At 48.6% G+C, this 57,671-nt stretch carries 48 protein-coding genes (2 of these 48 running past the window's edge); 21 read left to right on the top strand and 27 right to left on the bottom strand.

The annotated features are described in order from the left end of the window. A protein-coding gene (locus GWK09_RS12670; RefSeq protein ID WP_163693833.1) for an amidohydrolase crosses the window boundary here: on the bottom strand, nt 1–716 show its 5' portion. Its footprint begins 565 nt before the window's first position; only the first 716 of its 1,281 coding nucleotides appear in the window; its start codon is at nt 714–716; its stop codon lies off the left edge, out of view. A 9-nt stretch (nt 717–725) separates the two neighbouring features. Further along, nucleotides 726–1,229 carry a DsrE family protein gene (locus GWK09_RS12665; protein ID WP_317174534.1) on the bottom strand — a complete coding sequence of 168 codons (504 nt, stop codon included), beginning with the start codon at nt 1,227–1,229 and terminating at the stop codon, nt 726–728. A 168-nt stretch (nt 1,230–1,397) separates the two neighbouring features. Between GWK09_RS12665 and GWK09_RS12660 the strand changes: the two genes are divergently transcribed. Together GWK09_RS12660 and GWK09_RS12655 are read left to right on the top strand one after the other, a co-directional pair. Continuing rightward, nucleotides 1,398–3,722: an ATP-dependent helicase gene (locus GWK09_RS12660; RefSeq protein ID WP_163693831.1), complete on the top strand. Its 2,325-nt coding sequence runs from the start codon at nt 1,398–1,400 to the stop codon at nt 3,720–3,722. Between the two features lie 5 nt (nt 3,723–3,727). Beyond that, entirely contained in the window at nt 3,728–4,351 is a 624-nt protein-coding gene (locus GWK09_RS12655) for an L-threonylcarbamoyladenylate synthase (RefSeq protein ID WP_163693830.1), read from the top strand. A 55-nt stretch (nt 4,352–4,406) separates the two neighbouring features. Here GWK09_RS12655 and GWK09_RS12650 read toward each other — a convergent pair whose 3' ends face one another. The 3 genes from GWK09_RS12650 to GWK09_RS12640 all read right to left on the bottom strand — a co-directional run bounded on the left by GWK09_RS12650 (nt 4,407) and on the right by GWK09_RS12640 (nt 6,933). Next, complete coding sequence (locus GWK09_RS12650) at nt 4,407–5,267, bottom strand: OmpA family protein (protein ID WP_163693829.1); 861 nt, start codon at nt 5,265–5,267, stop codon at nt 4,407–4,409. A gap of 102 nt (nt 5,268–5,369) precedes the next feature. Beyond that, complete coding sequence (locus GWK09_RS12645) at nt 5,370–6,374, bottom strand: glycosyltransferase family 2 protein (RefSeq protein ID WP_163693828.1); 1,005 nt, start codon at nt 6,372–6,374, stop codon at nt 5,370–5,372. A 103-nt stretch (nt 6,375–6,477) separates the two neighbouring features. Beyond that, nucleotides 6,478–6,933, bottom strand: a complete 456-nt coding sequence (locus GWK09_RS12640; protein WP_163693827.1) for a type I restriction enzyme HsdR N-terminal domain-containing protein — start codon at nt 6,931–6,933, stop codon at nt 6,478–6,480. Between the two features lie 26 nt (nt 6,934–6,959). On the opposite strand from GWK09_RS12640, the gene holA reads away from it, so the two are divergent. Then, entirely contained in the window at nt 6,960–7,964 is a 1,005-nt protein-coding gene (gene holA / locus GWK09_RS12635; RefSeq protein ID WP_163693826.1) for a DNA polymerase III subunit delta, read from the top strand. Between the two features lie 4 nt (nt 7,965–7,968). Here holA and GWK09_RS12630 read toward each other — a convergent pair whose 3' ends face one another. Next, nucleotides 7,969–8,346 (bottom strand): DoxX family protein, encoded by a 378-nt coding sequence (locus tag GWK09_RS12630; protein WP_163693825.1) that lies wholly within the window; start codon nt 8,344–8,346, stop codon nt 7,969–7,971. A 37-nt stretch (nt 8,347–8,383) separates the two neighbouring features. Beyond that, entirely contained in the window at nt 8,384–10,645 is a 2,262-nt protein-coding gene (locus GWK09_RS12625; protein WP_163693824.1) for an aminotransferase class III-fold pyridoxal phosphate-dependent enzyme, read from the bottom strand. A gap of 151 nt (nt 10,646–10,796) precedes the next feature. Between GWK09_RS12625 and GWK09_RS12620 the strand changes: the two genes are divergently transcribed. Next, the gene (locus GWK09_RS12620; RefSeq protein WP_163693823.1) at nt 10,797–13,574 is read left to right on the top strand and encodes a M16 family metallopeptidase; all 2,778 of its coding nucleotides are present in this window, start codon (nt 10,797–10,799) and stop codon (nt 13,572–13,574) included. Between the two features lie 135 nt (nt 13,575–13,709). Here GWK09_RS12620 and GWK09_RS12615 read toward each other — a convergent pair whose 3' ends face one another. The 5 genes from GWK09_RS12615 to GWK09_RS12595 all read right to left on the bottom strand — a co-directional run bounded on the left by GWK09_RS12615 (nt 13,710) and on the right by GWK09_RS12595 (nt 23,560). Then, complete coding sequence (locus GWK09_RS12615; protein WP_163693822.1) at nt 13,710–16,121, bottom strand: alpha-ketoacid dehydrogenase subunit alpha/beta; 2,412 nt, start codon at nt 16,119–16,121, stop codon at nt 13,710–13,712. Between the two features lie 155 nt (nt 16,122–16,276). Next, a complete protein-coding gene (locus tag GWK09_RS12610) occupies nt 16,277–19,111 on the bottom strand; it encodes a gluzincin family metallopeptidase (protein WP_163693821.1) in 2,835 nt (944 codons plus the stop codon). 7 nt (nt 19,112–19,118) lie between these two features. Next, nucleotides 19,119–19,805 carry an LOG family protein gene (locus GWK09_RS12605; protein WP_163693820.1) on the bottom strand — a complete coding sequence of 229 codons (687 nt, stop codon included), beginning with the start codon at nt 19,803–19,805 and terminating at the stop codon, nt 19,119–19,121. A 59-nt stretch (nt 19,806–19,864) separates the two neighbouring features. Continuing rightward, nucleotides 19,865–22,711, bottom strand: coding sequence for an excinuclease ABC subunit UvrA (gene uvrA / locus GWK09_RS12600; RefSeq protein ID WP_163693819.1), 2,847 nt, complete (start codon nt 22,709–22,711; stop codon nt 19,865–19,867). 153 nt (nt 22,712–22,864) lie between these two features. Continuing rightward, nucleotides 22,865–23,560 carry a DUF4130 domain-containing protein gene (locus GWK09_RS12595; protein WP_163693818.1) on the bottom strand — a complete coding sequence of 232 codons (696 nt, stop codon included), beginning with the start codon at nt 23,558–23,560 and terminating at the stop codon, nt 22,865–22,867. Nucleotides 23,561–23,716: 156 nt separating this feature from the next. On the opposite strand from GWK09_RS12595, the gene GWK09_RS12590 reads away from it, so the two are divergent. Next, a complete protein-coding gene (locus tag GWK09_RS12590; RefSeq protein WP_163693817.1) occupies nt 23,717–24,469 on the top strand; it encodes an XRE family transcriptional regulator in 753 nt (250 codons plus the stop codon). 1 nt (nt 24,470) lies between these two features. Here GWK09_RS12590 and GWK09_RS12585 read toward each other — a convergent pair whose 3' ends face one another. Genes GWK09_RS12585 through GWK09_RS12575 form a run of 3 tightly spaced genes read right to left on the bottom strand, consistent with a single transcriptional unit; the run spans nt 24,471 to nt 27,531 of the window. Then, a complete protein-coding gene (locus tag GWK09_RS12585; protein ID WP_163693816.1) occupies nt 24,471–25,175 on the bottom strand; it encodes a hypothetical protein in 705 nt (234 codons plus the stop codon). Between the two features lie 29 nt (nt 25,176–25,204). Further along, complete coding sequence (ggt, locus tag GWK09_RS12580; RefSeq protein ID WP_163693815.1) at nt 25,205–26,899, bottom strand: gamma-glutamyltransferase; 1,695 nt, start codon at nt 26,897–26,899, stop codon at nt 25,205–25,207. 41 nt (nt 26,900–26,940) lie between these two features. Further along, the gene (locus GWK09_RS12575) at nt 26,941–27,531 is read right to left on the bottom strand and encodes an acyl carrier protein phosphodiesterase (protein WP_163693814.1); all 591 of its coding nucleotides are present in this window, start codon (nt 27,529–27,531) and stop codon (nt 26,941–26,943) included. Nucleotides 27,532–27,604: 73 nt separating this feature from the next. Here GWK09_RS12575 and glmM point away from each other — a divergent pair, with 73 nt between their 5' ends. After that, entirely contained in the window at nt 27,605–28,990 is a 1,386-nt protein-coding gene (gene glmM, locus GWK09_RS12570) for a phosphoglucosamine mutase (RefSeq protein WP_163693813.1), read from the top strand. Here glmM and GWK09_RS12565 read toward each other — a convergent pair. Next, on the bottom strand, nt 28,971–29,879 hold the full coding sequence (locus GWK09_RS12565; RefSeq protein ID WP_163693812.1) for a lysophospholipid acyltransferase family protein: 909 nt from the start codon (nt 29,877–29,879) through the stop codon (nt 28,971–28,973). The genes glmM and GWK09_RS12565 overlap by 20 nt on opposite strands. A 59-nt stretch (nt 29,880–29,938) precedes the next feature. Here GWK09_RS12565 and GWK09_RS12560 point away from each other — a divergent pair, with 59 nt between their 5' ends. Both GWK09_RS12560 and GWK09_RS12555 read left to right on the top strand, forming a co-directional pair. Further along, nucleotides 29,939–30,586, top strand: coding sequence for a rhomboid family intramembrane serine protease (locus GWK09_RS12560; protein ID WP_163693811.1), 648 nt, complete (start codon nt 29,939–29,941; stop codon nt 30,584–30,586). 145 nt (nt 30,587–30,731) lie between these two features. Then, nucleotides 30,732–32,378, top strand: a complete 1,647-nt coding sequence (locus GWK09_RS12555) for an LVIVD repeat-containing protein (protein WP_163693810.1) — start codon at nt 30,732–30,734, stop codon at nt 32,376–32,378. A 67-nt stretch (nt 32,379–32,445) separates the two neighbouring features. Here the strand turns inward: GWK09_RS12555 and GWK09_RS12550 are convergent, their stop codons facing one another. Beyond that, nucleotides 32,446–33,555: a TlpA disulfide reductase family protein gene (locus GWK09_RS12550; protein WP_163693809.1), complete on the bottom strand. Its 1,110-nt coding sequence runs from the start codon at nt 33,553–33,555 to the stop codon at nt 32,446–32,448. Nucleotides 33,556–33,655: 100 nt separating this feature from the next. Beyond that, nucleotides 33,656–34,156, bottom strand: coding sequence for a hypothetical protein (locus tag GWK09_RS12545; protein WP_163693808.1), 501 nt, complete (start codon nt 34,154–34,156; stop codon nt 33,656–33,658). A 90-nt stretch (nt 34,157–34,246) separates the two neighbouring features. On the opposite strand from GWK09_RS12545, the gene GWK09_RS12540 reads away from it, so the two are divergent. Next, nucleotides 34,247–37,159: an FAD-binding and (Fe-S)-binding domain-containing protein gene (locus GWK09_RS12540; protein ID WP_163693807.1), complete on the top strand. Its 2,913-nt coding sequence runs from the start codon at nt 34,247–34,249 to the stop codon at nt 37,157–37,159. A gap of 3 nt (nt 37,160–37,162) precedes the next feature. On the opposite strand, the gene GWK09_RS12535 is transcribed toward GWK09_RS12540, so the two are convergent. Continuing rightward, the gene (locus GWK09_RS12535; protein ID WP_163693806.1) at nt 37,163–38,017 is read right to left on the bottom strand and encodes a UDP-2,3-diacylglucosamine diphosphatase; all 855 of its coding nucleotides are present in this window, start codon (nt 38,015–38,017) and stop codon (nt 37,163–37,165) included. Between the two features lie 222 nt (nt 38,018–38,239). On the opposite strand from GWK09_RS12535, the gene aroC reads away from it, so the two are divergent. Further along, nucleotides 38,240–39,304 (top strand): chorismate synthase, encoded by a 1,065-nt coding sequence (gene aroC, locus GWK09_RS12530; RefSeq protein WP_163693805.1) that lies wholly within the window; start codon nt 38,240–38,242, stop codon nt 39,302–39,304. 61 nt (nt 39,305–39,365) lie between these two features. Next, a complete protein-coding gene (locus tag GWK09_RS12525; protein WP_163693804.1) occupies nt 39,366–40,712 on the top strand; it encodes a dicarboxylate/amino acid:cation symporter in 1,347 nt (448 codons plus the stop codon). A gap of 16 nt (nt 40,713–40,728) precedes the next feature. On the opposite strand, the gene GWK09_RS12520 is transcribed toward GWK09_RS12525, so the two are convergent. Together GWK09_RS12520 and GWK09_RS12515 are read right to left on the bottom strand one after the other, a co-directional pair. Then, nucleotides 40,729–41,136: a thiol-disulfide oxidoreductase DCC family protein gene (locus tag GWK09_RS12520; protein ID WP_163693803.1), complete on the bottom strand. Its 408-nt coding sequence runs from the start codon at nt 41,134–41,136 to the stop codon at nt 40,729–40,731. After that, complete coding sequence (locus GWK09_RS12515; protein ID WP_163693802.1) at nt 41,136–43,307, bottom strand: endonuclease MutS2; 2,172 nt, start codon at nt 43,305–43,307, stop codon at nt 41,136–41,138. Before GWK09_RS12515 ends, GWK09_RS12520 begins: the two co-directional genes overlap by 1 nt. Nucleotides 43,308–43,597: 290 nt before the next feature. Here GWK09_RS12515 and GWK09_RS12510 point away from each other — a divergent pair, with 290 nt between their 5' ends. Continuing rightward, nucleotides 43,598–44,584 (top strand): DUF6340 family protein, encoded by a 987-nt coding sequence (locus GWK09_RS12510; RefSeq protein ID WP_204260448.1) that lies wholly within the window; start codon nt 43,598–43,600, stop codon nt 44,582–44,584. Nucleotides 44,585–44,598: 14 nt separating this feature from the next. Here GWK09_RS12510 and GWK09_RS12505 read toward each other — a convergent pair whose 3' ends face one another. After that, nucleotides 44,599–45,519, bottom strand: a complete 921-nt coding sequence (locus tag GWK09_RS12505; RefSeq protein ID WP_163693800.1) for a mechanosensitive ion channel family protein — start codon at nt 45,517–45,519, stop codon at nt 44,599–44,601. A 152-nt stretch (nt 45,520–45,671) separates the two neighbouring features. On the opposite strand from GWK09_RS12505, the gene ung reads away from it, so the two are divergent. Then, nucleotides 45,672–46,337, top strand: coding sequence for a uracil-DNA glycosylase (ung, locus tag GWK09_RS12500; RefSeq protein ID WP_163693799.1), 666 nt, complete (start codon nt 45,672–45,674; stop codon nt 46,335–46,337). On the opposite strand, the gene GWK09_RS12495 is transcribed toward ung, so the two are convergent. The 5 genes from GWK09_RS12495 to GWK09_RS12475 form a co-directional block, all read right to left on the bottom strand. Then, a complete protein-coding gene (locus tag GWK09_RS12495; protein ID WP_163693798.1) occupies nt 46,324–47,175 on the bottom strand; it encodes a substrate-binding domain-containing protein in 852 nt (283 codons plus the stop codon). The two genes, ung and GWK09_RS12495, sit on opposite strands and share 14 nt — an antisense overlap. After that, entirely contained in the window at nt 47,172–48,044 is an 873-nt protein-coding gene (locus GWK09_RS12490) for a nucleoside phosphorylase (protein WP_163693797.1), read from the bottom strand. Before GWK09_RS12490 ends, GWK09_RS12495 begins: the two co-directional genes overlap by 4 nt. Before the next feature lie 7 nt (nt 48,045–48,051). Next, a complete protein-coding gene (locus tag GWK09_RS12485; protein ID WP_163693796.1) occupies nt 48,052–48,984 on the bottom strand; it encodes a DUF1835 domain-containing protein in 933 nt (310 codons plus the stop codon). Between the two features lie 137 nt (nt 48,985–49,121). Next, nucleotides 49,122–49,451, bottom strand: a complete 330-nt coding sequence (locus GWK09_RS12480; RefSeq protein WP_163693795.1) for a translation initiation factor — start codon at nt 49,449–49,451, stop codon at nt 49,122–49,124. Between the two features lie 23 nt (nt 49,452–49,474). Continuing rightward, nucleotides 49,475–50,425, bottom strand: a complete 951-nt coding sequence (locus tag GWK09_RS12475; RefSeq protein WP_163693794.1) for an isopenicillin N synthase family dioxygenase — start codon at nt 50,423–50,425, stop codon at nt 49,475–49,477. Between the two features lie 130 nt (nt 50,426–50,555). Between GWK09_RS12475 and GWK09_RS12470 the strand changes: the two genes are divergently transcribed. The 8 genes from GWK09_RS12470 to GWK09_RS12435 all read left to right on the top strand — a co-directional run. Further along, entirely contained in the window at nt 50,556–52,532 is a 1,977-nt protein-coding gene (locus GWK09_RS12470; protein ID WP_163693793.1) for an alpha-ketoacid dehydrogenase subunit alpha/beta, read from the top strand. Between the two features lie 114 nt (nt 52,533–52,646). Next, nucleotides 52,647–53,129 carry a lipocalin-like domain-containing protein gene (locus tag GWK09_RS12465; protein ID WP_163693792.1) on the top strand — a complete coding sequence of 161 codons (483 nt, stop codon included), beginning with the start codon at nt 52,647–52,649 and terminating at the stop codon, nt 53,127–53,129. A gap of 11 nt (nt 53,130–53,140) precedes the next feature. Continuing rightward, nucleotides 53,141–53,824 (top strand): OmpA family protein, encoded by a 684-nt coding sequence (locus tag GWK09_RS12460; protein WP_239530929.1) that lies wholly within the window; start codon nt 53,141–53,143, stop codon nt 53,822–53,824. Between the two features lie 79 nt (nt 53,825–53,903). Then, nucleotides 53,904–55,019 (top strand): NAD(P)/FAD-dependent oxidoreductase, encoded by a 1,116-nt coding sequence (locus GWK09_RS12455; RefSeq protein ID WP_204260447.1) that lies wholly within the window; start codon nt 53,904–53,906, stop codon nt 55,017–55,019. Next, nucleotides 55,016–55,738, top strand: a complete 723-nt coding sequence (locus tag GWK09_RS12450; protein WP_163693791.1) for a methyltransferase domain-containing protein — start codon at nt 55,016–55,018, stop codon at nt 55,736–55,738. The genes GWK09_RS12455 and GWK09_RS12450 overlap by 4 nt, the downstream gene beginning before the upstream one ends. Further along, nucleotides 55,735–56,790, top strand: a complete 1,056-nt coding sequence (locus GWK09_RS12445) for a type III polyketide synthase (RefSeq protein WP_163693790.1) — start codon at nt 55,735–55,737, stop codon at nt 56,788–56,790. Before GWK09_RS12450 ends, GWK09_RS12445 begins: the two co-directional genes overlap by 4 nt. Nucleotides 56,791–56,848: 58 nt before the next feature. Then, nucleotides 56,849–57,640 carry an SDR family oxidoreductase gene (locus GWK09_RS12440; RefSeq protein ID WP_163693789.1) on the top strand — a complete coding sequence of 264 codons (792 nt, stop codon included), beginning with the start codon at nt 56,849–56,851 and terminating at the stop codon, nt 57,638–57,640. Then, a protein-coding gene (locus GWK09_RS12435; RefSeq protein ID WP_163693788.1) for a 3-hydroxyacyl-ACP dehydratase FabZ family protein crosses the window boundary here: on the top strand, nt 57,637–57,671 show its 5' end (the start). Its footprint extends 421 nt past the window's final position; 35 of the gene's 456 nt are visible here — the first part of the coding sequence; its start codon is at nt 57,637–57,639; the stop codon falls past the right edge of the window. Before GWK09_RS12440 ends, GWK09_RS12435 begins: the two co-directional genes overlap by 4 nt.

Raw genomic sequence — 57,671 nt, 5'->3', positions numbered from 1 at the left:
ACCCCGGCCCAAGGCTGAGATCCGTGGCTTTGTTTACCCTTCACGTGGATGGTGAAGCTCTGGGCGGCAGCCATGGCACCACCTGATTTGTAACGAATGACACCCACGGGTGTTTGAGAATTGATATGCAGCCCGAAAATAGCATCCACATCGGGATTTTTCAGGACCCCTTCCTTTACCATTAGCAGGGCACCGCCTTCTTCCCCCGGTGGAGGTCCTTCCTCTGCAGGCTGGAAGATAAATTTAACGGTTCCCTTGATCTTATCCTTGTTTTTGGCCATGACCTCGGCAACGCCCATCAGAATGGCCGTATGGGTATCATGTCCGCAGGCGTGCATGACCCCTACCGTTTCCCCCAGGAATTCAGAGGTGACTGTCGATTTAAAGGGAAGGTCGTTGCGTTCGTAGACCGGCAGGGCATCGATATCGGCCCTTAAAGCCACGGTTTTACCTGGGGAATTTCCTTTCAGGACGCCTACGACACCGGTATGAGCTACCCCCGTTTGCACCTCAATCCCGAGGGATCGAAGATGGGCTGCGATTTTTTCAGCCGTCTTGAATTCCCGGTTAGACAGTTCCGGGTTCTGGTGAATTTCCCTTCGCCATTCGATCACCTTGGATTCGATTTTTTCATAAGACTTATCGAGACCGTAGTTCTGGGCGTACAGGCTGGATGTTAAAAGGGCAATGCATAAGAGGTGAAAAACATTTTTCATAGAGGATGTTTAAAATTTAATGAGTCGGTATCCGTCGTTCTGTAATTGTATGAGTGCTGTCATAGCCGAAAGGCCCAATTGTACCCCTTCTATGGTTTCTTCCCTTGGGAAACCCCTCGACAGGGAAGACTGTCCGCAGAATACGACCTGCACACCGGCTTCGATCAGCTGCTTCACTAAAGGTTCATTCGGATTCTCTATCCCAAACCGTTCCTTATAGGCCGTCCTGTTTATGATGTCCTTGGACGCCTTATTATGCACAACCAGAGCCACGTGCAGGTTGGTCGTAGGCACTCCGGACTGGGCGTGCATGTTCAGGAAGCGGGCGGCAGTCTCAATCCGGGCATTGATCTGACCGGGGTCCTCCGGACTGTCCATGATATCAAACACTACTTTCAGGGGCTCGTCAAGCCTCGTTACGTAATCCGGTTCTTCAATGGGCCAAACGGCTCCGTAGTCTGAGATCACTGGTCCGGTCTGCTTGGTTTGCGCTCCGCAGATCGCAGAAATCACGAACAAAAACAGACCCAGGTTTTTCGGTTTTAAGCCCATATTCTTTAATGACGGCTAAAGATATTTAAATTGTACAGAACTGCGATCCATTGTTTATAATAAATCAAGGGTGGGGTTTTAGCAAACGGGCAAATATGGCTAACTTCACGCTCTAAAATCAGGTCGTTTTTGAATCAGTATCTAGAACATCTCAATGAGGCCCAAAAAGCACCTGTGCTTCACAAGGACGGTCCGCTAATGGTTATCGCCGGGGCCGGGTCAGGCAAGACCCGGGTGCTCACCTACCGTATCGCCCACCTGATGCAACAGGGGGTGGATTCCTTCAATATTCTGGCCCTGACCTTTACCAATAAGGCTGCACGGGAGATGAAAAAACGGATTGCCGAACTTGTTGGCACCTCTGAGACCAAGAACCTGTGGATGGGGACCTTCCATTCCGTATTTGCCCGCTTGCTGAGATACGATGGGGATAAACTCGGTTTCCCCAGCAACTTCACCATTTATGACACCCAGGATTCACAGCGCCTGATTGCTTCCATCATCAAAGAGATGGGTCTGGACAAGGATATTTACAAATACAAGCAAATACAGAACAGGATCTCCTCTTACAAGAACAGCCTTATCACCGTCAAGGCCTATTTCCAGAACCCGGAACTGATGGAGGCCGATGCCATGGCCAAGCGACCCAGGCTGGGAGATATCTATCAGGAATACGTAGACCGCTGCTTTAAGTCGGGCGCCATGGATTTCGATGACCTTCTCCTGAGGACGAATGAGTTGCTCACCAGGTTTCCGGACGTGCTGCTCAAATACCAGGATCGCTTTCGCTATATACTGGTAGACGAGTACCAGGACACCAACCATTCCCAGTACCTTATTGTCAAAGCCCTTTCAGACCGCTACCAGAATATTTGTGTGGTAGGGGATGATGCCCAGAGTATCTACTCCTTCCGGGGAGCCAACATTACGAATATTCTGAATTTTCAAAGGGATTATGATGACGTGGCGGTTTACAGGCTCGAACAGAATTACAGGTCGACCAAGAACATTGTCAATGCGGCCAATGCCATCATAGCCAAGAACAAGAACCAGCTGGAGAAAGTGGTCTGGACCGCCAATGACGAGGGTAACAAGATCAAGCTGCACCGCTCCACGACGGATGCCGAGGAAGGCAGGTTTGTAGCAGGGTCCATCTTTGAAAACAAGATGCAGCACCAGTTGCCCAATAACCATTTTGCTGTGCTCTACCGCACCAACTCTCAGTCGAGAGCGATAGAAGATGCCCTTCGCAAGAGGGATATCCCTTACAGGATCTATGGCGGACTCTCATTCTACCAGCGGAAGGAGATCAAGGACGTCCTTTCTTACCTGAGGCTGGTCATAAACCCCAAGGATGAAGAGGCCCTGAAACGGGTCATCAATTTCCCAGCCAGGGGAATCGGACAAACCACCATAGACCGGCTTACCGTGGCTGCCAATCACTACGGGAGATCCATATTTGAGATCATTGAGAACCTGGATAAAATCGACCTTAAAATAAACTCCGGGACCCAGCGGAAGCTGGAAGACTTTGTCAACATGATCAAGAGTTTCCAGATCATGAATGAGAACTCCGACGCATTTACTCTGGCTGAACACGTCTCAAGAAAGACGGGTATCTTGCTTGAATTCAAAAAGGACGGAACACCTGAGGGAATCGCCAGGATGGAGAACATAGAGGAGTTGCTCAACGGGATCAAGGATTTTGTGGAAGGGCAGAAAGAACTCGCAGATGCCAAGGGGGATCTGACGGAATTCCTGGAGGATGTAGCCCTGGCCACAGATATGGACAAGGACACCTCCGATGATGACAGAGTGGCCCTGATGACCATCCACCTGGCCAAAGGACTCGAATTTCCCTATGTCTATATCGTGGGCATGGAGGAAGACCTGTTCCCCTCTGCCATGAGTATGAATACGCGCAGTGAACTGGAGGAGGAGCGCAGGTTGTTCTATGTGGCCCTGACCAGGGCGGAACAGCAGGCGTATCTCACCTATACCCAGAACCGGTACAGGTGGGGGAAACTGATCGATGCGGAACCCAGCCGTTTCCTGGAAGAGATCGACGAGAAATTTGTTGAAAACCTAACCCCGGCAGACCCGTACAGGTTCAAACCTCTGATCAGTGCCGATATCTTCGGGGAAGTAGACAAGAGCCGCCTGAGACAGAATAAACCCACCAATGGAACCCCTCCACCTCAGGGCAGGCCAAGTCCTGACCAATTGAGGAAACTGAGGAAGATCAGGCCTAATCTGGGTGAGCCCTCCGTGCGCTCCCAGGAAGATATCCCGGAACTCTCCATAGGCACCCGAGTGAATCATACGCGATTCGGAAAGGGAGAGGTCATCCGGCTCGAAGGTGCTGGGAATGACAAAAAGGCGGAGATCCGTTTTGAAAGGGGAGATATAAAAAAATTATTGCTCCGGTTCGCCAAACTCGAAGTATTAACCTAACAGGTATGCAGGCAGAATTCGTCAAGATCTACAATGAGAACCCAAACCCCCGGGAGATCCAGAGGGTGGTGGATGTACTGCGGAAGGGTGGGCTTGTCATCTACCCGACAGATACGGTTTATGGCTTGGGTTGCGATATTACCAATACAAAGGCTTTGGAGAGGATCGCAAGGATCAAAGGGATCAAACTGGAAAAGGCGAACTGGTCCTTTATATGTCCGGACCTGAGCAACCTTTCTGATTACGTAAGGCAGATAGATACCCCTACATTCAAGATTTTGAAGAGGGCCTTGCCCGGCCCCTATACCTTTATTCTTCCCGGGAACAACAACCTGCCCAAGGCTTTTAAGAATAAAAAGACCGTCGGGATCAGGGTGCCCGACAATACCATCGCCAAAGCCATGGTGGAAGGACTGGGAAACCCCATTATCTCCACTTCTATACGGGATGAGGACGACGTGATCGAATACACCACCGATCCGGAATTGATCTTCGAAAAGTGGCATAACCTTGTGGATATGGTCATTGACGGAGGATATGGCGGGAATGTGCCCTCCACCATTATCGACCTGTCTTCCGGAGAACCGGAAGTAGTGAGAGAGGGAAAAGGCACCCTCGATATACTGTAAAAAAAAAACCGCGATACTCAGTATCGCGGTTCCTAAATTTTCTCTTTCTAATTTCTTATTTGATCGCAGGATCCTTCATTCCCTCTTCGATCATACTGTAGAACTGATCCAGTTTTGGAAGCACCACGATGCGGGTTCTGCGGTTCTTGGCACGATTGGCAGCTGTATCATTGCCCATGAGAGGAATATAGTAGCTACGGCCTGCTGCGGTCATACGGGCTGGATCCACTTTGAAATCGTTTTGTAAGATCCTTACGATAGAAGTCGCCCTTTTAACACTGAGGTCCCAGTTGTCTAACAACACCCCACTCTGGTAAGGAACATTGTCGGTATGTCCTTCCACCATAAATTCGAAGTCGGGTTTGTTGTTGACCACTTTGGCCACTTTTCCGAGTACTTCTTTGGCAGGAGCGGTTACATTGTAACTTCCGGAGCTAAAGAGCAATTTATCGGAAATGGAGACAAACACCACTCCTTTTTCAACGCTGATTTGGATATCCTCGTCATCAAGGTTACCCAAGACACCTTTCAGACTCTGAACCAGTGAAAGGTTCACGGAATCCCTTCTTGTGATGGCATCCTGTAATTTTCTGATAGTGAGATCTTTTTCCTGCAGACTTTCCAGGGATTTTTCCAGGTTCTCCGCACCCTTGGTAGTAAGAGTGGTAAGGTTACCCATGTTGTTGATCAACTCCTGATTGTTAGCCTTCAGGAATGCATTCTGATCTTCCAGGGTTTTCAAACGAGCCGTGGCCGTGGCTTTCTCTTCCAGACAGCTATTCAGTTTAACCGTGGCAGAATTTAAAAGGTCCTGGGTCTCTTTTTGCTTAGCCTCAAGTTCGGCATACTTCTTCTGGGAAACACAGGATGAGAGTAAAATCATCATTCCCAGACTTCCTAATAATATTTTTTTCATTTTAATAAGTGATTTAATTTATGGATTATTGATTTTGTTAGGTTTTATTCAAAATTGATATCAAAATTATACAAAAGGGCATTGCTTAATATACGGAAATAGTTAATCTTTTACTAATTTGTTAAAGGACCTTATATTATATACGTAGTGGGATAAGACAATGGATTTTGTCCGGTAGTATTTTATTACGAAATCAGATTTTTCACGCTTCCTGTACATTTTGGTGAACTGCCTGTAATAGCTCAGATGTGCCCTGAGAATGGCAAGGCAATGCCGGCCTTTCCCCTGAAAGATAAAGCGGATCGCCGCGATCCCATCCAGTAACAGCCTCATCATAATGATGACCAATGCCTTCTTTCTGGGAAGGTTCTTGGTGATGGAGAACAGAGAATTTCGGAAATTGAGATAGGTTTTCTTAGGATTCATGTTGCTGAGGGTGGAACCTCCCAGGTGCAGTACGGCAGACCGGCCCACATAGTATACCTTATATCCTTTATTCTGAGCACGCCAGCAGAGATCGACCTCCTCCTGATGGGCAAAATAGTCCTCGTCAAACCCCCCGAGTTCATCGTATACTTTTTTGCGGATAAACATACAGGCCCCCGTTGCCCAGAAGATCTCAACGGTATCGTCGTATTGTCCTTCATCTCGTTCGAGCGACTGAAAGATTCGCCCCCTGCAAAAAGGATAGCCCAGCTGGTCGAGAAAACCTCCCCCGGCACCGGCATATTCAAAGTGATCGGGTTTGAGCAGGTCCAGGATCTTGGGTTGCACGATGGCTGCTTCGGGTTTGCTCCTGAATATTTCCATGATGGGAGTGAGCCAGCCCGGGGTTACCTCCACATCCGAATTCAACAGGCAATAGACATCGGCATCCACATGCTGCAAGGCATCATTATATCCTTTGGCGAACCCCCCGTTACTGGCGTTCTCAATGATATGGATTTCAGGGAAATGCTTCCTGACATAGGCCACGGAACCGTCCGTAGAAGCATTGTCAGCCACATAGATCCCGGCCCCGGGAGAATTTTCCACCACGGATGGCAGATAACTTTCCAGCAGGGTTTCCCCATTCCAATTAAGTATGACGACAGCTAGGTTCAACATCTTGGGATTCCGGGTTTATTCATGGCAGACACAGGCGTCTCCGGCAAGGCCACAAAGTAAAGAAATAAATCGCATATGATACCGAAGGCAGGATTACAGTCCTTCAATCTGATACCGGTATGTACGAAGGAAGGTCTTCCAGGAAAACATAGGAGGCGTTTTCGTAGTCTATACGGCAAAAATAGTGGTTCAAACCATTGGTCACCAGGAAAAACCTGGCCTTCAGGTCGAGGTTATACCTTGCGATCTGATCGAACGTATCCCTGCTGATCCTGACATCCGGGGCCTTGCATTCCACCAGGATATCGATTTCCCCACCGGGTGAAAACACAACCACATCGAACCGTTTTGGGAGTGAATGCACCCGGATCTGTTTTTCGACATTGATCAGGCTGAGCGGGTATTTCTTGTCTTCGTGAAGGTATCTTACCACGTGCTGTCTCACCCATTCCTCCGGTTGCAGGACCACAAATTTTTTGCGGACCACATCAAAGATGAGGGATTTATTTTCGCTATTTTTGAAGCGAAACCTGTACCCGGGAAAATTGAGATTTTCCATCTCGCAAATTTTACGATTTTTTTTCGATGGAAGAAGTAAAACGGCTTATTGATGATATCCGAAACGGGCAGATTTTGCCCATCTACTTCCTGATGGGGGATGAGGGGTATTACATAGACCGGATCGCAGAATATATCGGCACACACGTTCTGAGCGAGGAGGAAAAGGGATTCAACCAGATGGTGCTTTACGGGAAAGACGTCACGATCGATGAGATCGTATCCAATGCCAAACGCTTTCCTATGATGGCCGAAAAACAGGTCATCATTGTAAAGGAGGCCCAACACCTCTCAAGGACCATCGAACAACTCGCCCCTTATGCAGAAAACCCCCAGCCTTCCACGGTACTAGTCATTTGCTTTAAATACAAGAAACTAGACAAGCGGAAGAAGCTGCATAAAGTGCTAAAGGCTCCCAATGGTCTGGTGTTCGAGAGCAAAAAATTATATGAGAATCAGGTTTCAGAATGGATACGTAAAGTCCTTAAAACCAAGGGGTATCCGATTTCACATAAGGCTTCTATCTTATTGGTGGAATTCCTTGGGACGGATCTCAGCCGGATTCACAACGAGCTGGAAAAACTCTCAGTGGTACTACCCAAAGGCACTGAGATCACTCCGGAGGTCATCGAGAAGCACATTGGAATCAGCAAGGATTACAACAATTTTGAATTTAAAAAGGCCATAGGGGAGAGGGATATTCTAAAAGCGACGAGGATCGCCACGTATTTTTCCCAAAACCCGAAAGACAATCCCTTCGTGGTTACCGTTTCCCTTCTGCATACCTTTTTTACCCAGTTGTTGCAATACCACGGGCTCAATGATCATTCGCCCCGAAATGTGGCTAGTGCTCTGAGGATCAATCCCTATTTTGTGGATGAATTCCAGGTAGCCGCCAGGAACTATTCCATGAAAAAATCCAGCAAGGTGATCTCCTACCTTCGGGAACTCGACATGAAAGGAAAGGGAGTGGGCGCCTACAATATGAGCCAGGGAGATCTGCTAAAAGAGCTGCTGGTCAAGATCATGTAGGGACCTACTTCTTGTCTACACTGTATTTTCCGGGCCCAACCAATACGATTACGAGGAACATGGCAAGGTATAGCATAGCTTTTTCCTTGGTCCCGAAAGGATCGGAAGCATGGACCACAAAGGCAGCCACAGCCATGGTGATGACGGTTGGGATAGCAGCCCAGCGGGTCTTAAAGCCAATAAGGACCAGGATAGGGCATATAAACTCCCCGATGATGGCCAGAAAAAGGCTGGGGGTAGGGCCGAGTCCAATGGGGTCACCGAACTCAAAATCACCTGAGAGAAGTTTCTGAAATTTGGGATATCCATGGGTCAGCATCATGGCCGAAGCCGAGATCCTCAAAAGGGCTAAACCTATATTTGCTTGCATGTTGTTTTTCATGTTATTTGGGGATATGTTAATTAAATGTAAAGTTTTTTTATTTAATAACCATATTCTGACTCAGAATCGCATCGATTTTTAAAACCAGTTCGTCTGCGTTTTCTTTGTTGAACCTCAGGGGAGGTTTGATTTTTATGACGTTGTCGAAAGGACCATCCGTACTTACCAGGACAAATTGATCCCTCAATGCATTTTTGAGGACTGCCGCCAGTTGCGTCTTAGGCTGGCCCTGGGGCGAGATCAACTCGATTCCCAAAAAAAGCCCGTGGCCCCTGACATCACCTATCACCTCGTGTTTTTTGGCCAGATCGTTCAGGGAGGTGAGGAGATAGGTTCCGGTCAACCTTGCTTGTTCCTGCAGACCCTCCTCCTCTAAAACCTCCAGGACGGCCAGTCCGATTGCACAGGAGACCGGGTTTCCCCCGAAGGAACTGAAAAATTCAGGTCCCCGGCCAAAAGACTCTGCGATTTCGGTTGTGGTGACAACGGCCCCCATGGGATGCCCGTTCCCCATTGGTTTCCCAAGGACGACGATATCCGGTACCACGCCATAGAGTTCGTGCCCCCAAAAAACGTCACCGAGCCTTCCAAACCCCACCTGCACTTCATCGCTGATACACACACCTCCCTGAGACCTGATCTCAGGATAGAGGGCCTCCAAATATCCTTTCGCCAGGGGTACCTGCCCGCCACAACCCACTATGGGCTCTGCAATAAAGGCCGCGATCTCTCCCTTGGATTTTGTGATGTGTTCGATCGCTTCCCGCGCATAGTGGACACCGGCCGACCCATCGTCTTTCCACGGACTCCCAAAAACCTTAGGCAAGGCCAGTTCCACGGTACTATCCGGTCTGCCGGAAGATCCCTTGCTGTGGTATTTATACGCACTGATTTGTATTCCTCCCTGTGTATGTCCGTGGTAGCCGTCTTCCAACACCGCTACCTTGTCCTTCCCTGTATGGTATTTGGCCATTCTGATCGCCAGGTCGCTGGCCTCACTACCCGAATTAACAAAATACACCTTATTGAGGTGAGGGGGAAACTTCTTAAACAAGGTAGTGCTGTAGGTTTCCAGGGATTCGTACAGATACCTAGTATTCGTGTTTAGTTTGGCCATGGCCTTCCTTCCCGCCTGCACCACCCGGGGATGGCAGTGCCCTACGATCATGATGTTGTTATAAGCATCCAGAAAGGTATTTCCCCTGGAATCATACATATACTGAAAGGCGGCCCGGTCCATTGGGATAGGATCCCTATAGCTGAGGGAAAGGTTTTTTCCGAAATGTGCCTTCCTGTTATCGAGCAGTCTGGTCACCGGCGTCTTGCTGACCCTGCTATGACCGCACACCCGTCGGAATTCATCAGCCGCATGGAGTGGATTGATGGTCAGTAATTGGCGAAGTAGTTTCCATGCCCCCTCTTCACTGACCGTGATATAGGATGATCCCTGTTGTTTCCTAGTGGCCTCGGCTGAGTTGCAGACACTGATGCACAGCCTGGCAGCAATGAGGTAATAGAGGCTGTCGCACTCCAGTTCGGTCAGGGGCATTTCTGCCTGATATCCCTGAAGCACATTCAATCCGCTGTCAAGCGGTTGATCCTTGTGCATCATCACATAGGTCATTCCTATGGCTACCTCATTCACCATCCAAGTATGGCACATATCCCCGAAATCGATGATCCCGGTGACCTTGTTTCCGGCTGTCAGGATGTTCCAGTCATTGGCATCGCTATAGATCAGTGACTGCCTGAACTCATGTGCAAAAGGTCGGATACGGTCTTCAAACTGCAGGAAGAAATAAGCCGCCAGGCTTCTGTCTGAAGCATTGGGCACGGATGACAACAAAGGCCTGGACCTGTCGGTGTTTTTTAGGTCCCAGGGGATATTCTTCCCCTCATAGACCACTTCTGTTAAGAGGGCCAGTATTTTATCCATTCGGCCCAGGGTTCGACCCAGGGAATACAATAGTTCCGGGGTGTGGGTGACCGATCCGAGAAAATCTCCTTCCAGAAAGGTGAGGAGCCTGTACAACAAATCCCCTTCTACCACAAAGGGTTCACCGGCATTGGTTGGAATCCTCATCGGAAATTCACAGGTAGTCATGGTGCCCAACTGTTGCAGAACCCGGTCTTCAGCGAGAAGCTCGTTTCGGATCCGCTCGGTATTGGTGTATTGCTTGCAGACGTAGATCCCTCCAGGCGTCTCCACCTTTGTATTGGAACTCCCGTACCCCTGTAAGTCTGTAAGGCTGCAGTTTTCGAGGGTATAATGTCTCTTTAGTATTTCATCAAGTTGCATAGATCAACAGGATTGCTCTTGAAACTTAAACTTAGGGTTATTTTTTTTACGGCGATTACGATCAGCTAAATTTTCATCTATTTCCGTGTTGGCAATAAGAGCAGTAAGACCTATCTTTAAAGGATACATAAGCAACTAACACCTGATAAGAATGAAAAGATTAACTCTTTTGGCCCTTATTTTATTCTGTGGCCTTCAAACACAAGCTCAGAACTTTGAATTCAAGGCCAGCGACATCGACCTTCCCTATGAGCGTTTTGTTTTGCCCAATGGGCTCACTTTACTGGTACACGAAGACCATAAGGCCCCCATTGTAGCCGTAAATGTATGGTATCATGTGGGATCAAAAAATGAAAAGCCCGGTAAAAGCGGATTCGCGCATCTATTTGAACATCTGATGTTTAACGGAAGTGAAAATTACAACGACGACTATTTCCAGGCCCTAGAACGAATAGGGGCAACCGACCTCAATGGGACCACCAATTCAGATCGAACAAATTATTTCCAAAATGTACCTGTAGCCGCCCTGGACCAGGTGCTTTTTCTGGAATCAGACCGAATGGGACATTTACTCGGGGCTATTGACCAGGAAAAACTAGATGAACAAAGAGGGGTTGTGCAAAATGAAAAAAGGCAGGGTGAAAACCAGCCGTATGGCAGGCAATATGATTATCTGACCAAGGCTATGTTTCCTAAGGGTCATCCCTATTCATGGACGGTCATTGGTGAAATGGAGGATTTGAATGCGGCCTCACTTGAAGACGTGCAGGAATGGTTCAAATCTTACTACGGAGCGGCCAATGCGGTTCTGGCGATTGCGGGTGATATAAATCCTCAGGAGGTTTATCAGAAAGTCCTTAAGTATTTTGGAGATATCCCTTCTGGTCCGACGATCGAGCGGCAGGAGATCAATGTGCCTGTCCACAATGGGGACACCTATCAGGTATATCAGGACCGAGTACCCGAGGCGAGAGTTCTGTTTGCATGGAATACGCCTCAATTTGGGGACCGTGAGGACGTACATTTTGACCTTATCTCTTCCATCTTGTCTACGGGGAAAAATAGCCGGCTGTACAAAAAATTGGTCTATGAAGATCAGATCGCCAGCAGTGCGGTTTCCTTTCAGTATTCTCAGGAAATTGCCAGTAACTTTGTCTGCTATGCCGACGTAAAACCCGGTGGAGATACAGAGGAGGTCAGGGCCAAATTATTGGCAGAGGTCAACGCTTTTGTGGCAAATGGGCCTACGCAGGAAGAATTAAACAGAGCCAAGGCCTCTTATTTTTCAAGTTTCATAAAAGGCCTGGAACGCATCGGGGGATTTGGGGGAGTTTCCGATATTCTGGCCTCCAATGAAACCTATTTCGGGGATGCCAGTTATTACAAGACGGTATTGAAATACGTCGAAGAGGCTACTGTTCAGGATTTAAAGGCCACTGCTCAAAAATGGCTAACGAAAGGTAAGCACACCCTGATCTGCAATCCATTTCCTGAATACACCGCAGAAGCATCCGCTGTTGATCGTTCTAAACTTCCCGATCTGGGTAGTCCGAAGAGTTCAAAATTCCCTGCACTGGAGCGTTCCAAGCTCTCCAATGGACTTAACATAGTACTGGCCAGGCGGGAAGGGGTGCCCACCATTGTGATGAATCTGATGGTCAATGCCGGTTACAAAACGGACTTCCTGTCCAGCCCGGGTACCGCCGCCCTGGCAATGAATCTCCTGGATGAAGGAACAAAAGAGATGAACGCGTTGCAAATCAACGAGAAACTTCAGTTACTCGGTGCCAGTTTGTCTACCTTCTCAGATCAGGATATCTCCAGTGTATACATGAATACACTGAAGCCTAGTCTGGTTGCCAGTCTTGATCTTTTAGCCGATGTGGTCCTCAATCCGGATTTTCCCCAGAAGGAGTTTGATCGATTGAAAACCGAACAGATCAATACGATCAAAAGCGAGAAAGCGCAACCTATTGCTATGGCCCTTAGAGTTATGAATAAATATATGTATGGCGAAGGGCATCCTTATTCCAACCCGTATACAGGAACCGGCTATGAAAACACGGTAGCCGCTCTTACCAGAAATGACATTGTTGCTTTTTACAACACCTGGATGAAACCCAATAATGCCACCCTGGTGGTGACCGGGGATGTCACGATGAATGAGCTGACAAATCAACTGGAGCGAACCCTGGGAAAATGGAAGAAGGGGGAAGTGCCCAACATACCCTTTAAAGAACCTGCGGTATCTACCAAAAACACCCTGTATTTGATGAATAGGCCTGAATCTCAACAATCAGTGATCATCGCAGGACATCTCACCGAAAAATACGGGGATATTTCCGAGATAGCGATGGAGCAAATGGTCAGCATCCTGGGTGGGGATTTTACTTCTAGAATAAATATGAATTTGAGGGAAGACAAGCATTGGGCATATGGTGCCGGGGGTTTTGTGCTCGGCGCTAAAGAAAAGCGTCCGTTTATCATGTACGCACCGGTCCAAACGGATAAAACAGCCGAATCCGTTCTGGAATTGAGAAAGGAAATATCGGAATTCATTACCACCAGACCGGCTACCCAGGCTGAACTGGACAAAGTCAAGACCAATGAAATATTGAGATTGCCCGGTCAGTGGGAGACCAATAGTGCCGTAAATAGTTCGGTGGCCAATATCGTCCGCTATGGCCTGAAGGATGATTACTACCAAACCTATGATCAGAATGTCAGAAACCTGACCTTGAAGGACGTAATAGACGTTAGTAAGAAGGTTGTGAAACCTGGGGAAGTCAATTGGTTCATGGTTGGTGACAGGGCAATGATCGCCGAAAAGTTGGACCAGATAGGCTTTGACGCTATTATTGAGATCGATGCGGATGGCAATCCGGTAACTCCGGCGATCAAAGATCCACCGAAGGAAATAAAGAATTAATAAAAATAAATCCCGCTAGCCCAGCGGGATTTTCTTTTAATGAGATAAATACTTTGTTCACAGGAGTGGAAGTTTCTCACAAACCAATAAGTAAGGTTGAGGAGTAAGACTTCGACAGAATCAGAAAAAGGTTGTCTACCTGAGCTTGGGAAAATCCAAAGGGTTGGACTCGTGCATGATCTGATAGATCTTTTCGAAGATATCTTCGGCATTAGGTTTGGAAAAGTAATCTCCATCCGAGGCGTAAGCAGGTCTGTGCGCATTCGCACTCAGTGTTTGTGGCGCACTGTCCAGGTATTTGTATGCCCCCTGTTTTTCGATGATCTCCTGCATGAGATAGGCAGAACAACCCCCGGGTACATCCTCATCCACGATGAGTAAGCGGTTGGTTTTCTTCACACTTTGCAACACGTCCTTGTTGAGATCGAAGGGAAGCAGTGACTGGGCATCGATCACTTCCACATCAATCCCGACCTCCTTCAATTCCTCGGCTACCTCCATTACGATCCTGAGAGTAGAACCATAGGAGACCACAGTCATATCCGACCCCTTTTTCACGACTTCCACCAGTCCGATTGGCGTACAGATTTCCCCGAGATTGGTCGGTTTGGGTTCTTTGAGTCGGTACCCGTTAAGGCTTTCAATTATAAGAGCGGGCTCATCGCTTTTTAGCAGGGTGTTATAAAATCCGGCCGCTTTGGTCATGTTTCGGGGCACCAACACGTACAATCCCCGGAGTAAGTGGATGATTCCACCCATCTGTGATCCTGAATGCCAGATCCCTTCCAGGCGATGACCCCTGGTCCTGACGATAAGGGGCGCCTTTTGTTTCCCGACTGATCGATAGAGCAGGGTGGCCAGGTCATCACTCAGGGTTTGAAGACCGTACATAAGGTAGTCGAGGTACTGAATCTCTGCGATCGGCCTTAGCCCTCTCAGGGCCAGTCCAATCCCCTGTCCGATGATGGTGGCCTCCCGGATCCCGGTATCGGAAATCCGAATCTCCCCATATTTTTTCTGCAGGCCTTCCAGGCCCTGGTTCACATCTCCAATGGCTCCACTGTCCTCCCCGAAGATCATCACTTCGGGATACCTGGAGAAAAGGGCATCAAAATTGTCCCTCAGGATGATCCGGCCGTCGACCTGTTCCGGGTTTTCATCGTATTCGGGTCTGACTTCCTTTATATTAGTGGCTTTGCTTGGCAATTCACTGTACAGGTGAGAGCTGAAGTGAGGCTGGGTTTTCTCAAAGAATCCCGCTATCCAGTCCTCCAGGGACTTTTTCTGAGGGCTGTTTTCCCCCAGTACATACCTCAAAGCCTTCCTTGTGTGGGAGGCCAGGTCCTTTTTCAGGGGTTCCTCAATCGCGATAAGGTCATTTTTGATCCTGGTGATAAAGGCCCTATTCGGACTGCTTTGAGCAAGGGCATCCAATAGACCCACTACCACTCGCTTATCTTCCCGGTGTGGATTCAGAAATTCGTTCCAGGCATCCTTTTTGGCCATACGGATCTCGGTCTTCATCCTCTTTTCCAGGGATTTCAATTCCTCCTCCGATGCGATCCGATTCGAGAGTATCCACTCTCTGAATTTCTTGTTGCAATCGTTTTCCTTTTCCCAGGCAAGACGTTCTTCACTTTTGTACCGCTCGTGCGATCCTGAGGTACTATGGCCCTGAGGCTGGGTGAGTTCCGTCACGTGAATAATGACAGGGACGTGTTCTTCCCGGGCAATATCTGAGGCATTCTCATAAGTGTGGATCAGGGCGGTATAATCCCAACCCTTTACCTTGAGTATCTCATACCCGGGTTCGTCCTCAGTGCGCTGAAAACCGGAAAGGATGGTAGAGATGTCTTCCTTGGTCGTCTGGTATTTCGCAGGTACAGAGATCCCGTATTCATCATCCCATATGCTGACCACCATGGGCACTTGCAGCACCCCTGCAGCATTGATGGTCTCAAAGAAATGCCCCTCGCTCGTGCTGGCATTTCCAATCGTTCCCCAAGCCACTTCATTTCCATTGTCAGTGAACTTATCGGCCTTCAGGCTTTTTTCGTTCCTGTACACCTTTGAGGCCAGTGCGAGTCCCAGTAAACGGGGCATTTGACCGGCCGTGGGGGAAATATCAGGACTGCTGTTTTTCTGTTCGGTTAGGTCCTTCCAGGAACCGTCTTCCTGCAGGCTAAATGTTCCGAAATGCCCACCCATCTGCCTACCAGCACTCATAGGTTCCTTTTCAAGGTCTGTGGTGGCGTAAAGTCCGTGGAAAAAATCTTTAGGGCTCAAAAGCCCAAGGGCCATCATAAAGGTCTGGTCCCTGTAATAACCGCTCCTGAAATCTCCGTTTTTAAAGGCCCTCGCCATGGCTAGCTGGGGCAGCTCCTTCCCATCCCCAAAAATCCCGAATTTGGCTTTGCCGGTTAAGACTTCACGCCGGCCGAGGAGGCTGCATTCCCGACTCATAACGGCGATCTCGTAGTCTTTTAGGATCTGCTTCCGAAATTCGTCAAAGGAAATATCCTCGCTGGTTTGAAGCTTCGGGTCCATGGATTAAAGTTTTGACGAAAATATCAAAAAACAGGGTTTTTTGCAAGGAGTATTCACGATATAAAATTAACAATATGTCAATAAATTACGGACAAAATACCGATAATTAGAAAGTATGTAATTTATAGAGGAATAAATTAAGAATATTATAAAAATTAAAACCATTTTCGGGTAAATAGGCCTATCAGAGTCCTCGGGCTCAGGGTCACTAGAAACCGGATCTTCTGATCATATGCTGGCTGGGCGATCTCCCACCCATTGTTCGAATACAAAGGGAAATACAATTCGAAATAATCGGTGACCAGATTCAATCGGATCCCCGAATCGTACACAAATCTGGGGTCGGTCCCCCGGTTCCTGACAAAGCCTACATCTCCGTAGAGCTCAATCCATCGCCAAATGTTGAAACTCGCGTTGGTGGTTACCAGCCAGTCGTTGGCGAAAGGGTTTTCCAGCTGAGACTTAAATCCTCCTTCGGCAATGATGATCTGCTGGCTTGTAATGCCCGATTCCTCTGACCGGCCAAGATAGTTGTAATCGAATAAATAATCGGTGGGTCTGTCCAGAGCAAAACTGAAGAAATCAGAATTGGTCTCATTGCGCAAAAACTTCCCGGCAAAGAACCTGAGGTTGAGCTGGGTGTTGTTGTCGAAGAGCTTGCGGTAGTCAAAATTAAAAGACACTTTTGAGAAGTCTGCTGAATACTGCCCATCCACAAACCAGGAAAAGAAGTCGATGATGTCGTTGTTGTAATGGTTGTAACGAACGTTGAATACATTGTAATCAGGATCGGTCTCAATATTGAGGGAAGGATCTATATCCCGCAGCACGTTCACATACCGAAATACCAAAGACTTACGTTCGTTTGAAATGAGATCATCTGGTCTCCAGCCCAAGCCAAAGGAGGGGGTGATTGTGCTGTAGCGGGAGTTGGTCTGGAAGTGAAAACTGGACATGCTCAGGCTGTAATTCAAGACGTAGAGCCCACTTTTCCTCAGATACTTTCTGTAGTTGAATCCGGCAACTCCCACCAGGGATCGTTCCTTGAGTGCCAGGGAAGGAGCCACGCTAAAGATAAAAGGCCTTTCCAGTAAGGTCTTATTGGAAAACCTGATACCCGGAGAAATACCGTCGTATACGTTAAACCCAGCTACCGGCATGTAGAACAACTGGTTGTAGTATGGATTTTCCGCATCCTTCAGAAATTGAAGTTTTAATTTTTTGTTGCTGGAAAAGAAACCACTCAGGGATTTCCAGTTGTCCCTTTGATTGAATTCAGGGATTTTCTGGTCGTAATTCAACACCAGACGGTCTTCCTGTTTATTTGGTATCAGGACGGTATCAATTCCAGTAATATCGGAAAACCAGTAATTGGAGACCACGCTGTCATTCCTCAGGCCAAAGAGGGAGATGGGCACGTTGGTACCGCTTTTGTTCTTCAGGACCACTTCCAGGGTATCTTCCTCCTTTATCACATTTTTGATCTTAAAATCAATGCGCTTGTCTGTTTCTACGTAGGTTTCAAAGAACCAGCTGACATCCTTCGAAGTATTGGCCTTTATACTGTTGCGAAAATCTTCCGGGGTCACCGGTTGAAGCTTGAACGTATTGTAAAAGTCCTTGATGCTGTTATTGACCTCTTCGGTTCCCGTATAAGCTGCCAGATAAGCCAGACCCAACCCGGCCTTGTACGTGTTCGCGATCTTCTGATTGAACTTGATCAGGGAGTCATTGGAGGTCGTAAGTCGCTGATCCAGGTTCTTCCTGGCCGTAAGCATATACAGGAAGGGGTATTGATCATTGAACGACAACTGAGCCAGGGTGAAGGTGCTGACGGGCCATAGGGAATACAGTTTTCCAAGAAGTTTTTGGTCCGGGTAATACGTCTCTACGAAACGGATCATAAGATAATTCACAATGGCATCGGTAACCCATTGTTCTTTCCTGGGATTCAGGAACAAGGTCTCCCTCAGATAGCTCAACAAGGCCGTTTTCAGGAATTTCATCTCGAACTGGAATTGTTCCTCATACGGCCTGATGAAGGATGGCAGCTGGTTGAGACCATAAAGGGGGTTCTTGTTGAAATCCGTTTCACTGACCAGGAGCTGCTCGTATGGAAATTCGCCCAGGTTCTCATGGATGAACTGGGTGATACGGTTGATGGAAATACCCTGGGAAACCTCGTCGTATTTTGGGGAGCGGATATCTGTAACAACTATAATAAAGGGAGTTACGTGTTTGATGAACTTACGGGAGGAATTCAGGATGATATCTCCGCTTTTGCGATCGACCCCTTTCAGGGAGGCCACTTTCTTGGAAGGGTAGGAGGTGATGTTGACTTCTTTGAAATTGGTACCGAGGAAGAGGTTTTCCGGAAAGGTCAGATCGATGGTTGTATTGGTGAGCCCGGTGTATAGGTCCTCGAGGTTTTTATTGGAATACAGCTGCCATGAGCCGTTGTACACGGCAGGGGTCAGATACCAGTCTTTGAGATAATAACCGCCCCTTGGATCATATCCATAGGGCGTGTATTTGTTGGGAGGCAGGGTCACGGTGTAGGTAAAGTACATCTTGATGGAAGAACCGGGAGGTAAGGGCTGGTTGAGCTGGATTTGTACGAGGTCTCTTTTGGGTGTTCGCTTCCAGGTAAGGTTCCTGAATTCAAAATCAGACATCCCAAAGATCTGTGTGTATCCCCTTTCATCTTCCTTTGCCAGGTGAAGGCTTTTTTTGAAATCCTCTGCAAATCGCCGGGCCAGATCTGTCTTTTTACTGGAATACGAATGGGCCCAATCGTTGAAGTAAAGGACGGTAAGCGTATCCCGTGAATCGTTCTTGTAAGTGAATTCCTGTTGTATGTCGATCTCCTTGGTCTCCGGATCAACTTCAGCCTTCAGCCGATTGATGTGTTGTGAAAATAATCTCCCTGTCCCAAACAGGGCGATCAGGCAAAGACAAACATAGGATGTGCGAACATGTCTTAGCCTCATAAGAGAATTAAAAGTTTGGACTAAGGGTGTGTCCTTTGTAGAATGCGTCAATAATTTCCACGACTTCCTCTGCTGAATCCGCGATCTTTACCAGGTCCAGGTCTTCCGGACTGATGTTCTTTGCCATTAGCATGGTATTCTCGATCCATTCCATGAGTCCGGCCCAGAATCCTGAACCTACGAGAATAATGGGAAACCTACCGATCTTATTGGTCTGTATCAGGGTGATGGCCTCAAAGAGTTCATCCAGTGTACCGAAGCCCCCCGGCATTACCACAAAACCCTGGGAATATTTGACAAACATCACCTTGCGAACAAAGAAATAGTCAAAATCCAGGCTCTTGTCATTGTCGATATAGGGGTTGTCGTGTTGCTCGAATGGAAGGTCAATATTGAGGCCCACGGAAGTACCCCCGGCGAGGTGAGCACCTTTGTTGCCCGCTTCCATGATCCCTGGCCCCCCTCCGGTGATGATCCCGTAACCCGCTTCTGCTACTTTCTTAGCGACCTGAACCGCGAGTTCATAATAGGTATCTCCGGGTTTGGTCCTTGCAGAACCGAAGATGGTCACACAGGGACCAATGGCGCTCATTTTTTCAAAACCATTTACGAATTCCCCCATGATCTTGAAGATCGCCCAGGAATCATTGGTCTTGATCTCGTTCCAGCCCTTGTGATGTTTCTCCTTTCTCATACCTATATGCCTTAAAACGCGTATCGCGGCTATACATTATAAATGTCGTAAAACTATTTTCAATGGCTAAGGGCCGGATCCAATTCTTTCCTAAGAAATTGGGCTGTATAACTTTTTTCATCTGCGGCCACCTCTTCGGGAGATCCTTCTGCTACGATCATGCCTCCACCGCGACCGCCCTCATAGCCTATATCAATAATATGGTCTACCATTTTGATCACATCCATATTGTGTTCTATGATCAGGATAGTGTTCCCCTTGTCTACCAGCCTGTTCAAAACTTCCATCAATACGCGTATGTCCTCAAAGTGGAGTCCGGTCGTGGGCTCATCCAGAATATAAAAGGTGTTCCCCGTATCGCGTTTGGAAAGTTCCGTAGCCAGCTTTACCCGTTGAGCCTCACCCCCGGACAGGGTAGTGGATTGTTGCCCCAGTGAGATATACCCCAGGCCCACATCCTGTATGGTCTTTAACTTCCTGTGGATCTTTGGAATATTTTCAAAGAATTCGACCGCTTCGTCTATGGTCATGTCGAGCACATCGGCGATTGATTTTCCTTTGTAGCGGATCTCCAGCGTTTCCCGGTTAAACCGCTTTCCATAGCAGGTCTCGCATTCCACGTACACGTCTGGAAGGAAATTCATCTCGATCACCCTGAGTCCGCCACCCTGACAAGTCTCACATCTGCCACCTTTCACATTAAAGCTGAACCTGCCGGGTTTATAACCGCGGATGGCCGCTTCCGGCGTTTTCGTAAACAGGGTCCTGATCTCACTGAAAACCCCTGTATATGTAGCCGGATTCGATCTGGGGGTCCTTCCGATAGGCGACTGGTTGATGTCGATGACCTTATCTATATGTTCGAGACCTGAGATCTTGCGGTAAGGCATGGGTTTTTTTACCCCGTTGAAATAGTGGGCATTCATGATCGGATACAGAGTCTCATTCACCAGGGTGGATTTTCCGCTTCCTGAAACCCCGGTGACTCCTATCATTTTTCCCAGAGGAAAACGGGCCGTGATGTCCCTCAGGTTGTTTCCGGTACACCCTTCCAGGACAATGTATTTTCCATTGCCGGACCTCCTTTTTTTCGGGATTGGGATCTCTCTCTTGCCCGTAAGGTAATCGGCCGTCAGTGTATCGTGTAATTTCAGCTCAGCTGGTGTTCCTTCTGAGATAATCTCACCCCCGTGCTTTCCTGCCCTTGGCCCTATGTCGATGACGTGGTCGGCACTCTCGATCATGTCTTTGTCGTGTTCCACCACGATGATGGAATTACCGATGTCCCTGAGGGCCAACAACGACCGGATAAGTCTGCCATTGTCCCTTTGATGGAGCCCTATGCTGGGTTCATCCAAAATGTAGAGAACACCTACGAGCTGAGAGCCGATCTGAGTGGCCAGACGTATCCGCTGGGCCTCGCCTCCGGATAGGGACTTTGAACTTCTATTCAGGGAGAGGTAGTCCAGGCCTACGTCCAGGAGGAATTGCACCCGAGTCCTGATTTCCTTGATGATCTCCTCTGCGATGATCTTTTGGTTCCCGGAAAGGGTTTTTTCGAGGTTTTCGAAGAATTTCGATAATTCGGCTATGTCCAGGGCAGCGAGTTCAGCTATGTTCTTATCTCCGATTCTGAAATTGAGGGACGCCTTTTGAAGTCGGGTTCCCGAACAGACCGGGCATTGGATCTTATCCATATAATCCTTGGCCCACCTCTTGATGGAAGTGGAATCGGAACTGTTGAATTGATTCTTGATAAAATGAGCGATACCTTCATAATCTATGGTATAGTCCCTGCTTACTCCCAGCGACTTGGAGTCGACCACAAACCGCTCTTCCCCTCCGTATAAGATGACCTTCATGGCCTCGTCAGGGATGCTGGAGATGGGGTCCTTCAGGTCGAAATCATAGCGTTTGGCAATGGTTTCCAGCTGTTTGAAGGCCCAGGATTTCTTGTACTCTCCCAGAGGGGCGATGCCCCCGGCCACAATGGCCAGGCTCTTGTCCGGGAAGATCTTTCGCTCGTTGATCTCGTATGTATGGCCCAGCCCATTGCATTCCTCACACATCCCTTTGGGGGAGTTAAAGGAAAAGGTGTTGGGTTCAGGGGTAGGGTAGGAGATACCTGTTGATGGACACATGAGGTCCCGGCTGAAATACCGTGGCTCGGACTCCCCTTCCGCGAGGACCATGAGGGTATCGTCACCACTGTACATGGCCGTATTGATGGATTCTGAAAGGCGCTTTTCCAATTCAGGATCTTCTGTGACAGCCAGGCGGTCTACAACGATCTCAATGTCATGGGTCTTATACCGGTCTACCTTCATTCCCTTTCGGAGATCCTGCAATTCACCGTCTACCCTTACTTTAACAAACCCCTGTTTGGCGATCTGTTCAAAAAGTTCACGGTAATGGCCTTTCCGGGATTTAACCACAGGGGCCAGAATATTGATCCTCTTCCCGGAAAAAGAGGAGAGGATAAGCTCCCGTATCTGTTCATCGGAGTAACTCACCATCTTTTCACCTGTCTTGTAGCTGTAGGCATCGGCACCCCTTGCATAGAGCAGCCTCAGGAAATCATAGACCTCGGTGATGGTTCCCACGGTAGATCTCGGGGACTTGGAGGTGGTTTTTTGTTCAATGGCGATCACAGGCGACAGGCCATCGATCTTGTCCACATCGGGCCTTTCCATCCCTCCGAGGAATTGCCTGGCATAGGCGGAAAAAGTCTCGATATATCGTCTTTGCCCCTCCGCATAGATCGTATCAAAAGCCAGTGACGACTTACCACTTCCTGAAAGACCGGTGATAACTACCAGTTTTTCCCTGGGGATGTTGACGTCAATATCCTTTAGATTGTGAACACGCGCTCCTTTTACTTCTATGAGCTCTTCATTATTTGTCATGCAGAGAGGAAAGTGGCAAAGGTACTATTTCGAAATCTAAAAAGGAAGGCAAGAGGTATCCTGTTCTTGTTAATTCTGTTCTAATATTGAATTCTGACAGGATAGCACCATCAGGATCTTAAAAACGCCATACTCACAAGGATCGTATCACAATCAGGCATGTGCGATCGCTCGTTGGTTTTGCACTTCCTCAAGGATAAATCTCAAGCCCGAATCTCCTTGATAGCCCGATTGCATAAAATCCTCTTTCAGGTATTCTGAACGGAAAGGTATAAAGGATATGTTCCCATCCAAGTGGTGTAGACCGTACTTTCTCCGAACATCAAAAACATACCATTCACTATGGCGGTATCGCATTCTGAGACGTTTGGAGATAAGGGGAAGGATATTGTGCTTAGGCCTGATCAATCTGACTGGTGGCGCCCCGGGATCTAGCTGGACTGATAGGCGGCGCTCCATGTGATCTTTTTCCTTTTCTACTTCCCTGGCGAGTTTGAAAAGCCGGACAAAGTCTGAACTGAACATGATATTCTTCTCAAGAGACCTGTACTTCCTCCAGATGAGGAAAAATCGGAGCAATTCACCCTCAAGCACTTTTTCATTGCTCATAAAGGCGAAATACAGCGTTTTTAGGGCACTGTAATTTTCGGCCCTCAAGTGCTCCCAGAGTTGCTGTGCGTGTCTTTGACAGGTATCGATAAACCTCGGCTCCGGGAACAGGGCATCCTGAGGTGATTCTATCTTGCAGATCTCTTCGACCTGCAGGCCTTCGTGTTCAACGGAGTACAGAATCGTCAGGAATCCATTAAAACTCCCGTCGTAAAAGTAGATTGCTTTCTCATTTTCCATATTAGTGGTTTTTGCGATACGCTGAGTTGTACATATTCCAAATATATGGATATATTCCATATTATGGAAATATTCCTAATAATATTTTGGAATTATTCCAAATTTTATATCTTTGAAGGGTTGAGGCCTGAATCTGGGGTTCAAAAAGCGACATACATGGAAAACGAGATCACGATCAAGAGATTTACGGACCTAAGGAGAGAATTAGGGTATACACAGGCAGAATTTGCGGAATTGTTAGGAGTTTCCAATACCACGGCCGACATAGAAAGGGGCAGGACCAAACTTTCCGGTAAGGTGGTTGCGGCACTCCTGAAACAATTCAAGGTAAATCCCTTATGGCTCTATGGTGAAAGTGAGCAGCAGTATATAGAGGCTTCAAACACCAGTGTGATCCCTAAAGTAGTCACCGTGGATTCCTCCGACCGGGAGAATATGGTGCTGGTCAATGCCAAGGCTGCGGCCGGATATCCCCAGAACATACACGACACGAGCTGGTATCGTCAATTACCGGCCTTCGACCTCCCCATCCCCGAATTCCGCAATGCTACCTACAGGGGTTTCCAGGTGGAAGGGGACAGTATGCTCCCTAACCTGAGACCCGGAGAATGGGTGCTTGCGAAGGCTGTGGAGGACCTGGAAGATATCAATACCAATAAGATCTATGTGATCGTTCTACAGGATTCCGTAATGGTGAAAAAAATAGAGCGCCCGCCGAATTCTCATAAGATCCTCCTGATCTCCCTCAATGAATCCTACCCTCCGTACGAGATAGAACCCCATCAGGTCCAGGAATTATGGCAGGTGAGCAGCAAGATCACTTTCGGGGTGGACGCGACTACAGAGAATGGTCTGCTCCGGCAATTACAGCAGTCCATGGAAGAACTTAAAAAACAGCTCAGGGCCTAGTTCACCTGGAGGCTGAAACCTTTCCCAGGTCTAGCGTAATCGGGCCGATCTCATGGTACTGAGGTAACCAAACCCCACTTTCCATACGTTCCCAGCCATCCCAGGTAGCAGAAAGACCTTTTAGAGGTAAGATCTGAACCCACATGCGATAGCTTACAGGGAAATTCTCCTCATTCAATTCCCAGAGATACGAGTCCCCAGGTGTATCTCCGCCCTGCGTATAGGTAACCAGTAAACCTGGACTCCCATCGGGCCTCTGGACTATACTGCGCTTCGTTCCTTTATCGAAAACCTTAAAAGGGGCCACCAGCCAGAAGGAGTCATTGTTGAAATATGAAATGGCTTTTTGGGTAAGCTGTTTCAGGCGCTCTCCTTTAACGGGTACTCCTTCTTCCTCGATCTCGCTTTTGTCCGGAGAAACCAGGTCTATCCTTCCCCAAAAATTCCCCCATCTCATCTCCACCTTTCCCATAAGCTTGTCCCAGTGATAGCGGTTTCTTCCGCCCCTATAGGACCAGTCGAGATAACGGGTTTCCCTGTAGGCCTCTACGTTGAGGGCTTCGAGCATCTCCCTGGCAAGGGCATCTGCCTGTTCGGGGGAACTTCCTGCCGGGACCGGGTCATTGAAGTACAGGGAGTAAATTCCACCAAAAATAACGACCAGGAAGGCCACTACTCCTGCAATTCTTTTGATCCATTTCTTCACGGTAAAATATTTTTTTGATCAGGTCAGATTCAATATCCAACGGCCTTGTCGTCTCCCCTGGGATCCGCCCCGCCTTCGAGTCGGCCATCCGGCAGCACGCGGATCGCATCCACCTTACCGATCACCGGGGTGCGCTCCTCATTGATCATATATCCCTTGGCACGGAGGAGATCCTTGGTCGACTCCGAAAATCCCTCCGGTTCAAAAATGATATAATCCGGCATCCACTGATGGTGGAACCTGGGCGCTTCCACGGCCTCCTGCATGCTCATGTTAAATTCATAGGTGTTGATTATGGTCTCGGCCACGGCCGTGATGATGGTCGATCCCCCGGGGGTACCTACCACCAGCCACAAAGACCCGTCTTTTTCCACTATGGTAGGGGTCATGCTGCTCAGCATTCGTTTTCCGGGGGCGATACTGTTAGCTTCAGCTCCTATAAGTCCGAACATGTTGGGAACCCCCGGTTTGGAACTGAAATCATCCATTTCATTGTTCAGGAAAAAGCCCAGTTCGTCGCAATAGAGCTTTGAACCATAGGCCCCATTCAGGGTAGTGGTTACAGAAACCGCATTCCCCATGGCATCCACGATGGAATAATGCGTGGTCTCGGCGCTTTCCAGGATCTCAACCGTACCGTGGGAGACGGATTCTGACTTTGTGGCCCGATCCATTGAAAAATCTTCCATTCGCCCCCTGAGATAGCTTTCCTTGAGAAGGAAATCAAGAGGGATCTCCACAAAATCCGGATCTCCCAGGTAAAAATTGCGATCGGCATAGGCACGTCTGAATGCCTCGGTAAGCAGTTGTATAGCCTCGGGGGAATTTTGTTTGTATTGCCCTATATCGTAGGGTTCGATCATCTTGAATATCTGGTTGATCGTTACGCCTCCGCTGCTGGGCGGACTCATACTGATGATTCTCAGGTCCTTGTATTTGAAAATCACGGGTTGTCGCCATACGGCTTCGTAGGATGCGAGGTCCTCTTCAGTGATGAATCCCCCTCTTTCCTGAATAAAGGCAGCCAGCTTCTGAGCGGTCTCTCCTCTATAGAACTCATCCCTCCCGTTTTCGCGAATCCTTCGGAGGGTGTTCGCAAGGCTCGGATATTTCAGGGTGTCCCCTTGTTGGCACCTGGTGAAGAAGAAAGTTTCCTCCCCGCTCACCTCTATGATCTGATCACGGTATCTCTCGAGTCGTTCTGCCTGTTTTTCGGTCACGACCACCCCTTTTTCCGCAAGGGCGATCACAGGATCCAGGATGCGTTCCATCGGCAGGCTTCCGAACTTCTTGTGAACCTCAAAGATACCCGCAATGGTTCCGGGTACACCGACAGCGGTAGCCCCCGCTGTACTCATCCCGGGAATCACATTTCCGAGGGAATCCAGGTACATATCCTTTGTGGCTGATAATGGAGCTTTTTCCCTATAGTCGAGAGCACCCACATCTCCATCACTCCTCCTGTAGACCATAAATCCACCACCACCAAGATTTCCCGCATAAGGATAGGCCACGGCAAGAGCCAGTTCGGTGGCGACCATAGCATCAAAGGCATTGCCTCCTTCCTTCAGGATGGCGGCACCTAATGCCGAGGCTTCTTCCCTGGCCGATACGACCATGGCTTTCTCAGTGACAAGACCGGTCGGTTTCGCAGGGGCCCTCCGACATTGAATACCGGTGACTAAAAGCAGGGACAGAAGGGCGAATACCATGGTTCTGGTCATGATCCTCCCTTTGGGATTTCTCGGGTTCCTTATCATAGGGCTTAGTTTGTAAGGCTCTTGTATTTTTCGCTGGAAAAGATAATTAAATCCTCCAAAAAGAGGCTGAATTCTTCCCTGAAAAGATCGTAATGTTCCAGGAGGTCGTCTTTAGCTCGATGCATATTGCTTTTTTCCCCAGTCCTCCTGTAAAGTCCTTTGAGTACCCGGTCTATTCCTTCTACTGAGGCGTAATTTACCAGCCAGTTATCCCTGATCATGTAGGGCATCAGGCGTTTGGTAGGCTCGGGCAGAATCTCGTATCGATCCTTCAAAAGTGCGTAGAATCTAGAGGCGAAATCGCCCAGGTCTTCCCCGGAATATTTGGCCCAGTTCGCGGCCAGGAAATGGTCGTAGTACACATCGACGATCACCCTGCTGTAATGGCTGTGGTTTTTGTGAAGCCTTCTGCTGCTTTTCCTGTAGATCGGATGGGCATCCGTGTAGGTGTCGATGTCCCTGTGCAACAAAATTCCCTTTTGTACCCTCTCCGGCAGGTGTTTGAAACGATTTCCCCTGATACTGTCCGCGATAAAGTTACCAATGCTGATCTCCTCGTCATCGAAGGAAAGGAAGATGTGTGCGAGAAAATTCATTCTCCGAATTTACAAAGAAGGGGGAAGGAAACTGGCCTATACCATTATATTTGCAGAAACTTTTTTCGAAATTATGACCTTGATCAAATCCATTTCCGGCATACGCGGGACTATTGGGGGGAAAACTGGAGAAAATCTGACCCCGCTCGATTCCGTTAAATTTGCAGCGGCCTACGGAGCCTTTCTGAGACAACAGCAACCCGATAAACGTCTGAAGGTCGTGATCGGCAGGGATGCGAGGATCTCAGGGGAAATGATACAGCACCTGGTGGTCTCTACCCTTGTAGGAATGGGGATCGACGTAGTAGACCTGGGGCTGTCCACCACTCCCACCGTGGAGATCGCTGTACCCCTGGAAAAGGCAGATGGGGGCATTATTCTAACCGCCAGTCATAATCCAAAACAATGGAATGCCTTAAAACTTCTGAATGCCAAAGGGGAATTCCTGAATGCAGCGGAAGGAGAGACCATCCTTTCCCTGGCCGATAAGGAGGATTTTTCCTTTGCCAATGTGGATGAGTTAGGCCATGTGACTGTGAACGACTCCTATTTTGATATCCATATAGACGAAGTACTGGATCTTTCACTGGTAGACAGGGAGACCATTGCCCGGGCCGGCTTCAGGGTAGTCGTCGATGGCGTGAACTCTACGGGGGGCATCGCCATCCCCAAGCTTCTGAAGGAACTGGGTGTGCAGGTTATTGAGCTCTATTGTGAGCCCAACGGGCATTTTCCTCACAACCCGGAACCCTTAAAGGAGCATTTGAAAGACATTTGCGATCTGGTCGTAAAGGAAAAGGCTGACCTGGGGATCGTCGTAGATCCGGACGTGGACAGGCTTGCATTTATTTCCGAGGACGGGGAGATGTTCGGGGAGGAATACACCCTGGTGGCTTGTGCGGATTACGTACTGGGCAAAACCCCCGGCAATACCGTTTCAAACCTCTCTTCCACAAGGGCACTCAGGGATATTACGGAAAAACACGGAGGAACCTATACGGCCGCGGCAGTAGGGGAGGTGAATGTGGTGGCCCAGATGAAGGCCACCGGGGCCATTATCGGTGGAGAAGGGAACGGCGGGATTATCTATCCCGAGAGTCATTATGGCAGGGATGCCCTTGCGGGAACCGCCCTATTCCTGATGTTGCTGGCAGAACGCCAAATCAAAGTGAGTGAATTGAGAAAGAGCTATCCTTCCTACTTTATGAGCAAGAAGAAGATCGAACTCACCCCGGGAATTGATGTCGATGCGATCCTTAAAAAGATGGAAGGTAATTACGAAAAGGAGGAGACGAACAATATTGACGGGTTAAAGGTCGACTTCGAGAATTCCTGGGTCCACATGCGTAAATCGAACACAGAACCGATCATTCGAGTGTATACCGAAGCCCCTTCCCAGAAAGAAGCAGATGTACTGGCGGAAAGGATCATGAAGGAGATCAGGACACTGTCTGCGTAGACCTCTCGGGTCCTGACGGGGCTTTACCCCTGTGTTTCCAGCGCCTGTGGGTCCACAGGAAGTGTTCGGGTTTTTCACGGATCTGTTGCTCGGCCAGCCGCAGGAATTTCTCCGTAATTTCGTGTTCTGCGGTAGCACCGCCCTTTTCCGCAATGGGAATGAATTCCGCTTCGTAATACCCCCGCTTTACCTTGGTCACCTTCAGGAATACAGCCGCCAGGTCTAGCTTACGGGCCAGGCCTTCTGCCCCGACGAAAATGGGAACCTTTATCCCCATGAATTCGCTCCAGTACTGGGCCCTGCTCATCATGGGCGACTGGTCACTGACGATGCCATAGACTCCTCGTATCCCTTCTTTCTCGTTTTTGATGATCCGTTTTACCGTCTCCTTTTGTTCCAGCGGCTCCGTATTCCATTTGGCTCGTATCTTCCTGATCAGACGGTCAAAATACGGGTTCCCGATTTTTTGATAAATCGCAAACCCGCTTGAGGTTACGTAGTTATTGATACTGGTGTTCCACTCCCAGTTTGCGAAATGCGTACAGAGAACCAGGACGCTCCTGTCCTTTTCCAAGGCGCGCAGGTATTCGATGTTTTTGATGCTGTATCTCAGGGCGACCTCCTTTTTGGAAAGGTGCATGGTTTTTACCATTTCGAGGAACAGATCGCAGAGGTGTCGGTAGAATTCCTTCTCTATTTTGTTTCGTTCCGACTGGGAGCGCTCTGGCAAGGCGAGCATCAGGTTCTCCCTGACCACCTTCCTGCGGTACCTTGTCACGTAAAATACCAGGACAAATGCGACATTGGAAAAACCGTAGAACAAAGGTCTTGGAAGAATGGAAATCAGCCACAAAACAGGGTAGGCCAATAGAAATATGAATAATTGCATGCGCCGAAACTATGCGCAAATATAGTTATATTTGCACCTTTCATCACAGCGGCATTCCTATGAACCTACACTGGGCTACCCTTGCCATCATCGGAGCAAATGTTCTGGTTTCATTAAAAGGATTCAACGACCAGCTTTTTTTCGAGCGGTATAAGTTTGGAATAGGCGCCATTCGCTCCGGGCAAAAGGACCGTATGTTCACATCTGGCTTCCTGCATGTGGACCTGTCTCACCTTTTCCTCAACATGTTCACCCTTTTCTTTTTTGCAGATGTTGTGATCCGCTGGTTCGGGCCGGGTAAATTTCTCCTGATGTACTTTGTGAGCCTTTTGGCGGGCAGCCTGCTGGCGTTGTTCTTTCATCGACAGGAACCATTCTACAGCGCGGTCGGGGCGAGTGGGGCCGTGACGGGCATCCTCTATGCCGCTATTTTGCTTCAGCCAGATATGCAATTGGGGATCATGTTTATCCCCATCCCCCTTCCAGCATATGTACTTGGTATCCTGTATATGCTGTATTCCATTTACGGCATGAAAACCCGTCTGGGGAATATCGGCCATACGGCCCATTTTGGAGGGGCCATAGGAGGGTACGTGACCACCCTTTTGTTCAAACCTGAATTGCTGGTTACAGATACCCTTATGGTCCTGTTACTGGCCCTCCCAATATTGATCCTTTTCGGCCTCGAAAAAATGGGCAAACTATAAACATTTAAGCCCCGGTCACCCTTAAAGTCGCATTGTTTATCGAAAAAAAGGCTGAAACGCACCTATAATTGGCACCTGCGTATACTTTTTTAAACCTTTAAACGTTAAGGTAAAGCCCGAAATAAAGCATTAAAATTACCTACTTATGAGAAGAGAAATACTTCTAACCTATTTACTGGCCAACTTTTTATTGGTATCCTGCAGCGATGAGACCACTATCTTCATTGACGAGCAGCGACAAAGCATTGTAGAGGAAAACGACCCCATCACCTTATCAGGAAGTGTCACTTTCGAAAACGCCGGGGTTCTTGATATCAGCATCGACCAAAATTTTTCAGGGAAAAGGGTCTCTAAAGCTCTGGAAGAGCCTGCGGGAAACTATCCGATGACTATGATCGGACAGGTCTTACCGCCCACTTTCGGACCCGTTACCTCCCTAACAGCCGCCCACGTCTATGTAGAGGATGATTTTGCCTATGTGGCTTACAATACAGCAGGGGAGGATTATTCAGGAGCCATTGATATTGTGGATGTCACTGATCCCAACAATCCCAAGATCACTTCCCGTCTCGTTTATACCAATGCCGATATTAACTCACTCCAATATCACCAGGGATTTCTCTATGCGGTAGGCGGACTGGATGCAACGGCCTCTTTTACGGCCTCATCCAATTCATTTATCACGAAGATTCCGGTCTTTAATGGGGTGATGGATACAAATGCGGGAATCATCTACGGATTCCAACCCGGGGACAACGCCACCGATATCGTCGTCGAGAAGAATGAAGCGTTTGTGACCAGCGGGAAGAACGGCAGTGTCACCATCTACGACACCAAAGACTTGACTATTAAAAAAGAAGAGGCATATACAGACCTGCGGTCCCTCGCCTTGTTCGACAACAGGCTGGCCCTTTTGGATGCTGATCTAGGGATCAGGATCCTGGACGATAATCTCAAACCGAAGATGGAAATCCCTGTCGATTCTGATTTTGGTCTCTACACTAAAAGGACGGTTGATTTTGACGGTGACAAGATCATCGTCGCTGAAGGAGCCAAAGGAGCCGGGGTCTATTCCTACGATTCCGGGACACTCCTGCAGTATATTCCCATCATCACAGATCCCCTGCAGCCACCCACGGGAGATATAGTGAACAACGCGGTGGCCATAAACGGCGAAATGGTCCTGATGGCCAACGGTGGTGCCGGGCTTTCCATTTCCAATGACGAAGGCGACACGAAAAAACCCTATGGCGTAATACAATTGGGGGGCTCTATAAATTATGTACAAACCAAAGGCGATTATGCCTTTGCCGCATCCGGGCAGGAAGGACTTCAGATTTTAAAACTGAATCGCCTGTCTCTGAGCCTGGCAGCCCAGTGTGCCACGCTTCCTGATTATAAGGGGTCTGCCAAACTGGTTGTCAATCGAGGCGAAAACGCAGGCTTCAGTGGTGCAAAGAGTTTCAATTCCATATCGGTAGAGGGAAGTCTTATATTGTGTGGATCCTGGACCGTTCGCAATGACTTGGACATAAAGGACGATGCACTTATGGAAATGAACGGATCACTCAGTGTTGGAAGCAATAAGAAGGAAAAGGAGATAAAGGTCGAAAAAGGCGCTACGCTCAGGATTGAGGGTAACCTTATCATATATGGAGACCTGGATCTTGAGGATAACTCCACTTTGGAATTCATCGGCAATAATTCTGTAGTGAATATTTTCGGTGAAGTCAAAATGGGTGACAATGTGAACGTGGTGGGCAATTTCACCGATGTGAGAAACAAATTATAAGAAGTTCCCCTCAAAGAAAAAACCCTGACGTTGCGGTCAGGGTTTTTTAATTCTTGGTGTTAATGGCCTATTGGAGCATCTCTCCGATCTTCTGTTCCAGGGAAGCACCCCTGAGGTCCTTTGCCACTATAATTCCATTCTCATCCAGGATAAAGGTGGCCGGTATGGCATCCACATTGTACAATTTTGCGATCTCATCAAAATACTGCACGTTGGACACGTGATGCCAGGTAAGACCGTCGTCCTCGATGGCCTTTTTCCAGTCGTTTTCATTTCGGTCTAGGGAAACTCCCAGAATACTGAGGCCCTTGTCCTTGTATTTGTTATAGACCCGGACCACGTTTGGGTTCTCGGCCCGGCAGGGCTTGCACCATGCTGCCCAGAAATCCACTATGGTCACTTTTCCCAACACATCGTTCAGGGCCAGTTCCTCTCCTTCCGGAGAAGGAGCAGAGAAATTCGGTGCTCTGGCTCCTATGGAAGTACTCGTTTCCTTGTCTAGGGTCTCCTTGATCTTTAGACCTGTACTGCTCGATTTGATTTCAGGGGACAAAGCGTCGTACAGAGCCTGAACTTCTGTTATGGGCTTGGCCTTAGTAGTGAGTATCCTGTAGATGATCAGGGCGGAGACCACCGCGTTCGGATTGTTCTTTACGTAGTCTAATTCATATCCCTTCGCTTCTTCCATGAGTTCGAAATACTCTTCCCTCAGGGAGTTCATGGTGACAGTATCCCGGTTGGCCTGAGCTCTGCGCATGTCCTGGTTCATGGACGAGGCTTTCCGACTCAGCACCCTGCTGCCTTTTAGGAAATCGTAAAAGAGATCGTTCTGCAAAGTGCCCCCGATCTTGGCGAATCCCAGACTGTCGCGCTTTGCACTAACCTCTATGTCTCCATTTTCCAGGATGATGGGGATGTTTTCCTGCCCACGGCCAAAAAAGATATAATGTAATTCAGGACTTTCCGTAGTTCCCCCCTCAAAGACGAATTTTCCTCCTTTCACCGTGGCGGAATCTACGGTGATCAGTTGGTTGTTGTCCCCGTATTTCCGGAGGGTGAGTTCCGTCCCATCCGTTTCTTCCCCTTCCACGGATCCTTCAATGTTATAACCATCCTTTTTTGAATTGCAGGACCACAGGATCAAAGAAAGGAAAAGGGAAAAATAAATTGTTTTCATTCTGGTTTGATTTTCGGCCCAAAGGTACTGATAAGAGCCCCAATAAAAAAGCCCTTAACACATGCTTATGATTAAGGGCTTTTATGGTTTGATGCCGGGGTCAGAATTGATATCTCAGACCCAGGGCGATGTCGAAATCGAAATTATCCGAGAAATCATCATAACCGATCAGGCCGATCTCCGGTCTGAAATCAAGGGAGATCAACAGGGGAATATCAAAATTGTATTCGATTCCCAGCACACCCGCGCCAAAGATGAAGAGTCCGCCGTCTGGCTCATCGAACCCATCAGGCCATCTGTTAAAATCCACGCTTCCAAGTCCGCCACCTACGCCGTAGTACCAGTTGAAATTCCCGTCCAGGGGTTCTACCCATTGATAGGCCCCAGTGAGCTTGAAAGCATCATAGTTTCGGCTGTCACGCCATCCCAGGTCGATTTCTACCCGGTTGGTACGACCCACCGATTTCTGGTACGATATTTCTGCCCCGAAACCATCGCTATCCCCGAGTCGGAGTCCGAGGGCATGGTCAGAGATCTGTTGGGCACTCAAGGCGAAAGTCGCCGTGAGAAACATAAAAACAGTTAGTTTAAACAACTTCATAGTTAGGAATTTTAATTGTTAAAATTACAGATTGTAGCATGTATCGGTGTTAAGAATAACTTAATTTTATCCATTCAAAAGCTCGGTTTCTTGCCAAACATTCCCTTTGATAAATTAGGTTCAACCCTTGAAGGTTCTTTACATACAGATATACTTACGAGAAGTTTGTATGCTACGGATGCTTCCGTATACAGAAAATTGCCCTGTGCAGTAGCTTATCCCTCAGGTTCAGAAGACCTCAAAAAGATCATCCTTTTTGCAAAAGAACACGAGTTGGGGCTGATTCCCAGGACCGCAGGGACCTCCCTGGCAGGACAATGCGTAGGGGAGGGCCTGGTGGTGGATGTTTCAAGACATTTCACTTCCATGCTCGATTTGGATCTGGATCGCAAACAAATAACCTTACAACCAGGGGTGATACGGGATGAAGTCAATGAGTTCCTCAAACCTCATGGCCTCTTCTTTGGCCCGAACACCTCTACCTCCAACCGTTGCATGATAGGGGGAATGGTGGGAAACAATTCCAGTGGGACCACTTCTATTCAGTACGGGGTAACACGTGACAAGGTGGTAGCGCTCAAAACCATCCTCTCGAACGGGGAAGAGGTTGTTTTTAAGGTGATCCAGACAGAGGAATTCCAGGAGAAAACCAGGGGAGAAAGTCTTGAAGCTAAAATTTACAAAGAATTATCTAATATATTATCAGACAATAATATACAAAAGAATATTCTGGAACAATTTCCTAAAAAGAGCATCCACAGAAGGAATACGGGTTACGCAGTAGATGCACTTTTGGATAGTGAGCTGTTCCTGGGGGAGGATCCGGGCTTCAATCTCTGCAAATTGCTTTGTGGCAGTGAGGGTACCCTGGCCTTTACCACGGAGATTACCCTGCAGTTAGATGTGCTTCCTCCACCGCATTCTGCCATGGTGGTCACCCACTACACCACCTTGGAGGACTGCCTGGAGGATGTGGCTCCTGTTATGGCACACAACCTGCATACCTGTGAAATGATGGACAGGGTCATTCTCGACTGTACAAAGAACAACAAAACCCAACAGGCCAACCGTTTTTTCGTGGAAGGGGATCCCGCAGCCCTTTTGATGCTGGAAGTGCGTTCTTCCTCAAAAGAGGACCTGCAGGATCGATTAGACACCCTTCAAGAGACCATAGCGAAGACTGGGAAAAGCTATTCCAGTCCGGTGCTCCTCGGGGAGCAGATCAACTGCGCCCTGGAGTTGCGCAAAGCTGGGTTGGGGCTGCTTGGAAATATGGTCGGAGACAGGAAAGCCGTGGCCTGTATAGAGGATACTGCGGTGGCCCTGGAGGACCTGAAGGACTTTATTGGGGAATTTACCGGTATCATGAAGGAATTCAAACAGGAAGCCGTGTATTATGCCCATGCCGGGGCAGGGGAGCTTCACCTCCGTCCCATCCTGAACCTTAAGAAACAGGCAGATGTGAGGCTTTTCAGGGAGATCACCACCCGTGTAGCCGAGCTCACCAAAAAATACAGGGGATCCTTTAGCGGGGAACACGGAGACGGGATCGTTAGGGCTGAATTCATACCACTGATGATAGGGGAGGAAAACTACGAAGTGCTTCGGAGGATCAAAAGAGTATTCGACCCCTTGAATGTTTTCAACCCGGGAAAGATCGTCGATCCATATCCCATGGATCAAAACCTGCGTTATGAGATAGACAGGCAGGAACCGGAGATCCGTACAGCATTAGACTTCGGTGACAGCGGGGGTATTCTCAGGGCGACGGAAAAATGCAACGGCAGTGGGGACTGTCGCAAGTCGGAGATGGCCAAAGGTGCCATGTGTCCGAGCTATCACGCCACCAGGAACGAAAAGGATACCACCCGGGGCCGGGCCAATGCCCTGAGGGAATTTCTGACCCACAACCCAAAGGACAACAAGTTTGATGCCCCTGAGCTCAAGGAGGTTTTCGACCTCTGCCTGAGTTGCAAGGCCTGTGGGAGCGAATGCCCCAGCAATGTGGACGTGGCCACGCTGAAAGCCGAATTCCTTTACCAGTATCAGGAAGAGCATGGATATAGCTTTCGGAACAAGCTCTTTGCCTATAACACCTTGGCCAACCGCTGGGCCTCCAAATTTCCGGGATTGAGCAGCTCCTTGTTGCAGAGCAAATACTCTGGCAGGCTCATCAAGAAATTGTCCGGGGTCGCCATCGAACGAAGTATCCCAAAAGCGCGTCAATTCGATTTTCAAGGATATCTGGACTCCAGACCGAGCCTATCTTCCCGGAAAAAAGGTGCGCTGGTTCTTTACATTGATGAATTTACCCAATACCTCGACATAGAAGTGGGGAGGGATGCCATAGACCTGTTGCACTCCCTTGGATACGAGATCACCCTGTATTTCGGTGAGAGCGGCCGTACCTTTATTTCTAAAGGTTTTTTAAAACAGGCAAAGGAAATGGCTCGCAAAAACCTCGAGGCCCTATATCCCTATACGGTACAGGGAATGTATGTAGTCGGACTCGAGCCTTCGGCAGTTCTTAGTTTCAGGGATGAATATCACCGTTTCGGACTGGATGCCGATAAACTTAACTCCCTCTCAGGAAAAAGCCTGTTGCTGGAAGAATTCCTGTCTAAAGAGATCGAAAAGGGCCACCTGTCCTCTTCATCCTTCACCAAAGAAACGAGGAATGTCAAGATCCATGGTCATTGTCACCAAAAGTCCCTGTCTGACCAGAAAGTGACCTTCGACATCCTTAATCTGCCAGAAAACTACAAGGTCACCATCATCAATTCAGGCTGTTGTGGGATGGCGGGTTCCTTTGGGTATGAAAAGGAACATTACGAGGTCAGTATGAAGATAGGCGGCCTTCGGTTGTTTCCAGCTGTGGCCCGGGCGCCTCAGGACACCATTTTTGCTGCCAACGGGACCAGTTGCCGTCATCAGATCTGGGATGGGACGGGTAGAAAAGCCCTTCATCCGGTGTCCATACTGAATGCTGCCCTGTTGAGATAAGGCTCAGGAAGCGTTTCTCGGCCTTTCCCTGGACTCGGGTGAATTCCCGTAATTTTGAAGCAATTCCGAAATTCCGATTTCCCTCAATTCTTCATCCCCATAAAAGGCCGTGAGTTTATCCAGTTTAAAGTTGTAGAGCTTCCATCGCTTAAACGAATACTCCATAGCGGTGAGGTGCTCAATCCAATCCCCGGAATTCAGGTAAAGACATTGCCCTTTGCGCGACTCGAACATAAATTTCCTGGGCTGATGGCTATATCCGCAGATCACCGTGTCATACTGGTTCTGGAGGGCCATTTCCACCGCGGAACGGTCGAACTTGCTCAGGCGGGCGCAGTCTGAGGAAGTAATGGATTTGGTTTTGATTATCCCGGTCGCCACCTGATTTCTCTTCCTCTTAAACCATCTCTGTTCCAGCCTGTGTTTCAGGAAGAGGGCCTTCAACCCCAAAGATCCCATCCTTCCGAACCACTTCGCCAGGGAGGGGGAGGTATCAAACAAACTGCCGTGCAGGATGCATGTCGACCTGCCGTCCAGGTCCAGGATCAACCGGTCCTGAAAATGGAGTTTGCTCAACATGCTGCCATTGAATTTCCTTGAGAAGCCATCTTGATTTCCAGAGATGTAGTATACCTCGGTCCCTTCGGACAGCAAGGAAAGGACCTTTTTGATCACCTTGATATGGCTTTTGGGAAAAGGGTGCTTCCTGTTAGGGGTGGATTCTATGATATTGCCGTTCAACACCAGGATCTTAGGCTTTATACTGCTCAGGTAGATGAGCAGTTCTTCGGCCCGGCTGGCAGGCGAGCCCAAATGGACATCAGAGATGACCGCGACTTCGATCTTGCGTTTTTTCAAGGGAGGATCATTTACCTGCAAAATTATACCCATTGGCATAATTGAATGCTAAGAAAAGGTGAAGCCTTGTGTGGGAAGAGGTTAAATTTGAATTAAGACAAGACTCTGTAAGTTAAGCGAACATTAAGGGGGAGCTATTTTGGTTTGCGAAACGATTACTCCTATATTTGGCTTCCGAGGAACAGAAAACTGACCCGGGAGAGGTTTTCAAAATTACCAGACATGGCGGGCAACTCTTTTGGCACACTCTTTAGGCTCTCTACATTCGGCGAATCACATGGAGAGGCCATCGGCGGGATCCTCGAAGGATGCCCCCCTGGGATTGAACTAGACCTGGAGGCCATCCAGCTAGAAATGGACCGCAGGAAACCCGGTCAATCCGCCATTGTTACCCAGAGAAAAGAATCTGACCAGGTCCGTTTTCTCTCCGGGATTTTCGAAGGAAAGACCACCGGTACCCCCATCGGATTCATGATCGCCAACAGCAACCAGAAGTCCGGGGACTACGATCACATTAAGGATTCTTACCGCCCATCCCATGCGGATTACGTGTACGACCAGAAATACGGTTTTCGGGACTACCGGGGTGGAGGACGCAGCTCTGCCAGGGAAACCGCCTGCAGGGTAGTGGGAGGAGCCATCGCAAAACAATTTTTAAAAGAATTGAAAATTAATGCTTTTGTCTCCCAGGTTGGAAGCATTACTTTAAATAAAGAATATCAGGAACTCGACCTGGGTAAGACCGATTCCAATCCGGTTCGCTGTCCTGATCCCATGGTAGCTGCAGCGATGGAAGAACACATCAGGGAGGTTCGCAAAGAGGGAGATACTATAGGAGGGGTCATTACCTGTGTGATCAGGAATGTCCCTGTTGGACTGGGCGAGCCTGTCTTCGATAAGCTTCATGCCCAGCTGGGGAAAGCCATGTTGTCTATCAATGCCGTAAAAGGTTTTGAGTATGGCAGCGGTTTCGAGGGGGTCCGTATGAAGGGCAGTGAACACAATGACGCCTTCAATCCGGATGGGACCACAAAGACCAACCATAGTGGGGGTGTGCAGGGAGGCATCAGCAATGGCATGGACATCTATTTCCGGGTAGCCTTTAAGCCGGTTGCCACCTTGATCCAGGCCTATGAGACCATAGACAAGGAGGGAAATACCGTTCAGGCAAAAGGAAAAGGAAGGCATGATCCCTGTGTAGTTCCCAGGGCCGTACCTATCGTGGAGGCTATGGCGGCACTCGTCCTGGCCGACTTTGTCCTGTTAAACCGCAGCTTGAAAGCGTAAAGCGAAAATCAAATGGGGGGTCAGGGATGTTAATCCTGGTTTCCCTTTCAAATTAATATCTATGAAGAAACTGGAATTGCACTGGCAGATCTTGATCGGGATGGTCCTTGGGATCATTTTCGGATTCGTAATGACCTATCCCAGTTGGGGTAGTCAGTTCGTACAGGACTGGATCAACCCTTTCGGCAGCATCTTCGTCAAACTCCTGAAGCTGATCGCCATTCCGCTGATCCTCGCATCCCTGGTCAAGGGGATCTCAGACCTGAAGGACATCTCCCAGTTTCGAAATATCGGGGTTAGGACGATAATTATTTACATGTTCACCACCGTGATTGCCATCACCATTGGCCTGTTACTGGTGAACTCCCTTCAACCCGGGAAAGGGATTTCCCAGGACACCATCGATCAATTAACGGAGACCTATGCCTCAAATACCGAGGTGACCTCCAAACTGGAGGAAGCGTTTAAGCAGAAGGAGGGAGGGCCGCTTCAATTCCTGGAAGACATGGTCCCTGATAACGCTTTTCGCGCCCTGAGCGACAACGGACTCATGCTCCAGGTGATCTTCTTTACGATCTTCCTGGGCATCTGCATGTTGTTGATAGGGGAGGAGAAATCCAAACCGCTCAAGGATTTCTTCGACACCCTGAATGAGGTGGTGCTGAAGATGGTCGATCTGATTATGCTCACCGCCCCTGTTGCGGTTTTTGCCCTGCTGGCTAATGTTGTGGTCACCTCAGGGGACCCGGATCTCTTGCTGGCTTTGTTAAAGTACGCCGGGGTTGTAGTGCTCGGCCTGGTACTTATGATCGTTTTTTACAGCCTGGTCGTGGGTATGTTTACGAGATATAACCCCTGGACCTTCCTCAAGAAAATCAGCCCGGCCCAGCTATTGGCCTTTTCCACCAGTTCCAGTGCGGCTACCCTGCCTGTGACGATGGAAAGGGTAGAGGAGCACATTGGGGTGAACAAAGATATCTCGAGCTTTGTGCTGCCGGTAGGGGCCACGATCAATATGGACGGGACTAGCCTGTATCAGGGTGTGGCAGCCGTTTTCATATCCCAGGCCCTTGGGTTCGATCTCAGCCTTACAGATCAGTTGATGATCGTCCTCACCGCCCTGCTGGCTTCCATAGGTTCTGCCGCAGTGCCGGGTGCAGGGATGGTCATGCTGGTGATCGTGCTTGAAGCCATTAAATTTCCCGCAGACAAACTCGCGATTGGACTCGCGCTCATCTTTGCAGTAGACAGGCCGCTGGACATGCTCCGGACCGTGGTGAACGTCACCGGAGATGCCACCGTCTCCATGATGGTCTCCAAATCTCTGGGGAGGAAACTGGTCCCGGTGGTTCGCGAATGGAATGACCATCTGGACGAGGTCTTGCCCAAAAAGAAAAATGAGGAGTGATCCTGATCCGGAGATCCTATAAGAATTTCCTCTTCAATTCGGGCGTGGGAACCATACAGGCATCCCTCTTGCCAAAGATGCGGTAACGGTTCCTGGCGATCAGGTCGTACACCAGGTCCCTCAATCCCGATGGCAACCACAGGAAAATTCCCATGAAAGGCCACAGACCGGGCAGGGTGCGGGCAATCCTCAACGCAGCCTCTGATTTCACGTAATAGGCTTTCCCCGGTTCGATCAGGATGATGGAATCTATCTGGGAGGTATCTATCCCCCTTTCCTTAACCAGTTTTTCACCTATCTCGCCTTGCAGGGCCGCAAACCTGAAGAGATCCTTTTTATCCCTTTTGATCACGAACTGCACGGAGCTATTGCAGAGGTTGCAAACTCCGTCAAAAAGTATGATCTTTTTTTCTTCTTCTCCCATTATTTCTTCCCTTCTACCAACTCCAACTGGTCTATACTCACGTTCGTGGTAAACATCCCATAGTTTACCACGGCCTTGTTCTTTTCAAGGCTATCGATGCTGCCTACCGCCTTTCCGTCAAAAAGCCTTACCCTGTCGCCAACCCTGAAAACAGGACGGGGCTTAGACCTCGCCTTTTCCTCTTCCTTCTTCTTTACCTTCTCCTTCTTCTTCCTGATGGTCTTCACCTCTTTCTCCAGTTCACGGGAAACCACTTCTTTTTTTGTTTCCTGTTCCTCTACCTCTTTGGCGGATCTTTTTTTGCGCTTGCTGTTCTCGGTTTCTACCAGCCTGAGGAATTCGGAGATCAGAGGACGCTTCTTCTTGTCTCTAAAGTACTTCTCGGCGATCTTGTTCACCTTCTCTCCCAGGTAGATCATCCTTTGATTGAAGTCGTATAACTCCTGGTAATTTTCGAGCTTGGTCTTGATCTTGGCATTGAGTTTCTCGAGTTTCTCAGCCTCTTCCCTCGCTTTGATCTCCTCTTCCTGGAGTCGATTCCCTGTTCTGGCCATTTTTGTCCGCTCTTTCTGGAGCTTTGCAATGGTGGCATCAAATCGGATCTTGCCCTTTTCCACCTTCTTTTTGGCCTTGTTTATCAGGCTGTAAGGGATGCCGTTCTTCTGTGCAACCTCAAAGGTGAATGAACTGCCGGGCTGACCCAGTTCGAGCTGAAAAGTAGGCTGAAGTGAGGTGCTGTCAAACAGCATATTGGCATTGGTAGCGCAGGGGAGTTCATTGGCCAGCGCCTTCAGGTTCGCGTAATGGGTGGTGATCACACCATAGGCCTCCCTTTCATAAAAGACCTCCAGAAAAGCTTCGGCCAGAGCCCCTCCTAGCTCGGGATCACTTCCCGTACCGAACTCGTCTATCAGGAAAAGGGTTTCACCGTTGCATTTCTTTAGGAAATTTTTCATGTTCTTCAGCCGGTAGCTGTAAGTACTCAGGTGGTTTTCAATGGACTGGTTATCGCCTATATCCGTAAGAATGGTCTTGAACAAGCAGAATGAACTTCGTTCGTGCACCGGGATAAGCATCCCGCTTTGCAACATCAGCTGGAGCAAACCAATGGTTTTCAGGGTGATACTCTTTCCACCCGCATTGGGTCCGGAGATCACGATGATCCTGTTTTCCGGATGAAGTTCAATGGTCTGAGGAAAGGTGGGTCTTTTATCCTTTTTGTTGGAGAGATACAGCAGGGGATGGTACGCATCCCTCAGAAAAAGCTTTCGAGTATGGTTGATCTCCGGTTTTATGGCCCTGGTATCCAAGGCGTATTTGGCCTTAGCTGCAGTTACATCCATATCAGCCAAAAAATTCTGATAGTCCCTTAAATCCGCTCTGAAGGGGCGTATCTGGGATGTTAGGGCATTGAGAATACGCTGTACCTCTTCCTTTTCATCAAATTCGAGGTTGTTCAGGGTTCTGGAATACCTGGATACGGCTTCAGGTTCTATATAGACAATGCTCCCGGTCTTTGAGGTGCCCAGTACGGCACCTTTGACCTTTCTGCGGTACATGGATTTCACGGCCAGTACCCGCCGGTTGTCAACAATAGACTCCCTGATCTCATCCAGGAAATCTGAAGCCTGGTAGGTATTCAGGGCGGTTCCAAAACTCTGATTGATCTTCCCCCTAACCAGGACCATCTCCTGTCGTATCCTGTTCAGTTCAGGGGAGGCGGAATCCTTCACATTGCCGAACTTGTCGATGATCCCATCGATCATTTCCGGGATCTCTCCCAGGAGTTCCACGGATTCTGTGAATTCGAACAACAAAGGGTAATATTCCCTGAATTTCTTGAAAAACTTTTTGTGTTCCCCAACTGTGAGGCAAAGGTGTCTGATCCTCCTGAACCCGGAAAGCTCAAGAGTCGTATTTTCCACCCTGAGCAGGTCGAGTTCCCCTTTAATGGAGTCGAATCCGTGATTGGGGATCCTGTTATTGTTATCAAACGAGGACAGGTATTCAGATGTTTCCCCTAAAAGCCTCAGGATCTCGGCTTCTTCCACGAGGGGTTCCAGGGCATGTGCTTTCGACTTTCCCAATTCCGTATTGCAGCGCGCTGAAAGTTGCTTCGTAACGGTTACGAACTCCAGATCCTGTATGCTTTTTTGTAGATACGTATCCATATTTTCTGAAACGACGCACAAAGGTAGACAATAGACTCCATTTTACCCCAGGGCAAGGCAAATCATACCTGAAAACCAGTTCTTCAAGGACAACTACAGATTTCACCTCTAAAAATCGGGTTTTCACCACTTGATACCGGGAAAAAGGCAATAAACAAGGGTCTTCAGGAGTTATTTTATCGCGTATCAACCCTAATCTAAAAGGTAAAAAAGAAAGAATGCGAAGATGGGCTTCCCTCTTGATGATTTTTTTTGCAGCGGCAGCTTGTAAAAGCACCTACTCCGTTACGGTGTATAATCTCGAGCCGGCACCCGTTGTCCTGTCCAAGGACATGAAGCGTATTGGTATTGTCAATGAGGTGGGAAACAAGGATGCCTACACGGATATCGCTTCCCTTGAGGCCCTGGTCAAAGCCACAGATCAAAGACTCACGAAAGAAGGGACCCGTGCTGCTCTGGAAGGCCTGATGGCGGAGCTGCAAAAGGACAGGCGATTCGACACGGTGATGATCCTCAACAACACTTCCTCTCTTTGGAGCACTGAAGAAAGCAAGACCGAATCAATACCCTGGAAAGCACTGAAGGAGCTCTGCATGCAGAATCAGCTCGATGCCGTGTTTTCCCTGGCTTTTTACCAGACAGATACCAGGATCTCGGAAAAGAGATCCTCCATGGAAGAACTGGATATGCTCAGGACCCGGGTGAAGATACCGGCCAAGGAACTTACCCTGGAGACCCTCATAGAAAATGGATGGCGCATCTACGACCCATTTGAAGAAAAGGTGCTCGATGAAATTGAAGTCAACGAGCAGGTCATAACCCAGGCCAAAGGGGAGTACGCACTAAATGCCCTCAGAGCTATGACGGATAGGGCAGATACTCTGATGTCAAGGAGCAGGGGGAGCGGCAGCACCTATGGTATGCGGTTGAAACCCTCCAACAAAGCAGTGGAGCGGGAGATCTACACCAAGGGTTCCCCTTTGCTGGTACAGGCCAAGGGATCCGTCCTGGAAGCGGACTGGCTGGAAGCGGCCCGCCTCTGGCAAATGAACCTGAGCCATGGGAAGTCGGCCATCAGGGCCAGAGCATGCCACAACATGGCTGTGCTTTACGAAATAAAGGGCGATCTGGAAAAAGCCATCGAATGGGCCATTCAGGCGAATTCCCACGAAGAGGGAAAACGGCATTCGAACTGCCTGGAGGGCCTTAAAAAATCTGCCATTCAGAAAAGCGAGGCAGAAAAGCAATGGGAGGCGATTGCCCTTCTTAATAAGTAAACCCTGAAAAGCGATCAGGCCCTTGGAGTATCCCCTTTTTTGATATCAAGTACCGGGATGTTCACGATCTCAAAAGTAGCTGAGGCAAGCTGTACCTTTCCATCGCTGTCATCAAAAGCCTTTTTGATCAATTCATTGAGACGATTCTTGGTGTGGCGTCTTTTCTTGTAATCTACGATATACCTTAGGTTGAACCGGATCCAGTTATCGGTCAGGGTTATGGCCAGGGTGGGATCCACAATGGCATCCTCAATATAGTATTTTTCAACCACGTGTTTCCACTGTTCCACCGACTTTTGAACGTACTCGGACAGTACTTCCCGGGCGACCTCAATCACTATTTTCTTGGCCATTTCCACGTCCGATCCATAGCGGATGGGCAGATTCAATTCGTCCCAGATAAAGGGGAAATCCTGGGAATAATTATAGACCGGCCCTTTGAAGACAAACGCATTGCTGAGTTTCACGATCCGGCCGCTGTAGTTGTCACTACTGATCCATTGCCCTATCTCCATCATGGTAGTGTACATGCTGTTGATATCGATCACGTCTCCCTTGATTCCATTGATCTCTATGCGGTCACCAGGCTGATACACCTTGACGAAAAAAATAAAGAGGGAGCCTGCGATACTGAGGATAAGCTCTTGCAGTGTGATGGTGATCCCCGCGGTAAGGAGGCCGATCGCCAGGGTAAAATCCTTGATATTGCCAGTAAAATAGGAGATCGTCAGGATGATCAGTAAAATATACCCAATGGTCTCTATGATCTTCTGGGATTTATATCGGGTATCCGTGTTGGGAAGTCGCTTCTTAAGGGTCCTGCGCGCGAATTGCAGGAGGAATACGATAATGACTACCCAGAGTACGTATTTGAAGATCTGAGAGGAGGTTGGATGCTCAGTGAGCCAGTATTGTATGGATTCCCAGGTGTTCATATCGCCCAAGTTGTGATGGTGGTATTCCAAAGGGAGGAACTTTCAAGAATGCTCAGCCCTCCTGAATGCAATATAAAATTACATTAATAATTCGCCATTGTCTAATTAAAGCAGGTACACTTTGTATTTTTACGGCGAAATCAAAAGGTCCTATGAAGGTCGATATCCATCAAAGTTGGAAGCCCTACCTGGAAGAAGAATTCAATCAACCCTATTTTGGGTCTCTGGCCCAGTTCGTTCGGGATGAATACAGCCGATATACCTGTTATCCTAGGGGAAATCGAATCTTTGCAGCCTTTGATCACAGTGCCTTTGATCACACCAAAGTGGTTATCCTGGGGCAGGACCCCTACCATGGACCGGGGCAGGCAAACGGACTCTGTTTTTCCGTCAGGGAGGGGATCTCACATCCCCCTTCACTCATTAACATTTTTAAAGAAGTGGAACAGGATGTCGGTATTCCCTATCCTAAAAGCGGGAACCTAGAAAGGTGGGCAGACCAGGGAATTCTGCTGCTCAACGCCATTCTGACGGTCAGGGCAGGGCAGGCCGGCAGCCATCAGAACAAGGGATGGGAACAATTCACGGATGCTGTGATACGGATCCTTTCGGAGCACAGACAGGACCTAGTTTTTCTCCTATGGGGTGGGTATGCCAAAAAAAAGGCTTCCCTGGTAGACAGGAGGAAACACCACGTGCTTACTTCGGGTCATCCGTCCCCCTTAAGTGCGAACCGCGGGCTCTGGTTCGGCAACAAACATTTCAGCAGCACCAATGAATTCCTAAAAGCGAAAGGGGAGAAGCCTATAGCCTGGTAAGGGCTATTTCAGGGGATATATTATTAGATATAAGGTTTAAATTAAAAAGTGTATCTTGTACATCCTCAATTATTTGAGCACTAATTTGATCCTGTGTCCAACGGGTAAGCCCCAGCCAGGTATTCACATCTTCACGGGGTAGTTTATATCGGTTCGCCAGGGTCCTGTCTATACTGGGGATGCGTTTGAAATCTACCGTATAAACATTGATCACTTCGAGGATATGCCGGATCAAACCGGGGTTGGATTTCAGGGTATCCCCCGATACAGCGATGACAAAACAGGGCCAGGGCGTGGGGCAATCGCCCAATCTCCTAAAAATGCCCTTTACTACAAGGGGTTTGGTCGTAAAATGTTCCCACATAAAGAAATCGGCCTTCCCATCCTGCAGGGCTTTTACAGCTCCATCAAGGGTGTTGACCACTTCAAAAGCAAGCCTGTCTACTTCCCATCCTTCATTTTTTGCCATGACACTGGCCATCAGGTGGCTGCCGCTGCCAAATCGACTGATAGCTGCCCTGGTGCCTTCCAGGTCCGAGATCGCCTTAAACCGGCTCTCTTCGGCCACGTGTATACCCCACAGCAAGGGGGAGTCTACATACCCCTGAACGATCTTCAGGTCGCCTCCATCCGCAATGTTCTTGATCACACCCTCTGTAAGGACCACGGCCATATCCGCCTGCCCGGACCCCAGCATGGAACACATCTTCCCGGTACCCTCGGGCACGTCCTCCCACCGGAGGTCTATCCCCCGGTCTGCAAAAGCCCCTTCCTCTATGGCCATATGCCACGGCAGATTAAAGTGTTCGGGGACGCCCGCTATCCTGAATTTTTTCAAAGCAGCAAAGTTTTATCAAGGCTCCATTTAATCAGTTGATCCACGGTTTTTCTTGGGTTTTTTGAAAAAGTAGTAGTAGCCCGGTTCGCGATGATGGCATTCATAGAAATCGCTCTATGGCCCATGAGAGAGGATAAGCCATACAAGGCCGAGGTCTCCATCTCAAAGTTCGTAAGTTTCCTTCCCTGAAAAGAAAAAGAGGCGAGCTTTTCATGTAATTTGGGATCTGCCGCCTGTAGTCGCAGATGCCTTCCTTGCGGCCCGTAAAACCCCACATTACTTCCGGTAAACCCCAGGCAGATCCGATCTTCAGTGAAGTGATCGAGCAGAAACTCACTGCAGCTGACCGCATAAGGTCGGGATTTTTCCGGATCCCATCCTGTTTGTTCCATAAAGGCGTCTTCGAATTCCGTCAGTCGCTCCGCCTGCCCTCGATAATAGCGAAGGACACTGTCAAAACCCAGGGCGTATTCGCTTAAAAGAAAAGAATCTACCGGGATCTCAGCCTGTACAGCTCCTGAAGTTCCTATTCGGATGAAGTTAAGTACTTGCTTATTTTTGTGCACTTTACGATTTACAAGATCGATATTCACGAGCGCATCCAGTTCATTGAGTACAATATCGATATTGTCTGTCCCGATCCCTGTGGAAAGTACGCTTAACCGCTTACCCTTGTACCTTCCGGTATGTGTGATGAATTCCCTTTTGCGCTTCTCGATCTCGACCTGGTCAAAATGACGTGATACGCGTTCCACCCTGTCCGGATCCCCAACGAGGATTACTGTATGCGCGATGTCTTCGGGTAAGAGATTTAAATGGTATACACTTCCATCCTGGTTCAGGATGAGTTCTGAAGGGCCGAGATGCATGCTTGGGTTATAGTTTTAGGATGCGACCTGATTCATCGTTGAACAGGAAGTTGTATTTCAGTGCTCCACCCAGATAGGACTCATTATCCCTGATCTGGGAATAAAAACTGGTTTTTCCTTCCAGGATGTCCTTGCCTTTTTTAGAGAGTCTGACGGGGTTAAAAGTGGAAAAGAGAGGTTTTAGGCCGGTGATCATCCGCTCGAACTGGGTATCCCCGTAACCGTAATACCCCTGGTGAGACAGGACGGTCTTAATGAGCTCCTTTTTGCTCTTGGGTTTGTGTTCGGCAGACAGGGCCAGAATCCGGTTCTCCAGTTCATTCAGCCCGTTCCTGACAGAAGGAAAGCGTTTAAGATGCACCTTGATGGCTTCAGATAGGTAGTCGAAATGATAATGTTCGAAATCGGACATGTTCTCCAGCCTGATCGGGTTGTCACTGCAATACAGTTGCCAGATGTAATCGGCGAATTCGATGTCGTCCTGAGTGAGATAAATACGTTTGTTATAGAGGGTTTGCAATTTTTCCTCGTCCACATCGCAAAGCCCGTACATCTTCTCGGTACCGTCTTCATCTCCGCTGCATACCAGGGAGATCTGCGCATCCCTTCTGTGGGTCTTCAGCCAGCTCAGCACGGCGATCATATTGATCTGGCAGAAAAGGTCGTATTCAAACCAGAGGATGATCTCGTCCTGTTGCTTGTGATTGCAGAGGGAGCGATACTCCTTTAAGGTCTTCTCTATAAACCAGGATTTGCTGACGTTGTAATTCTTGTGCAGGTACTCGAACCGCGTTTTCCAGAAGGATTCACTGCCGACATTGGTCTCCGTCTTCCCTTCGCAAAGCATTTCCCTCCAGGTAATGATATCACCTTTAAACGGGAGAGATTTCAGGCGTTGTGTAAAACTATCTCCATTGGTAATATGTAGCTGAGTGCTCATGCAAATGAAGTTGTTGATTAGGTTTCGACCCTTAAAAGTAACATTTAATCGATAAAGATTAAAATAATTAACACATAACCTGGGTTTGGATCAATGACTTCAATGGGGTCAATACCGATACGGTAATCTTTAGTGGATCATCCCCCGACGCGCTTGGTTTTAAAGCCGTTTTCCTGCAGAAATTCCATGATCTTGTCCCTGTAATCCCCTTGTATGATGATCTTGTCGTCTTTAAAGGAGCCACCTACGCCTAGAAGGGTCTTTAGTTCTTTGGCTAGGATTTTGAGGTCCTTGTCAGATCCGTTATACCCCTCCAGAATAGTAACTGGTTTCCCTTTCCGCTTTTCGTATTTGCACAGTACAGGCTCTTCCTGCAACCAGAATCTGGACTTAGGTTTTGGCTTACTTTCATCCTTTTCAGGGATGTGGTCCGGAAAGAGGTTCTTTAGTTGGTCTTGAAGGTCCATACTGAAAATTTCACCAGAATCATCTACTTTTTGATAAGTCCTAGGTCTATCAACCGCTCGTGGAGAAACTCTCCTGCTGTGATATCCTCGTACAACTTGGGGTGCTCTTCGTCTATACAGTGTTCCAGGCAATTCAGAGGCATTTCGCTGATGGGATGCATAAAGAATGGTATGGAATACCTGGAGCTTCCCCATAATTCCCTGGGGGGATTTACCACCTGGTGGATGGTCGATTTGAGTTTGTTGTTGGAGAGCCGTGACAACATATCCCCCACGTTGATCATGAGTTGATCGGGCCTGGCGATGGCATCGACCCATTCCCCTTTGTGGTTCATCACCTGCAGCCCTTTGCCATGTGCTCCCATCAAAAGGGTGATCAGGTTGATGTCTCCATGGGCCGCGGCTCTGACCGCGTTTTTGGGCTCTTCCGTGATAGGGGGATAGTGGATAGGTCTGAGGATGGAATTCCCATTCCGGATATAGTGGTCGAAATACGTCTCCTCCAGTTCGAGGTGGAGGGCCAGTGCCCGGAGCACATATCTGGCTGTCTTCTCCAGCATTTTATAGGCTTCCTTTCCAACCACATTAAAGTCGGGCAACTCCTTTACCTCCACATTCGCAGGGTATTCTGCCAGCAACTTTGGATCGTCCTCCACGTATTGTCCAAAATGCCAGAACTCTTTCAGATCTCCCTCCTTCTTTCCCTTGGCGTGTTCTTTTCCGAAAGAGGTGTATCCCCTTTGGCCGCCTATACCTTCAATCTCGTATTGATCCTTGACCTCCTGAGGGAGGGCGAAGAATTTCTTGATCTCGGAATACAGGGAGGCGATCAGCTCCTCTGACAGGAAATGACCGCTGAGGGCCACAAAACCGATGTCCTCGAAGGCTCCTCCGAGCTCCCTCACGAATTTCTGTCTTTTCTCGGGCTCTGACGAGAGGTAGTCTCTCAGGTCCACACTGGGAATTGCATTCATATCTTTGATTTTCGAACCCTTCAAAGGTACTAAATTCCCTGACGAAAATGATCTTCAGGCCCTTGGTGTTCTTCTTGTCAATTTTGCTACATTTACGCCATTAATCCGGACCTACCCTAGATCGAATATCATGCAATTCAAACATCATGGCCTCTCTTCAGAAAAGCTCCTGGAGCTCTACAAGGCTATGCTTAAACCCAGGATGATCGAAGAAAAAATGCTGATCCTGTTACGGCAGGGGAAGATCTCCAAATGGTTCAGCGGGATAGGACAGGAGGCCATCTCGGCAGGAGTTGCCCTGTGCCTTGACCCTGAGGAGTACGTTCTTCCGATGCACAGGAATCTGGGTATTTTTACCACAAGGAAGGTGCCCCTGAACCGACTTTTCTCTCAATGGCAGGGCAAGAAAAGCGGATTTACCAAGGGGAGGGATCGCAGTTTTCACTTCGGCACACAGGAGTATAAGATCATAGGGATGATCTCCCATCTCGGCCCACAGCTCGGGGTGGCCGATGGCATTGCCCTGGCAGACCTTCTTAAAAACAACAAAAGAGTGACCGCTGTATTCACAGGAGAAGGGGCTACCAGCGAGGGAGATTTTCACGAAGCCCTGAATATTGCCGCTGTCTGGAACCTCCCTGTTCTTTTCTGTGTGGAGAACAACGGATACGGCCTATCCACACCGGTGAGCGAGCAATTTAAATGCAAACACATCGCAGACAAAGGGAAGGGATATGGGATGGAATCCTATATCATAGACGGGAACAATATCCTGGAGGTATATACCCGCGTGATGGCCCTCAGCCGGAGCCTGCGCCAAAGACCCAGGCCGGTCCTGCTGGAGTTCAAGACCTTCCGCATGCGTGGGCATGAGGAAGCCAGTGGCACCAAATACGTGCCCCAGCCATTGCTGGACGAATGGGCAGCCAGGGACCCCATTGAAAATTATGCGGTCTATCTTAAAGAAGAAGGGATCCTTACGGAGGAAATAGAGGTCGACATAAAGAAGGAATTCATACATGAAATCGATGAAAATCTGCAACTCGCCTTCGAGGAGGAAGCGATAAAATCATCTGAAAGTGTTGAAATAAGTGATGTATATAAAGAATTTGTATATCAAGATATTATACCATCTGATAAACAAACGAATATTCGTTTGGTCGATGCTATTTCGGCCGGCCTGCGTCAATCCATGGAGCAGCATCCCAATCTCGTCATTCTCGGACAGGATATAGCGGAATACGGAGGTGTATTTAAGGTTACGGAAGGATTCGTGGAGGCCTTTGGAAGGGAAAGGGTCAGAAATACCCCTATCTGTGAATCTGCGGTGGTTTCAGCGGCCATGGGACTATCCATAAACGGGATGAAGGCCGTTATGGAGATGCAGTTCGCGGATTTTGTAAGCAGTGGTTTCAACCCTATCGTGAACTACCTGGCCAAGGTGCATTACCGCTGGAACGAACCTGCCGATGTGGTCATCAGGATGCCCTGTGGCGCAGGAGTAGGGGCGGGGCCATTCCATTCCCAGACCAATGAGGCCTGGTTTACCAAAACCCCCGGGCTCAAGATCGCCTATCCCGCTTTTCCTTATGACGCGAAAGGGCTCATGGCCACGGCCATAAATGATCCCAATCCCGTATTGTTTTTTGAGCACAAGGCCCTTTATCGCAGTGTATATCAGGAAGTGCCCGATTCCTATTACACCCTCCCATTCGGCAAGGCAAACCTCCTGCGGGAAGGGGAGGATATTACCCTGGTCACATACGGTGCCGGAGTGCACTGGGCACTGGAGATTTTGAAGGCGAACCCGGACATCAAGGCAGACCTGATCGACCTCAGAACGCTACAGCCCCTGGACCTTCCTGCGATTTTCTCGTCTGTCAGGCGTACGGGAAAATGCATGGTCATCCAGGAAGATACCCTCTTTGGCGGAATAGCCAGCGATATTGCTGCTTCGGTCATGGAGGAATGCTTTGAATATCTCGATGCCCCTGTCAAAAGAATCGGAAGCCTGGAGACTCCTGTGCCCTTTGCCAGACCTCTGGAGGAGATGTATCTGCCCAAAGGCAGGATCCTCAAAGAAATAAGGCAATTACTGGCCTATTGAAGCAAATCGAATTTCCATTTATCAAGTAATCCTCTTTTTCTAATTAAAATGCACGGCCAGTAAACTATATAGATGGTTTATGCGTATATAAGAACGAATACTAAATACACTTATATGTTAAAGAAAAGTTTGATTTTGATCTTATTCGGGATATTCCTGGCTTCGTGCGGGGTCTCTAAGGAGGTAAGGGATCAACGAAATATGCTGAGCGGCACCTGGATCCTGAATGATGTGCGATATGAAAATAACCAGGGAATGTTTAAATCGGTCTTGTTCAATGATGCGGATGCCATTTGTTTTGAAGGGAGTAACTGGTTTTTCCGGGACAACAACAGCACTGGTCGCTATACCATACAGCAGGGGAGTCTCTGTCAGGGAGGGGACCGCTATATCCGTTGGTCTGTGGTGAGCAATCCCGCAAATTATACGAATCAGCTGCAATTTAAATTCATTGACGAAAAAAGGAATGACGTTTCAGGTGGCCTCGGGTACCGACTCAACATCGCCCGTCTGACTGAATCTGAAATGACGCTAAAATCAAATGTCACCGTAGACGCCAAGCCCGTAACGCTGGTGTACGAATTCACTAAACAATAAAAAGGGATACCATGATAAGAAGAACAGGAGCTTTATTGATCATCTTCAGCCTGATGCTGGGATGTAATACCGTTAAAAATGCCAATAACACCCAGAAGGGTGCCGTCATAGGTGCCACAGGGGGTGCTGTGATCGGCGGCGTGATCGGTAACAACGTAGGGAAAGGGAACACCGTCCTCGGTGCGATCATAGGAGGCGTCGTAGGAGGTGCTGCCGGAGGTTACATTGGGAACCGTATGGATCGCCAGGCGGAAAGGATACAGGAAGAGATCCCCGGAGCAGAGGTCACCCGTGTGGGTGAAGGGATCAACGTCACTTTTAGTCAGGGTGCCGGGGTGTATTTTGACACCAACAAATCCGATATCAAAGGAACCTCAGTTGAGACCCTGGATAAACTCGCCGGGATTTTTAAGGAATATCCAAAGACCGTGATCCTCGTGGAAGGTCACACCGACAGTGCAGGGAGCGACGAATACAATATGGGACTCTCCAAACTCAGGGCTGAGTCCGTGACCAATTACCTGGTCCGCCAGGGCATTGATGCCAGCCGATTTACCACCAAGTGGTATGGAGAAACACAGCCGATTGCCGATAACGCAACCGCTGAAGGCAAAGCCAAGAACAGGAGGGTTGAACTGGGGATCATCGCCAGTGAGGAACTCAAACAGGAGGCTATACAAAAAACCAAAGGATAGGAATATCCAGTCACTTTGATAAACCCGGCAATTTTGTCGGGTTTTTTATTGGTGCTTTCTGTATCTTTCACCGATTGCTATGTATGACGTGATTTGTATCGGGGGAGGACTGGCCGGCCTTACGGCTTCCATTCATTTGAGGAAGGAGGGACATAGTGTTCTCGTGCTCGAAAAAGAAAGTTACCCACATCACAAGGTTTGCGGAGAGTACCTCTCCAAAGAGGTTTTGCCTTACTTATCTTCTCTGGATATAGATCTCCCGTCTGAGGTCGAGATTGACACCCTCGAATTCAGCACGCCAAAGGATCACACCCTGAAAATTGAATTGCCCCTGGGAGCTATAGGGATCAGCAGGTTTACGCTGGATCACACACTCTATCTCCGGGCATTCTCTGCAGGAGTGGAATTCTCATTCTGTACTGTGACTTCGGTGGATTTTGACAAAGACCTATTTACGGTGGGAACCCATACAGGCGAATTGTATTCCGCACCTTATGTGCTTGGGGCATACGGAAAAAGGTCGGGCATAGATCGCTACCTGGCTCGCCCCTTCATGGATGCAAAGTCACCCTGGCTGGCAGTTAAAGCGCATTACCACTATCCCGGTTTCCCACCGAACCTGGTAGGGCTTCATAGTTTTGAGGGAGGTTATGCCGGACTCTCCATGACAGAGTCGAAGGCCGTCAATTTCTGTTATCTGGTGTCCTATGACCGCTTCCAGAAAATTCGCGACATCGATCAATTCAACAACAGCATTGTGGCAAAAAATCCACGACTTGCCCAATTCCTGCAGGAGTCTCAGATCCTATTCGATCGGCCCCTGACTATCGCACAGGTCTCCTTTGCATCTAAAAAACCTGTGGAAGGGCACATTATCATGTGCGGGGATACGGCAGGGCTCATTCATCCGCTTTGCGGGAATGGCATGGCAATGGCCATACACAGTGCGAAGATCGCTTCGGAATTGTTGAACAGACAATTGAGGGCAGAAAAGCCGGACCGGAAAAGGCTGGAAAAAGATTATAGTCGCCTGTGGAATAAGACCTTTGGTCAGCGTATCCGCGCCGGGCAGTACCTGCAGAGGCTTCTGCTCTCTTCCGCTGCCACCGGCATTCTGTTCAATATAGCATCCCGATCGCCGGGTACCCTGAAAAGGATCATCAGCAGAACCCATGGAAAACCGGTAGCCATATGATCAGGTATAAAAAGCGCAGTACGGAAGCAGAACTAATGGATGACCTCCATTTGAATCGGGATCAGATCAAAGCCATCCTGGAGGACATCAATACAGCCAATAATATGTTGGGCGGGAACAGGATCACCTTAAAAGCCCTTAAAAGGCTAATGGATAAAGATCCTTTAAAGGAATACGAGATCCTTGATGTGGGATGTGGAGACGGATCCTTGCTCAGGGAAGTGGCATTGTTCTGTAATAAGGCCGGTGTAAAGGCTAACCTGAAGGGGATAGACCTTAACGGGGAGTCTATAGCCCTGGCCAGGAAGAAGAATGCCGATCTGAAAAACACCACTTTTGTTCAGGAAGATGTGTTCAACCTCTCCCCGGAAAAGGACGGTTGTGATTTTCTTCTTTGCACTCTTACGCTTCACCATTTCAGGGAGGAAGAGATCACACAATTGATCAGAAAGTTTTCCGTCCTGGCGCGAACAGGCGCAGTGATCAACGACCTGGACCGAAACAGGATAGCCCATGTCTTGTTTAGGATGTTTTCCTATGTTTTTATGAGGACGGATATCGCCAGACAGGATGGTCTTACCTCAATCAAAAAAGGCTTTACGAAAAAAGAATTGCTCGCCCTATCCCGTGATCTTCCGGGAATGACGCATCACATACAGTGGAGGTGGGCCTTCAGATATGAGTGGTGCTTTAGCCACATTAATCCACCATTGCTATGAACAACATCCATATAACAACTGTAGCCAAGGAATTACCGCCCTATCATCGGGATACGAAGGAGATCCTTCCTTTTGTAGAATTGTGGCTGTCGGGACAGGAAGAAAGGTATAGAAGAAAAGTACTGAAGATCTTTGAAGCAGCAGGAGTAGACCGCCGGTATGGGATCATGAATATTGAAGAGGTCTTTACGGCCACTTCATTTTCAGATAAGAACGACATCTATGCCAGAGAGGTAAAAAAACTCGGGAAGGCCGTATTGCAAAAAGCCCTCGATAAACAAGGGTGGGAGGCGAAAAGCCTGGATTATATCATCACCGTGAGTTGCACGGGTATCATGATCCCTTCTTTAGACGCCTATTTGATCAACGATTTGGGGTTGAAACAGGATGTGGTCCGTTTGCCTGTAACGGAAATGGGGTGTGCTGCCGGGGTTTCCGGGATGATCTATGCCACTCAGTTTCTGAGATCCAACCCCGATAAAAGGGCAGCCGTGGTTGCGGTGGAGAGCCCGACCGCCACTTTTCAACTGGATGATTTCAATATGGCAAATATGGTAAGCGCAGCCATCTTTGGCGATGGGGCAGCCTGTATCCTCCTTTCTTCCGAAGAAGAGGCCTCAGGGCCTGTGATTCGAGGGGAAGAGATGTACCATTTCTATGAGGCCACCCATCTCATGGGGTTCGACGTGGTGAATACAGGGTTAAAAATGATCCTGGATCCCTCAGTGCCCACAGCTATTACCGAGCACTTTCCTGAAATCATTCATCCCTTTCTGCGGAAACACGATACCTCCATTACTGAGGTGGATCACCTCGTCTTTCATCCCGGGGGAAGGAAGATCGTGGAGACCGTGGAATCCCTTTTCGGATCCCTGGGCAAGAATATAGACGATACCCGTGAGACCCTGAGGCTTTATGGAAATATGAGCAGTGCCACAGTGCTCTATGTGTTGGACCGCTTTATGGATAAAAATATTGCAAAAGGAGAGCAGGGACTCATCCTGAGTTTTGGTCCTGGTTTTTCCGCCCAGAGGGTGTTGATCCAATGGTGACCCTTACAAAGGAAGATATGTGCTACCTTTACTGTGACCGTAAATCAATTAGGCGGATATGAGCCATTTTAAAGGAAGAAACTGGGCTATTATTCTGGGAGGAAGCCGGGGTTTAGGCCTTGCCACAGCCCGGAGACTCTCGGAAGAGGGATACGCTCTTTGTATCGTGCACCGCGACAGAAGGGCGGACCTCGAAGAGATCCAGAAGGGATTTCTGGAAGTCGAAAAAAAAGCCCCCGCCTTCTGTTCCTTCAATGCAGATGCGGTCAATCCCGAAAAAAGAAAGGAAATTCTGGCACAGCTCAAATCCAATTTTAAGGAGGGAGACAAGGTGAAGGTGCTAGTCCACAGTATTGCCAAAGGGAGCTTAAAACCCATGGTTAGTAATGATCAGGAGGCATTGAGTGCAGAAGATATTGAGATCACTTTCAAAGCCATGGCCCTCAGCCTCTATGAATGGGTACAAAACCTGGTCTCCGAAAAGATTATACATGAAGATATGCGGGTGATCTCCTTTACCAGTGAAGGGAATACCAGGGCCATGCCCGGATATGCTGCTGTCTCTGTGGCCAAGGTGGCCCTTGAGGCCCTTACCAGAAGCATAGCCCTTGAGTTTGCCCCCCTGGGCATCAGAGCCAACTGCATTCAGGCCGGGGTGACCGAAACCACCTCCTTTGGAATGATCCCCAACAGCGAGAAGATCAAAGAAATGGCCCGCAAAAGAAACCCGTCCGGGAGGATCACCACCCCCGAAGACGTGGCTAACGTAGTGTCCTTGCTTTGCAGGGAAGAGGCGCATTGGATCAATGGGAGTATTGTTAAAGCCGATGGGGGGGAGAGCCTGAGATGAGTTCATACGCTGAAATAGTGAAGGCGCTGCC

The sequence above is a fragment of the Muriicola jejuensis genome (assembly GCF_010671595.1).
Lineage (GTDB): Bacteria > Bacteroidota > Bacteroidia > Flavobacteriales > Flavobacteriaceae > Muriicola > Muriicola jejuensis.
Note: the sequence above shows the minus strand (reverse complement) of the source record. Positions and strands in the feature narration are given on the sequence as shown.

Excerpts from the sequence above, each read along its gene's own strand:
- GWK09_RS12655 (WP_163693830.1), top strand. The coding sequence starts at position 3,728 with ATGCAGGCAGAATTCGTCAAGATCTACAATGAGAACCCAAACCCCCGG.
- GWK09_RS12650 (WP_163693829.1), bottom strand. The coding sequence starts at position 5,267 with ATGAAAAAAATATTATTAGGAAGTCTGGGAATGATGATTTTACTCTCA.
- GWK09_RS12645 (WP_163693828.1), bottom strand. The coding sequence starts at position 6,374 with ATGTTGAACCTAGCTGTCGTCATACTTAATTGGAATGGGGAAACCCTG.
- GWK09_RS12640 (WP_163693827.1), bottom strand. The coding sequence starts at position 6,933 with ATGGAAAATCTCAATTTTCCCGGGTACAGGTTTCGCTTCAAAAATAGC.
- holA (WP_163693826.1), top strand. The coding sequence starts at position 6,960 with ATGGAAGAAGTAAAACGGCTTATTGATGATATCCGAAACGGGCAGATT.
- GWK09_RS12630 (WP_163693825.1), bottom strand. The coding sequence starts at position 8,346 with ATGAAAAACAACATGCAAGCAAATATAGGTTTAGCCCTTTTGAGGATC.
- GWK09_RS12625 (WP_163693824.1), bottom strand. The coding sequence starts at position 10,645 with ATGCAACTTGATGAAATACTAAAGAGACATTATACCCTCGAAAACTGC.
- GWK09_RS12620 (WP_163693823.1), top strand. The coding sequence starts at position 10,797 with ATGAAAAGATTAACTCTTTTGGCCCTTATTTTATTCTGTGGCCTTCAA.
- GWK09_RS12615 (WP_163693822.1), bottom strand. The coding sequence starts at position 16,121 with ATGGACCCGAAGCTTCAAACCAGCGAGGATATTTCCTTTGACGAATTT.
- GWK09_RS12610 (WP_163693821.1), bottom strand. The coding sequence starts at position 19,111 with ATGAGGCTAAGACATGTTCGCACATCCTATGTTTGTCTTTGCCTGATC.
- GWK09_RS12605 (WP_163693820.1), bottom strand. The coding sequence starts at position 19,805 with ATGAGAAAGGAGAAACATCACAAGGGCTGGAACGAGATCAAGACCAAT.
- uvrA (WP_163693819.1), bottom strand. The coding sequence starts at position 22,711 with ATGACAAATAATGAAGAGCTCATAGAAGTAAAAGGAGCGCGTGTTCAC.
- GWK09_RS12595 (WP_163693818.1), bottom strand. The coding sequence starts at position 23,560 with ATGGAAAATGAGAAAGCAATCTACTTTTACGACGGGAGTTTTAATGGA.
- GWK09_RS12590 (WP_163693817.1), top strand. The coding sequence starts at position 23,717 with ATGGAAAACGAGATCACGATCAAGAGATTTACGGACCTAAGGAGAGAA.
- ggt (WP_163693815.1), bottom strand. The coding sequence starts at position 26,899 with ATGACCAGAACCATGGTATTCGCCCTTCTGTCCCTGCTTTTAGTCACC.
- GWK09_RS12575 (WP_163693814.1), bottom strand. The coding sequence starts at position 27,531 with ATGAATTTTCTCGCACACATCTTCCTTTCCTTCGATGACGAGGAGATC.
- glmM (WP_163693813.1), top strand. The coding sequence starts at position 27,605 with ATGACCTTGATCAAATCCATTTCCGGCATACGCGGGACTATTGGGGGG.
- GWK09_RS12565 (WP_163693812.1), bottom strand. The coding sequence starts at position 29,879 with ATGCAATTATTCATATTTCTATTGGCCTACCCTGTTTTGTGGCTGATT.
- GWK09_RS12560 (WP_163693811.1), top strand. The coding sequence starts at position 29,939 with ATGAACCTACACTGGGCTACCCTTGCCATCATCGGAGCAAATGTTCTG.
- GWK09_RS12555 (WP_163693810.1), top strand. The coding sequence starts at position 30,732 with ATGAGAAGAGAAATACTTCTAACCTATTTACTGGCCAACTTTTTATTG.
- GWK09_RS12550 (WP_163693809.1), bottom strand. The coding sequence starts at position 33,555 with ATGAAAACAATTTATTTTTCCCTTTTCCTTTCTTTGATCCTGTGGTCC.
- GWK09_RS12545 (WP_163693808.1), bottom strand. The coding sequence starts at position 34,156 with ATGAAGTTGTTTAAACTAACTGTTTTTATGTTTCTCACGGCGACTTTC.
- aroC (WP_163693805.1), top strand. The coding sequence starts at position 38,240 with ATGGCGGGCAACTCTTTTGGCACACTCTTTAGGCTCTCTACATTCGGC.
- GWK09_RS12525 (WP_163693804.1), top strand. The coding sequence starts at position 39,366 with ATGAAGAAACTGGAATTGCACTGGCAGATCTTGATCGGGATGGTCCTT.
- GWK09_RS12520 (WP_163693803.1), bottom strand. The coding sequence starts at position 41,136 with ATGGGAGAAGAAGAAAAAAAGATCATACTTTTTGACGGAGTTTGCAAC.
- GWK09_RS12515 (WP_163693802.1), bottom strand. The coding sequence starts at position 43,307 with ATGGATACGTATCTACAAAAAAGCATACAGGATCTGGAGTTCGTAACC.
- GWK09_RS12505 (WP_163693800.1), bottom strand. The coding sequence starts at position 45,519 with ATGAACACCTGGGAATCCATACAATACTGGCTCACTGAGCATCCAACC.
- ung (WP_163693799.1), top strand. The coding sequence starts at position 45,672 with ATGAAGGTCGATATCCATCAAAGTTGGAAGCCCTACCTGGAAGAAGAA.
- GWK09_RS12490 (WP_163693797.1), bottom strand. The coding sequence starts at position 48,044 with ATGCATCTCGGCCCTTCAGAACTCATCCTGAACCAGGATGGAAGTGTA.
- GWK09_RS12485 (WP_163693796.1), bottom strand. The coding sequence starts at position 48,984 with ATGAGCACTCAGCTACATATTACCAATGGAGATAGTTTTACACAACGC.
- GWK09_RS12480 (WP_163693795.1), bottom strand. The coding sequence starts at position 49,451 with ATGGACCTTCAAGACCAACTAAAGAACCTCTTTCCGGACCACATCCCT.
- GWK09_RS12475 (WP_163693794.1), bottom strand. The coding sequence starts at position 50,425 with ATGAATGCAATTCCCAGTGTGGACCTGAGAGACTACCTCTCGTCAGAG.
- GWK09_RS12470 (WP_163693793.1), top strand. The coding sequence starts at position 50,556 with ATGCAATTCAAACATCATGGCCTCTCTTCAGAAAAGCTCCTGGAGCTC.
- GWK09_RS12465 (WP_163693792.1), top strand. The coding sequence starts at position 52,647 with ATGTTAAAGAAAAGTTTGATTTTGATCTTATTCGGGATATTCCTGGCT.
- GWK09_RS12460 (WP_239530929.1), top strand. The coding sequence starts at position 53,141 with ATGATAAGAAGAACAGGAGCTTTATTGATCATCTTCAGCCTGATGCTG.
- GWK09_RS12455 (WP_204260447.1), top strand. The coding sequence starts at position 53,904 with ATGTATGACGTGATTTGTATCGGGGGAGGACTGGCCGGCCTTACGGCT.
- GWK09_RS12450 (WP_163693791.1), top strand. The coding sequence starts at position 55,016 with ATGATCAGGTATAAAAAGCGCAGTACGGAAGCAGAACTAATGGATGAC.
- GWK09_RS12445 (WP_163693790.1), top strand. The coding sequence starts at position 55,735 with ATGAACAACATCCATATAACAACTGTAGCCAAGGAATTACCGCCCTAT.
- GWK09_RS12440 (WP_163693789.1), top strand. The coding sequence starts at position 56,849 with ATGAGCCATTTTAAAGGAAGAAACTGGGCTATTATTCTGGGAGGAAGC.